The organism is Nocardioides sp. JCM 18999 (assembly GCF_055391175.1).
Genome location: NZ_AP043887.1, coordinates 3,083,249 through 3,138,431, shown reverse-complemented (window position 1 = coordinate 3,138,431; position 55,183 = coordinate 3,083,249). Strand labels below are relative to the sequence as shown.

Sequence of the window (55,183 nt, the reverse complement as noted above, 5' to 3'; positions counted from 1 at the left end):
CTCGACGACCTCGCCGACCCGGACGCGGCCCTTGCGGCCATCACCGCGGCCCCGTTCGTGGTCAGCCTGGAGCAGCGCCGCAGCGAGATCGCCGAGCTCGCCGACGTCGTCTTCCCGGTCGCTGCGGTCGCGGAGAAGGCCGGCACGTTCCTCACCTGGGAGGGGCGGGCACGCTCCTTCCCCGTCGCGCTGAGCTCCACGGCGATGTCCGATGCCCGGGTCCTGGAAGCGCTCGCGGAGGAGATGAACGCATGAGCACACCCGACGTGCGGTTCCACCTGGCCACCTGGAAGCTCCACCTCGACCGGGGTGTGATGCAGCGCGGCGACGTCGACCTCGCCGCGACCGCTCCGCGGGCGGTCGCGAAGCTGTCGGCGGGCAACGCCGACCGGTTCGGTCCGCGGGTTGTGATCACCGGCGACCGCGGCTCCGTGACGCTGCCCGTCGAGGTCGCCGACCTGGCCGACAACGTCGTCTGGGTGCCCGCGAACTCGTTCGGTCGCGGCGTGCTGGCCGAGCTGGCCTCGCCCGGATCGCTCGTGGAGGTGGCATCCGTATGACGCCGTCCGTGATCCCCTTGACGCTGAGTCCGTTCGGGAACGACCCGTGGTGGATGGTCACCGGCAAGGTCGTGGCGATCTTCCTGGTCCTGGTGCTGCTCACGCTGTTCAACATCTGGGCCGAGCGGCGCGTGGTGGCGCGGATGCAGCACCGGATCGGACCCAACGTGCACGGCCCGTTCGGGCTGCTGCAGTCGCTGGCCGACGGGGTGAAGCTCGCGCTCAAGGAGGACATCATCCCGGCCGCTGCGGACAAGGCGGTCTACCTGATCGCCCCGGTCCTGGTGGTCGTGCCGGCGTTCGTCACCTTCTCGGTGATCCCGTTCGGCCCGGTCGAGACGATCTTCGGGGTCGAGACCCCGCTGCAGCTGACCGACCTGCCGATGGCCGTGCTGTTCGTGATGGCGATCGCCGGGATCGGGATCTACGGCATCGTGCTCGGCGGCTGGGCCTCCGGGTCGACGTACTCCCTGCTCGGCGGGCTCCGCTCGAGCGCCCAGATGATCTCCTACGAGGTCGCGATGGGCCTGGCGCTGATCGCGGTGTTCCTCTACGCGGGCTCGCTGTCGACCAGCGAGATCGTCGAGGCGCAGTCCAACGCCTGGTTCGGGATCGTGCTGCTGCCCAGCTTCCTGATCTACTGCACCGCCATGGTCGGCGAGACCAACCGCGCTCCGTTCGACCTGCCCGAGGCGGAGGGGGAGCTGGTCGGTGGGTTCCACACCGAGTACAGCTCGCTGAAGTTCGCGCTCTTCTTCCTGGCCGAGTACATCAACATGGCGACCGTCTCCGCGCTGGCGACGACCCTCTTCCTCGGAGGCTGGCGGGCCCCGTTCGGGCTCGATCAGCTCTGGTCCGGTTTCAACGAGGGTGTCTTCCCGCCGATCTGGTTCTTCGCGAAGCTGTTCTGCTTCATCTTCGTCTTCATCTGGCTGCGCGGCTCCCTGCCGCGGTTGCGCTACGACCAGTTCATGGCGCTGGGCTGGAAGATCCTCATCCCGGTCAGCCTGGTCTGGGTGATGGTGGTCGCCGCGGTGCGGGTGGGCAGCGACTCGGCGGACCTGAACCCGTCCTGGGTCGCGGGCATCGTCGGGGCGCTCCTCGTGGTCGCCTTCTTCGCGGTCGTGCGCGCGAAGACCGGTCCGCTGCTGCCGCAGGTCGCCGGGTTCGGGGTCACGTTCCGGACGATGTTCAAGGAGCCGGTCACCGAGCAGTACCCCTTCGAGAAGGCGCCGACGGCGCCGCGGTACCACGGTCGGCACCAGCTCAACCGGCACGCGGACGGGCTGGAGAAGTGCGTCGGGTGCGAGCTGTGCGCCTGGGCCTGCCCGGCCGACGCCATCTTCGTCGAGGGTGCGGAGAACTCCGACGCACCCGACGGGGAGCGGTTCAGTCCCGGCGAGCGCTACGGCCGCGTCTACCAGATCAACTACCTGCGCTGCATCTTCTGCGGGTTGTGCATCGAGGCCTGCCCGACCCGCGCCCTGACGATGACCAACGACTACGAGCTGGCCGACGACAACCGGCGTGACCTGATCTTCACCAAGGACGACCTGCTCGCTCCGCTGCTGCCCGGGATGGAGGCACCGCCACACGCGATGCGACCGGGCACGACGGCGTACGACTACTACGCGCCCGAGGAGATCATCAAGTGAGCTCCACCGAACTCGCGTTCTGGACGCTCGCCCCGATCATGGTGATCGCGGCCCTCGGCATCCTCGTCGTCCGCAAGGCGGTGCACGCCGCGCTGCTGCTCGCGGTGGTGATGATCTGCCTCGCCGTGCAGTACGCGGCGCTGGACGCACCGTTCCTGTTCGCGGTCCAGATCGTCGTCTACACCGGCGCGATCCTGATGCTCTTCCTGTTCGTGCTGATGCTGGTCGGCGTCACCGACGACGCGGTCGAGGCGAGCAAGGACGTGATCAAGGGGCAGCGTCCGATCGCGATCGTGGCCGGCGTCGCGTTGGGTGCCTGCCTGATCACGGGCGTCGCCCAGGGCATGCTGAGCATCGACGCCGGACTGACCGAGGCCAACGCCGCGGGCAACCTGAACGCGATCGCAGACCTGCTCTTCTCCCGCTACGTGATCGGCTTCGAGGTCACCAGTGCCCTGCTGATCACAGCGGCCCTCGGAGCGATGATGCTGGCCCACAGCGAGCGGCTGGCTCCGCGCCGCACCCAGGCCGAGCTGGCCGCGCGCCGCGTCGCCGACTGGAGCGAGTCCGGCAAGCCGCTCGGCCCGGCGCCCGCCCCCGGCACCCTGGCGACCAGCAACAGCGTCGAGACCCCGATCCTGCTCGCCGACGGCTCGCACTACGAGATCGAGGACACGAAGGACGTGACCCCATGACGACTCACTACGTCGTGCTGTCGGCCATCCTGTTCAGCATCGGTGCCCTCGGCGTGCTGATCCGACGCGACGCCATCATCGTCTTCATGTGCGTGGAGCTGATGCTCAACGCCTGCAACCTGTCCCTGGTCGCCTTCAGCCACCAGCACGGCAACCTCGACGGGCAGGTGATGGCGTTCTTCGTGATGGTCGTCGCCGCCGCCGAGGTCGTGATCGGACTGGCGATCATCATGACCATCTTCCGCAGCCGTCGATCGATCTCGGTCGACGGCCCGAGCCTGCTGCGCAACTGAGGGGGCGGGGATGGAGAACATGCTCTGGCTGGTGATCGCGCTGCCCGCACTCGGTGCCGCGGTGCTGCTCATCGGCGGACACCTCACCGACCGCTGGGGGCCGATCTTCGCCACGCTGATGCCGGTCGCCTCCTTCGGGATCGGGGTGGGCCTGTTCGCCACCCTCGCCGGTCGCGACGCCGAGGACCGTCGGCTCAGCCAGCACCTGTGGACCTGGATCGACACCACCTCCGCCGGCGGCGGCACGAAGATCGGCTTCGACCTGGCCTTCGACCAGCTCACCGCACTGTTCGTGCTGCTGATCACCGGCGTCGGTGCCCTGATCCACGTCTACTCGCTGGGCTACATGGCCCACGACGAACGACGCCGTCGCTTCTTCGGCTACCTCAACCTCTTCATCGCCGCGATGCTCACCCTGGTGATGGCGGCCAACTACCTGGTCCTCTTCCTCGGCTGGGAGGGCGTCGGTCTGGCCTCCTACCTGCTGATCGGCTTCTGGCAGCTCAAGCCGACCGCGGCCGCGGCGGCCAAGAAGGCGTTCATCGTCAACCGGATCGGCGACCTCGGTCTCGCCGCGGCGATCGCGCTCTTCCTGTCCCGGCAGGGCACGCTCGACTTCTCGGCGCTGTCGGAGGCGACGTACTCCGAGCACGACGCCACGGTGCTGGGGCTGCTGCTGCTGTGGGGCGCGTGCGGCAAGTCCGCGCAGGTGCCGCTGCACACCTGGCTGCTCGACGCGATGGAGGGCCCGACGCCCGTCAGTGCGCTGATCCACGCCGCGACCATGGTGACCGCCGGCGTGTACCTGCTGGTCCGGTCGAACTTCATCCTCGACGCGGCCCCCGACGCCCAGACCGCGGTCTGCGTCGTCGCCATCGTCTCCGTGCTGTGGGGCGCGATCATCGGGTGCGCCAAGGACGACATCAAGAAGGCGCTCGCCGGTTCCACGATGAGTCAGATCGGCTACATGATGCTCGGCGCCGGTCTCGGCCCGGCGGGCTACGCGTTCGCGATCTTCCACCTGCTGATGCACGGCTTCTTCAAGGCCACCATGTTCCTCGGGGCCGGCTCGGTGATGCACGCGATGGACGACGACGTGAACATGCGGCACTACGGCGCGCTGCGCAAGGCGATGCCGGTCACCTTCGGCACCTTCGGGTTGGCCTACCTCGCGATCATCGGCTTCCCCGGGTTCTCCGGCTTCTGGTCCAAGGACAAGCTGATCGAGGCGGCCTTCGCCGAGCGGCCGTTCTTCGGGGTGCTGGCGCTGCTGGGTGCTGGGATCACCGGTTTCTACATGACCCGGATCATGCTGATGACCTTCCTCGGCCAGAAGCGCTGGCCCAAGAAGGCGCACCCGCACGAGTCGCCCGTGGCGATGACCATCCCGCTGCAGGTGCTGGCCGCACTGAGCGTCGTCGGCGGCGTGCTGCTGGCCGGCGGCTGGATCACCGACTGGCTCGCGCCGGTCGTCGGTGAGGCTCCGGAGCACCACGGCGGGATGCCGCCGTGGCTGGTCTCGGTGCTCACCGTCGCCGTGGTCGCCGTCGGGGTCTGGATCGCCTGGAAGTCCTTCGGCCTCAAGCCGATCCCGAAGCAGGCGCCGCAGGCCTCCTGGCCCGTGGTCGCGGCGCGACACGACCTGTACGGCGACGCGATCGGAGACGCGGTGATCACCCAGCCCGGACTGGCGCTGGCAAGGACCAGCGTCGCGCTCGACGAACACGTCATCGTCGCCGGGATCGATGCCGGCAGTGCCGGCGTGAGCGCCATCGCCGACGGGTTGCGGCAGGTGCAGAACGGGTTCGTGCGCTCCTACGCCGTCGGCATCGTCGGCGGAGCGGTCCTGCTGGCGGTGGCGATGATGGCGGTGACCTGGTGACCCTCAGCTTCCTGGTCCTCATCCCCCTGGTCGGCGCGCTGGCCGTCGCCCTCACCCCGTCGGCCGGGTCCGTGCCGCAGCGGGTGGCGGTCACGTTCGCGCTCGCCACGATGGTCTACTCGGTCGCCGTCGCGTTCCAGTTCGACGCCGCCGCCGGTCCGGACGGAGTCCGACAGTTCTCCGAGGACGTCGCCTGGATCGACCCGCTGGGTGCCCACTACGCGCTCAACCTCGACGGACTCGGCCTGCTGCTGGTCCTGCTCACCACGGTGCTGGTGCCGCTCACCATCATCGCGTCGTGGCGCAGCACGAGCTCGTCGGCGTACTTCGCCTGGGCCCTGGCCCTGGAGGGCGCCGCGCTGCTGGTCTTCCTGGCCGACGACCTGCTGCTCTTCTACATCGCCTTCGAGGCGACCCTCATCCCCGCGTTCTTCCTGATCGGCGGCTGGGGGCGCGCCGGACGTGCCCGCGCGGCGTTGCGGTTCCTGCTCTTCCAGCTCGCCGGCGGCCTGGTGCTGCTCGCCGGGGTGATCGGGCTCTGGGTGGTCTCCGCCGACCAGCGCGGTGCCGCGGGCCCGTCGCTGCTCCTGGGCGACCTGGGGGCGTTGGACATCCCGACCGAGGCCGGGCGCTGGATCTTCATCGCCTTCTTCGCCGCCTTCGCGGTCAAGGCGCCGCTCTTCCCGGTGCACACCTGGCTGGCCGACACCACCGAGAACGCCACCCCGGCCACCAGCGTGCTGCTGGTCTGCATCCTCGACAAGATCGGCACCTTCGGGATGCTCCGCTTCTGCCTGGGGCTCTTCCCCGAGGCCAGCGCGTGGGCCACCCCCGTCGTGGTCGCGCTGGCGCTGATCTCGATCCTGTACGGCGCCTTCCTGGCGATCGGGCAGGACGACCTGCTCCGTCTGATCGGTCTGACGTCGTTGTCGCACTTCGGCTTCATCACGCTGGGGATCTTCGTGATCTCGCCCGACGGTGGCTCGGCGGCGATCCTCTACATGGTCAACCACGGCCTCGCCACCGGCGCGCTGTTCCTCGCGGCCGGAGTGCTGCTGCACCGGCACGGCACGGTCTCCATCCGCGAGCTGCGCGGTCTTGAGAAGGGCACTCCGGTGTTGGCGGGCTTCTTCCTGCTCGCCGGCCTGGCCACCCTCGGCCTGCCCGGGTTGGCCCAGTTCGTCTCCGAGGTGATGGTGATCATCGCCGCCTTCGCCTTCCACTGGTGGGTCGGCGCGATCGCGCTGCCCGGCATGGTGCTGGCCGCGGTCTACGTGCTGTGGGCCTACCAGCGGATCTTCACCGGCCCGCCGCGCGAGCCCGAGAAGGGCGCCACGCCGGCCCGCGACCTGACCCGGCGCGAGGTGGCGGTGCTGGCTCCGCTGGCCACCGTCCTCGTGCTGCTCGGCTTCGTCCCCGGACCGCTCTTCGCCATCGCCAACCCGACCGTGGCCACCGTGGTGCAGGGTGACACCGGTTCGACGGAGCACTCGATCGCAGGGGAGGGCCGCTGATGTTCGTCTCACCCACGATCGAGTACGGCGAGATCTGGCCGCTCCTGCTGATCTTCGGTGCCGCCTGCATCGGGGTCCTGATCGAAGCCTTCGTGGCTCGGGAGCGACGTTTCGCCCTCCAGGTCGCCGTCGCCGCCTCCGCGGTCGTCGTCGCGCTGGTCGGAACCGTCGGCGTCGCCGCCGGTCTGCCCGACCTCGGTCCGGCCCGCGGGCTGATCGCCACCGGCGGTTCGCTGGCGCTGGACGGCCCCGCGCTCTACCTGCAGGGCCTCGTCCTGGTCTGCGCCCTGGCCGGCGTGCTGCTCTTCGCCGAGCGTCGGGTGACGGGCGGGGTGACCGCGTTCGCCGGTCAGGCCGCCGCCGTACCGGGCTCGGGTGCCGAACGACGGGCCGCCGACCTGGAGCACACCGAGGTCTTCCCGCTGCTGCTCTTCGCCGTCGGCGGGATGATGCTCTTCCCGGCCGCCAACGACCTGCTGATCGCCTTCGTCGCCCTCGAGGTGCTCAGCCTGCCGCTCTACCTGCTCACCGGCCTGGCCCGCCGCCGTCGCCTGCTCTCCCAGGAGGCGGCGATGAAGTACTTCCTGCTCGGCGCCTTCTCCTCGGCCTTCTTCCTGTACGGCGCCGCACTGGTCTACGGCGCGACCGGGTCGATGGAGTTCGCCCAGATCTGGGCGAGTGCGTCGCAGAGCGACAACGACGTCCTGCTCGGGGTTGGGATCGCGATGATCGCCGTCGGACTGCTGTTCAAGGTCAGCGCCGTGCCGTTCCAGACCTGGACCCCCGACGTCTACCAGGGGGCGCCGACCCCGGTGGTGGCGTTCATGGCTGCGGGCACCAAGATCGCCGCCTTCGGGGCGCTGGTCCGGCTCTTCTACGTCGCCTTCGGGGACAACCTCGGCGAGTGGCGTCCGATGATCTCCGCGGTCGCGATCGCCACCATGCTGGTCGGCGCCACCGCCGCGCTGGTGCAGTCCGACATCCGCCGGATGATCGGGTACTCGGCGATCGCGCACTCGGGCTTCCTGTTGGCGGGCGTCGTCGGGCTCAGCGCCACCACCTCGGAGGCGATGCTGTCGAGCACCCAGGCGGTGCTCTTCTACCTGGCCGCCTACGCGGTCGCGGTGCTCGGCGTCGTCGCCCTGGCCGGGACGGTGCGTGACGCGGGTGGGGAGGCCACGGACCTGGCGACATGGTCGGGACTCGGCCGGCGCAGCCCCTGGGTCGGTGCGGGCATGGCGATCTTCCTGCTCTCCCTGGCCGGGATCCCCCCGACCGCCGGATTCATCGCGAAGTGGTCGGTGCTGGCCTCCGCCGCTGACGCCGGTCTCTGGTCGGTGGTGATCGTCGGTGTCGTGGCCAGCCTGATCGCGATCGTGGCCTACGTCCGGGTCATCCTGGTGCTGTTCTTCAAGGAGCCGACCCTGGCCACCGCCTCCGTGGCGCGCCCCTCGTTGGCCACGATCGTGGTCATCGCCGTCTGCGCGACCGCCACGCTGGTCCTCGGCCTGGTGCCCGGTCCGCTCCTCGACCTGCTGGTCGAGACCGGCGCCTGGATCGGGTGATCTGGCCCACGGGGGTGCTGTGGAAGGATGCAGCCGTGAGCGCGTCCCTTGCCCTGCCCGTCACCGACCCCGAGCTGGAGGCACGCCTGCGTGCGCGGCTCGCGCTCGTCGAGAAGGCGCTCGCCGGACACGTGCAGAGCCGGGCCGGGTTCATCACCGAGGCCGCCTCGCACCTGCTCGAGGCCGGCGGCAAGCGGTTCCGCCCCCTGCTGGTCCTGCTCGCCGCCGAGTGCGGCGACAAGGCCGACTCCGAGGACGTCCTCACCGCTGCCTGCGTGGTCGAGCTGACCCACCTCGCCAGCCTGTACCACGACGACGTGATGGACGAGGCGCTCGTGCGCCGCGGCACCCCGAGCGCCAACGCCCGCTGGGACAACCACGTCGCGATCCTCACCGGTGACTTCCTCTTCGCCCGCTCCTCGGAGCTGACCGCCGAGCTCGGCCCCGAGGCCGTGCACATCCAGGCGCAGGCCTTCGCCCGCCTGGTCGAGGGTCAGATCATGGAGACCCGGGCACCCGGTCCGGGTGAGGACCCGGTCGCGCACCACCTCGACGTGATCGCCGGCAAGACCGGCATCCTGATCGCCACCTCGGCCCGGTACGGCGCCCTCTTCGGCGGAGCCTCGAAGGAGATCGAGACCGCCCTGACGGCGTACGGCGACATCGTCGGTGCCGCCTTCCAGATCTCCGACGACATCCTCGACATCGCCTCCGAGTCCGAGGAGTCCGGCAAGACGCCCGGCACCGACCTCAAGGAGGGCGTGCCCACGCTGCCCGTCCTGCTGGTCCGTCGGGCCGACCGCCCCGAGGACGCCCGACTGATCGAGCTGCTCGACACCGACCTGGCCGCCTCCGAGGCCGACCTGGCCGAGTGCCTCGCGCTGCTGCGCGCCAACCCCGCGATGGGCGAGGCCCGGGAGTACGTCCTGGCCGAGGCCGCCAAGGCCAAGGCGCACCTGGACGCGCTGCCCGACGGCCCGGTCCGTGAGGCGCTCGAGGCCTTCGCCGACATCGTCGCCACCCGCACCGCCTGACGATCCGGTGAGCGGCGCGAGGGACCAGCACCGCGTCGGGATCCTCGCGGGGGCAGCCGCCTACCTAATGTGGGGCTTCTTCCCGCTCTACTGGCCCCTGCTCGAACCGGCCGGAGCGGTCGAGATCCTCTCCCACCGCCTGGTCTGGTCGGTGGTGGTGATGAGCATCCTGACCCTCGCGCTGGGCCGCCGTCGCTCGTTCGTCGCGCTGCTGCACCAACCCCGCAAGGTGGCGATGCTCGGCCTGGCGACCGTGCTGGTCAGCATCAACTGGGGCACCTACATCTGGGCGGTCAACGCCGGCCACGTCGTCGAGACCAGCCTCGGGTACTTCATCAACCCCCTGATCTCGGTGCTGCTCGGCGTGGTGGTGCTGCACGAGCGACTGCGCCCCGCCCAGTGGACCGCGATCGGCATCGGCACCCTCGCGGTCGTCGTCCTGACCGCGACCTACGGGCACCTGCCCTGGATCGCGCTGACGCTGGCGATGAGCTTCGGCACCTACGGCCTGATCAAGAAGATCGCGGCCGTGAGCGCGATCGAGGCGCTGACCCTGGAGACGCTGCTGGCAGCACCGATCGCCCTCACCTACCTGCTCGTCCTCGGCGCGCGAGGAGAGGGCCACTTCACCACCGAGGGCGCGGGCACCACCTTGCTCTTCATCGGCTGCGGCATCGTCACCGCCGCCCCGCTGCTCTGCTTCGGCGAGGCCGCCAACCGTGTGCCCCTGAGCGTGCTCGGGCTGCTGCAGTACCTCACGCCGACGATCCAGTTCCTGCTCGGCGTGCTCTGGTTCGACGAGGCGATGCCGACCGGACGATGGATCGGGTTCGGCCTGGTCTGGGTCGCACTGACGATCTTCACGGTCGACGGTCTCACCAGGCGGAAGGCGCGACCGAATAGTGGACGAATCCCGGAAACACTCTAAAGTGAAGTAATCTCATCAACTAACGCCGGGGGTGCCGGCATTGTGCAAGGGGTGCAGATCATGAAGGTCCTCAAGATTGGTGCCGTGGTCGCGGCTGGTGTGCTCGCTCTGACCGCGTGCGGCAGCAGCGATTCCGGATCGTCCACGACGGTCAACATCAACGGCTTCTCCATCCTCGAGCAGGCGAACAAGACCGTTTTCGCCGACTTCGAGAAGACCGACGCCGGCAAGGACGTCGAGTTCAAGACGTCGTACGGCGCCTCGGGCGACCAGTCGCGTGGCGTCGCTGCGGGCAACAAGGCCGACGACGTGCACTACTCCCTCGAGACCGACGTGACCCGCCTGGTCGACGCCGACCTGGTGGCCTCGGACTGGAACGCCGGCCCGACCAAGGGCATCCTGACCAGCTCGGTCGTGGCCTTCATGGTCCGCAAGGGCAACCCCAAGAACATCACCGGCTGGGACGACCTGGTCAAGCCGGGCGTCGAGGTCATCACCCCCAACCCGGGTTCGTCGGGTTCGGCGCGCTGGAACATCCTCGGTGCCTGGGCCCACGTCGTCGGCGCCGGTGGCACCGACGCGGAGGCCAACGCTTTCGTCACCAAGCTGCTCAACAACACGATCGCCCTGCCCGGTTCGGGCCGCGAGGCGACGACCGCGTTCACCGGGGGCTCGGGCGACGTCCTGATCTCCTACGAGAACGAGGCCATCCTGGCCCGCGCCGCAGGTGCCGACGTCGACTACGTCGTCCCGGACGACACCCTGAAGATCGAGAACCCGGGTGCCGTCACGGTCGACGCGCCGCAGGCTGCGAAGGACTTCCTCAACTTCCAGATCAGCGCCGAGGGCCAGGCCGCCTACGCGCAGTCCGGCTTCCGCCCGGTCATCGACGGTGTCGACGTCGGCGAGGTCAAGGGTGCGACCGACCCGAGCGACCCGTTCCCCACGCCGGCCAAGCTGTACACGATCAACGACGCCTTCTTCGGCGGGTGGAGCGTGGCCGCGGACAAGTTCTTCGGTGACGGCACCGAGGGCAAGCCGCTCGGCATCATCACCAAGATCCAGCAGGACACCGGCAAGGGCACCGAAGAGTGAGCTCGAGCCCGACCCGCCTCACCGGCGGAGCGGGCCTCGGTCTCGGCGTGGTGATGCTGTGGTTCAGCCTGCTGGTCCTGCTCCCGCTCGCGGCGATCGTCGCCGCTGCGGCCGCCGGTGGCTGGTCGAACTACTGGGACGTCATCACGGAGCCGCAGACCTGGGCGGCGGTCAGGCTGACCGTCGTCCAGGCGACGCTCGTGACCTTGGTCAACATCGTGATCGGCACGATCATCGCCTGGGAGCTGGTCCGTGACCGGTTCTGGGGCCGTGCCGCCCTCGGCGTCGTCATCGACGTCCCCTTCGCGCTGCCGACGATCGTGGCGGGCCTGGTCCTGCTGACGCTCTACGGCCCTGAGAGCCCGCTCGGCGTGCACGCCGCCTTCACCCCCTGGGCGGTGCTGCTCGCCTTCGCGTTCGTCACGCTGCCGTTCGTCGTCCGCACCGTGCAGCCCGTGCTCGAGGAGCTCGACGCCGACGTCGAGGAGGCGGCCGCCTCGCTCGGTGCCAACCGTTGGACGGTCCTCCGCCGGGTGCTGTTCCCGGCCCTCGTGCCCGCGATCGCCGCGGGCGCCGCACTCTCGTTCGCCCGTGCGATCTCCGAGTACGGTGCCCTCGTGCTGCTCTCGGGCAACAAGCCGTTCGAGACCGAGGTCGTCTCGGTCCGGGTGCTGACGTTCATCGAGAACGGCTCGACCGCCTCGGCGGCCGCGGTCGCCTCGGTGATGCTGGCGATCGCCCTGGTCGTGATCGTGGGTCTCGACCTGCTCCAGCGACGGGTGGCGCGCCGTGGTTAAGCTCCCTCGCCTCGTCACCTGGCTGCTGCGCTTCATCGCGGTCGGGTACGTCTTCATGCTGGTCGTCCTGCCCCTGGGTGCGCTGGTGCACGAGACGTTCGCCGACGGCTTCGACGCGTTGAAGTCCGTCTTCGAGGATCCCGACGTGGTCTCCGCGCTCAAGCTGACGGCTCTCGTGTCCGTCATCGCGGTCGCGATCAACCTGGTCTTCGGCGTGACGGTCTCGATCCTGCTGGTCCGCTACGACTTCCCGGGCAAGCGGGTGCTCTCCGCACTCGTCGACCTGCCGCTGGCGGTCTCCCCGGTGGTCGTCGGCCTGTCGCTGCTGCTGGTCTACAACGCCCGGGACGGCTGGCTCGGCGTGCCGCTCGACGAGGCCGGGATCAAGGTCATGTTCTCCACCCCGGCCCTGGTGATGGCGACCTGCTTCGTCGCCCTGCCGCTGATGATCCGCGAGGTCGTGCCGGTCCTCACCGAGATCGGCAACGACCAGGAGCAGGCCTCGAGGTCGCTCGGTGCGAGCAGCCCGCAGACCTTCTGGCGGATCACGCTGCCCAGCATCCGCTGGGCGGTCATCTACGGTGTCGTCCTGACCCTGGCCCGATCCGTCGGTGAGTTCGGTGCGGTCAAGGTCGTCTCCGGCAACATCACGGGGGAGACCCAGACCGCCACGCTCGCCGTGGAGGCCAAGTACCAGGGTTTCGCCCAGCCGACGGCGTACGCCATCGCCTTCCTCCTCGTCCTCGTCTCCATCGCCTGCCTGATCGTCGTGAGCGTGCTGCGCCACCGCGACGAACGGAAGGAAGCCTGAAATGTCCATCGACGTCCGCAACGTGACCAAGAAGTACGGCGACTTCGTCGCTCTCGACGACGTCTCGGTGTCCATCCCGACCGGCCAGCTGACCGCGCTGCTCGGCCCCTCCGGCGGCGGCAAGTCCACGCTGCTGCGGGTCATCGCCGGTCTGGAGACCTCGGACTCCGGCACCGTCGCGATCGAGGGGGTCGACGCGACCACGCTGCCCCCGCAGAAGCGCAACGTCGGCTTCGTGTTCCAGCACTACGCCGTCTTCAAGCACCTCACGGTGGCCAAGAACGTGGCGTTCGGTCTCGAGATCCGCAAGCGGCCGAAGGCGGAGATCAAGGACCGGGTGGCCGAGCTGCTCGACCTGGTCCACCTCTCCCAGTTCGGCAACCGGCTTCCCTCCCAGCTCTCCGGCGGCCAGCGCCAGCGGATGGCGCTGGCGCGGGCACTCGCGGTGGAGCCGACGGTGCTGCTGCTCGACGAGCCGTTCGGTGCTCTCGACGCCAAGGTCCGCAAGGAGCTGCGCGACTGGCTGCGCCGACTGCACGACGAGGTCCACGTGACCACCGTCTTCGTCACCCACGACCAGGAGGAGGCCCTCGAGGTCGCCGACGAGATCGTGGTGATCAACGAGGGTCGCGTCGAGCAGGTCGGCTCGCCCGACGACCTCTACGACCGGCCGGCCAACGACTTCGTGATGGGCTTCCTCGGCGACGTCACCTGGCTCGGCGGCCGGATGGTGCGTCCGCACGACCTCGTCATCGGCACCAGCCCGGCCGAGGGCGCCGAGGGCACCGTGACCCGGATCCACCGGATCGGGTTCGACGTGCGCGTCACGGTCCTCACCGTGGGTGGCGACGAGGTCCAGGTGGAGCTCACCCGGACCCAGGCCCGCTCGCTCGGCCTGGCCGAGGGGATGACCGTGTGGGTCTCGATCGTCTCCGGCGCGACCACCGTCTGACACCACCCCTTCACGCAGTACGGCGGCCCGGAATCGCTCCGGGCCGCCGTACTGCTGTGTTCGGGGTGTCAGTGCGACTGCCAGGCCCCTTCGTTGGCGGTGCGCTTGGTGACCGTCGCCGGCAGCTTCTTGGCGGCGAGCTGCTCGATGGTGACGAACTCGAGGACCTCGCGGATCGCGTCGCGCGCGGCGACCCAGACCTCCTGCAGGCCCTGGGCGCTGTCGTTGTAGGTGACCGCCTCGGGGCGCAGGCCGTAGACCGACACGAGCGGACCGTCGACGGCGCGGATCACGTCGGCCACGGTGACCGCGGAGGACGGCCGAGCCATCCGCCAACCGCCCGAGGGACCCCGCTGGGAGAGCAGGATGTCGGCCTTGCGCAGGTCGGCGAGGATCGCCTGCAGGAACCCGTGCGGGATGTCCTGCCGCTTGCCCAGCTCTTCGGCACTGACGGCCTTGCCCTCTTCACCGGAGGTGATCTCGATGAGGGCCCGCAGGGCGTAGTCGGACTTGGCAGAGACGCGCATGGACCCATTCTCACAAAGTCAGGTCGACAACGTCGACATCGGCGTGGGTTGGCGCGTCCGGAGACCCCTCCCGACGTCGCCGGCTGTCAGTCACGACACCGGGGCTGGCGGGGGTCGGTCGGGGTGCGGGACGAGACGAACTCGTAGTACCGGGTGTAGATCAGGTAGGGGTGGTTCGTGGGCATGCGCTCGATCGCGTAGATCAGCCCGCCGGCTCCGGTGTTCTCGTCGCCGCCGGCGAAGATGCTGAGGAAATCACCCCAGCCCTTCGGCGTCACCTTGATCTCGACGGCCCGCTTCGTGCCATCGGCGAGGCTACGACGGACGTTGAGCCCGTCTGTGCTCTCAGTGGCCCACATCGTCTCGTTGAGGGCGACGATCAGCCGGTCCCAACGCTCAAGCTCGAACGCGGTGTAGTCGTACCTGTCCACGCCGGTACGTTCCCACCACGCACTGGGTCTCCGCCAGGAGTTCCGAGCGGTGACCCGTCACCGGAGCAACGCGAGGTCAGGCGATGCCAGCGAGCGCGGTGACTGACGCCAGGTCGTAGGACCCCGCGTCCGTTCCGCGCCCCTGGGCGACCTGTGCCGCGGTGGCACAACCGAGCCGGGCGGCCGCCACGACATCGGCACCCTCGCCGCGGGCGCGGATGAAGCCGGCGCTGAACGCGTCGCCGCAGCCGGTGGTGTCGACGACCTCGATCGTGTGCGCGGGGACCCACTCGGCGACGTCGGCGGACACTACGTAGGCGCCCCGGGAGCCGGCGGTGACCGCGACGCAGCCGACCCCGCGCGCCAAGAGCTCGCGGGCGCCGTCCTCCAACGAGGCCGCGCCGGTGAAGCCGAGCACCTGCTCGTCGTTGGGCAGCAGGTAGTCGGTGACCGGCAGCACCGCCTCGATCCAGGCCAGCATGTCCGGGTCGCCGGGGGCGAGCACGTCGACCGAGGTGGTGATGCCGCGCTCGCGGGCACGCCCGAGCAGCTCGGCAGCGGCCTCGCCGCCGAGGAACTCCGGGCCGCCGAGGTGGAGGTGGTCGATCTCCTCGAGCGCGGCAGCGGGCAGGTCCTCGAGCGTGAAGGAGCCGTTGGCACCGATGCAGTGCCAGGCCGGGCGGTCACCGTTCTCGCGGACCGGGATCACCGAGGTGGAGGTCTGCTGGTCGGGCTTGCGGACGAGACCGCTCCGCACGCTCTCCTTGCTGAGCAGGCCGATCAGCATGTCGCCGGCCGGGTCGGTGCCGAGGGCGCCGTACGTCGTCACCTCGGCGCCGAGGCGGGACAGGATCAGGGCGGTCCCGCCGGCGGTGCCGGCGGCCGAGATGGACGAGGACTCGATCAGCTGACCCTCAGACCCCTCGGGGATCGAGGTGACGCCGAGGATGTGGATGTCGAGCACGTGCACGCCGACGGTGGCGATCTTCATGGGGTCTCTCCGGACTCTGGGGTGGCGGGGGCGGGGTCGATCTCGTGCGTGGTTCCGTAGCCGCGGGACAGGGCGGCGAGGATGACTGCCTCCTGCTCGGCGGCGGTGAGGACGTGCGGGGTGCCGAGCTGGCTGGCGCGCAGGTAGAGCGTCGAGAGCCACTCCAGCAGCAGGACGTTGTCCACGGCCGACTGGAGCGATCGGCCGATCGCGACCGAGCCGTGGCTGCGCATCAGCGCCGCCTGCCGGCCCGCCATCGCCGACGCCACCGCGTCGGCGAGCTCCTGGGTCCCGAACGTCGCGTACGACGCCACGCGGACGTCGCCGCCCAGCGCGAGCTGCTGGTAGTGGATCACCGGGAGCTCGTCGATCACGCAGGCCAACGCGGTGCTCGACGGCGCGTGGGTGTGCGCGACCGCGGCGGTGCCGGGATCGGCGCGGTAGAGGTCGAGGTGGAGAGACAGCTCCGAGCTCGGCAGCAGCCGGCCGTGCGCGACCCGGCCCTCGAGCGTGACGACGCTGACGTCCTCGGGCCGGCACCGATCGAGGTGGACCCCGGTGCCGGTGATCGCGACCAGGTCGCCCACCCGGGTCGACAGGTTGCCGGCCGTGCCGATGAACGCGCCCGCAGCCGCGAGCTCCCGGGAGGCGTCGGCGACGGCGCTTTGGGCCTCGTGCAGGTCGGTGGTGCTCATCGGGTCACGCTCTGGCGGGGCTTCACCTGCGCGAGCGTAGTCAGGCTGTGGCGCCGGTCACGTCCCGGGTGCTCCCGAGGGCGACGCCGGCCGGTGCTTGAAACGTTTCATTCACCTGTGGTCGAATGCAGGGTCACCGTGTGACCTGGGCCACTCCGAGGTGCCGCGGTGGCGGGAAGGTGAGCCTGATGGACGAGTTCGACCGGATCGACTGGAACCTGGTGCCGGCCCTCGACGCGCTGCTGCGCGAGCGCAACGTCAGCCGGGCGGCACGCCGACTGGCGATCAGCCAGTCCGCAGCCAGTGGCGCCCTCGCCCGGCTGAGGCGGCATTTCGACGACGCGCTGCTGGTCCGCGACGGCACCGGATATGCGCTGACCCCGCTGGCGATCCGGTTGATGGAGCCCGCCCGCGAGGCGGTCGACAGCACCCGAGGCCTGCTCGGCTCGACCCGGTCCTTCGACCCCTCGGAGACCGAGCGGCACTTCGTCGTGGCGGCGAGCGAGTACGGGCAGGCGCTCTTCGGTTCGGCACTGAGTCGCCGCCTGAGTGAGCAGGCGCCCGGTGCGAGCGTCGAGTTCCGTGGCCTTCGCGGGAAACCGGACGACGTGATCGCGACGGTCGACGGATGGATCGGACCCCGCGACGCACTCCCGGGGCGGCCGGCGTCAGGACTCTTCTCGGACCGCTGGGTCTGCGTGGTGGACCGCGAGCTCGGTGCCGTCGAGATCCCGTTGGCCGCCGCGCAGGAGAGCAGCTGGGTCGTCCCGACGGTGCCCGGTGATGCCGGTGACCCGTGGCGCCAGCGCCTTCTCGGCTACGGGCTCGAGCTGAACATCGCCATGACCACCGAGAGCTTCGGCTCGGTCCCGTTCCTGGTCGAGGGGACGACGCGGATCGGCATCGTCCAGGAGGCGTTCCTCGAACGGCTCGGCGACTCGGTCGGGGTGCGTCAGCTCCCGCTCCCGTGGCCGATGCGGCCGCTCTCGATCACGATGTGGTGGCACGAGAACCGGGAGAACGATGTGGCCCACGAGTGGTTCCGGGCCGAGGTCGCCGCCTGCTTCGACGAGGTCGCGGCGCCCGGAGCCTCCTGAATGCCGAACGGGCCGGGTGGGGAGATTCCCACCCGGCCCGTCCTGCTTGATGCAGCGACTACTTCTTCGCCTTCACCACGGTCAGGCTCGCCGTGCGTGAAGAGGCGAGGACCTGCGCGTCACCGGCGTAGGTAGCGGTGATCTTGTAGGTGCCCTTCTTCAGCTTCGGCAACGTGATCGTGGCCCTGCCGCCGCGGAGGGTGGCGGTGCCGAGGGTCTTGCCCTTGCTGGTCAGCGTGACCCGCCCCGTCGGGGTCAGTCCGCTGGCCGCCACCCGGATGGTGACGGTGGCCCGCTTGGTCGTCGTCACCTTCGTCGGCGTCACCGCGAGCGCTGACGTCGAGGCGAGTCGAGCGACGACCCGACCGGCCGTGGTCGCCAGGCCGGGCTGGTAGCCGTCCGCCGTGGCGGTGACCCGCACCGAGAGCGTGCGGCCGGCGTCGGCGGCCGCGACCCGGTACGTCGCCTTCGTGGCGCCGACGATCGCGGCACCGTTGCGCAGCCACTGGTAGGCGTACGTCGCCCCGCTGACGTCCCAGGTGCCGGCGGAGGCGGTGAGCGTCTGGCCGACCTTCGGGGTACCCGAGATCGACGGACGGGTCACCGCTGCGGGTGCCGCGTCGGAGACCTGGGTGGACTCCAGTGCGATCGGTCCGACCAGGCCGGCGTCGACCGGGGTGGCGGTCGAGAGCTGGCCGTTCTTGTTGGTCGCCGCCGGGTAGTAGCGGTTCGCCTTGCGCGGGGTCACCGCGATCTCGATGGTGTTGGAGCCGCTCTTCAGCTGGTCGGTGACGTCGATCTCGTACGGTGCGAAGAGTGCCTTGCCGGCGACGGTCCCGTTCACCGTGACCGTCGCCGCGGTGTAGGTGGCGCCGAGGTCGAGGACGTAGCGGCGACCCTTCTGCTTGGTCACCTCGACGGTGGCGGCGTAGATGCCGTCCGCGACGACGTCCTGGAGCTGGCCGGACTGGAAGGTGGCGTCCTTCCAGTTGCCGAGCACGTGGTCGGTGAAGGTCTCGGTGGTGACCGCCCCGCCCAGCACGCCGTCGAGGTTGTCGGCCGTGACCGTCAACGACGTCGGGGTGACCGGGGTCGAGGTGTCGGGCGCGGTGCGATTGACCCCGTCGGGCAGGCCGGGCGTGATCGCCGAGTCCGGCAGCGTGATGCCGGCCGGTTCGGCGAGCAGCGCGATGCCGTGGCTCAGGGTGGCGTTCGAGCCCCCGAAGCCGCTCAACGCATCCTTGCCGGGGTCGAGCGTGAAGGTGGTGGCACCGTCCGTGAGGTCGGCCTCGTAGATCCGGCCGGTCTGCTGGTCGAGCCAGTAGTAGTTCGCGTACTTGCTGTCGGCACGCAGCGTGATCGTGTTGGTCGTGGCGGTGGTGTTGCGGACGAAGGCGAGTGCGCCTCCGTCGGCGAGGTCACGGCGGATGAACCGGACGCCGTCGTTGGCGTCGTACGTGATCTCCGGGTCCACGACCCGCTTGAGCGCGGAGGCGAGCGCCGTGGTCGAGGTCGGGTGCGCGGTGGCGTCTCCGTCGAGCAGGGTCTCAGCGGCCAGCGCGGCGACCTGGGCGTCGGCCGCGGCGAACTTGCCGTCGACGTAGCCCGACTGGCCGTTGGGGAGTGCGCCGTAGAAGACGATCGGCGCACCCTGCTCGGCCAGGTCCTGGAGTCGCCGCATGGTGGCGATCGGGACGGTCTGGGTCTGCACGACCAGGGCGTCGTAGCTGATCGCCCCGCCGTTGACGCTGATCCTGCCGTCCTTGTAGGTCGTCGAGGCGTCGGTGATGCTGGCGTCGTTGATCGCGTCCCAGGCGTAGCCGTTGCTGTTGAGGACGGGCACGGCTCCGGTGGTCGGCGCCTTCCCGCCGAACGGCGTGTAGACCGCGACGTCCATGCTCGGCGTGCCCTGCTGGCCCAGGTAGTTGAGCCGGGAGGCGTAGGCGTTGAGCTCGGGGAAGTACTTCGACAGCGTGTTGTTGGCCGACGGGTCCACGCCGATGGTCGGGAACGCCGACCAGCCCTGCTCGCCGTACGTCGTCGTTCCCTGGCCGTAGGGGTAGGCGAGCCCGTGGTAGAAGAAGTTGTTCACGCCCGAGGTCGCCATCAGGTCGAAGCCGACCTTGAGGGTGTCCAGCGTGTTCGTCAGCGGGGTCTGGCCGAGCGTGAACTGCTCGGCGGTGACCAGGTTGCGGTCGTAGAGGTGGCCCCCGGAGGCGGCCGTGCGCAGGTTGGCCTCGTTGGCCTGCTCCTCCTCGGGGATGTCGACGTACTTCGCCGAACCGATCTCGTCCATCGGCGGGTTGTAGGCCTGCTGGCGGTACTTCAGCCCGTTGGCGTGGGCACCCTTCTGGAAGCCCTTGAGTCCCTGGGCGAAACGCTGACCGACGAGGATGCGGAAGTCGGCCAGGATGCGGGCCTGCGTCGAGGCGTCGGTCGTGCTGGTGACGTACGGCGTCGTCGAGCCGGAGAGCTGGTTCGGGAAGTACGCCGGCGCGCCGAGGTTCTGCCGGTAGACCGTCGGCAGGTACTTGCTGAAGTCGTAGCCGAGACCGTTGTGCTCGGCGTCCTTGGCCAGGGCGTAGAGGCCGTCGTCGTAGTAGACGTCGGGGTCGAGCTCGAGGCTGTCGTTGAAGACCGCGCGGATGTTGTCGTACTTCGTGATGATCTTGTTCAGGTTCTCCTCGCCCAGCCAGTCATTGAGGTAGTCGAGGGTCCTGCTGGCGTCCATGTGGTTGACCACGAACCAGTCCGGCCGGGCGGAGTCGACGCCCGAGGTGCCCGAGGGGAGCGAGTAGAGCGCGATCACCTCGTAGGAGTCGGAGTCGGTGATCTTCGAGGCGACGTCGGGGGGAAGGGTGAACGAGGTGCCCGACGAGCCGAGCTGAGCGGCGTCGATCATGTAGCTCTGCGCCGGGTCGACGACGAGCTGTTGGTCCCACGTGGTGGTGCCGTCGTTGAAGGAGGCGGCATCGCCGGTGATGGCGGCTCCGGTGCCGGACCGCTTCGCGACGAGCACTCCTTCGAGCTTGACGTCGGCGGCGCTGAAGGTGGCGGTGTCGTACAGCTTGCTCTTCGCCACGGCGGGGATCGTGACCGGTCCGGCCTTGAGGGCCGCGCCCGTCGCCGTGGATCGGCCGAGGCCCATGTTCTGCTGGCCTTCTGCTGCGGTGACGAACTGGCTGTTCGCGTTCCAGCCCGAGCCCATGTTGAGGTCGACGGTGATCCCGAGCGTCTTCGCCTTGGCGACCGCGTGCTCGAGGTGGGCGTAGAACGTCGGGGTGTAGATGTCCTTGACCTTGGCCTCGTCGCCGGCCAGCGGGGTGGCGCCGAAGGGGTTGATCTCGACGGTGCCGAAGCCGTGCGAGGCGAGGTAGTCGAGCTGCTGGTCGAGCACGCTGTCCTCGACGGCGCCACCGGACCACCACCAGCGCACACCCGGGCGGTACGTCGTGCTCGGGTTGGTCCACTCCGCGACCGAGAAGCTCGAGGAAGCACTCGATGCCTGGGCAGCGGGGGCGTGGCTGCTGACCACGACCGCCGCGGGGACGGCGCCGAGGACGGCGGCGGTCGCGAGGGCGACGGTTCGTCCGAAGCGGCGGTGCGGCACGTGCTGCCGGCTGGTGGAACTACTCATCGTTTCTCCTGTGGTTGTGGTGCGGAGGAGACCTGTTTCGGGCAGGACTCATCCGCCTCACGGCGCTGGGCGCCGCGAGTGAGGCGATGGAGGGGGCGGTCCTCGCGGACGGGGCCGGAGCAACCTTGAATCGTTTCAACTACTGGGCAGCACTCTGCGTCGCGCAGTGTGACCTGCGCAACACTGACGGCCCCGTCCGGCGACCCGACTTCTGTATGCGGGCCTATCGGCGAGGTGATAACCCCAGGTCAGAGGCGGTCTTGATCGCTCCAAGGCAGAAGGCCCCGATCTCGGCGAGATCGGGGCCTTCGAGCGCAGTCGGGGTGTCAGCGCGGCTGGCGCAGCTCCACCGGGGGCGCCAGGAAGCGCTCGAACGTCGCGCGCACGTCGTCGCTCATCGTCCACGGCTTCTGGGTCTGGTGGTCGAGCAGGACCATCGTCGTCTGCGCGATCAGCGCCGGCGGGTGGTCGGCGACGACCCGCAGCTCGGTGGAGAAGTCGATCGAGGAGCTGCCGACCCGGCTCACCCAGACCGTCACCTGGAACGGGCTGAACGGCACGAACCGCATCTCGGCGTGGTAGTCGATCCGCTGCCCGGCGACCAGCTCGGAGACGTGGTCGGGGGTGCCGCCGAGCAGGCCGGAGCGCGGTCCCGCCGGCGGGGTGAGGACGGCGAAGCGGAGCAGCTGGATCCGGGCCTCGTCGATGATCCGGATCGCCTCGACGCTGTCGACGTGGTTGCCCAGGTTGATGTCGCGGTAGCGGGCCTGGATCTCGGTGACGAAGCGCTCGGTGCTCATGGCGCTCAGCATCCCATCCGGTGCTGCTCAGCACGCGGGAGGGGCGATCGCCGACTTGAGGGTTCCAGCAGCCGACTTGAGCGTTGCTGTGCGCGAGTTGAGGTTTCCCGTCCCGCGGAGGGGCCCTCTGCTGCAGGAAGCCTCAAGTCGCGGATGGGGTCAGCACTCGGGGAGGCTGACGGCGAGACCGCCGAGCGAGGTCTCCTTGTACTTGTGATGCATGTCGCGGCCGGTCTCGCGCATGGTGGCGATCGCGCGGTCGAGGCTGATCAGGTGGGTTCCGGTGCCGTTGCGGGCCAGTCGGGCGGAGTTGATCGCCTTCACCGCGGCGATCGCGTTCCGCTCGATGCAGGGGATCTGGACGAGGCCGCCGATCGGGTCGCAGGTCAGGCCGAGGTTGTGCTCGATCCCGACCTCGGCGGCGTTCTCCACCTGGGCGGGGGTGCCGCCCAGGACCGCGCACAACGCGCCCGCCGCCATCGCGCAGGCCGAGCCGACCTCGCCCTGGCAGCCGACCTCGGCCCCGGAGATCGAGGCGTTGGTCTTGAACAGGATCCCGATCGCGGCGGCGGTCAGCAGGAACCGGACGACGCCGTCCTCGACCTCGGCCGGCGTGGCACCGGAGGCGGGGGCGACGAAGTCGACGTAGTAGCGCAGCACCGCCGGGATGATCCCGGCCGCGCCGTTGGTCGGGGCCGTGACGACGCGTCCGCCCGAGGCGTTCTCCTCATTGACCGCGAGCGCGAACAGGTTGACCCAGTCCAGCACGTGCAGCGGATCGGGATCTCCGCCGCCCGCCCGATCCTGGGAGAGCCGGTTGAACAGCGCCGGTGCGCGGCGGGGGACCTGGAGCCCACCCGGAAGCACGCCGGCGTTGGCCGGGTCGCGCTGGCAGCCCGCGTCGATGCAGCCCGACATCACGCGCCAGATCTCCAGCAGACCGGCCCGCACCTCGGGCTCGGAGCGCCAGGTGAGCTCGTTGGCCAGCATCAGCTCGGCGATCGAGAGCTCCTGGTCCTGGCAGGTCCGGAGCAGCTCGGCGGCGGTGCTGAACGACCACGGCACCGGCGTCGACGTCGACGGCGTGACCGACCCGTCCGCGAGCTCGGCCTCGCTGAGCACGAACCCGCCACCGACGGAGTAGTAGATCTCGCTGTGCGTCCGCACGCCCTGGGCGTCGTACGCCGTGAAGCGCATGCCGTTGGGGTGCCCGGGCAGCGAGGTGTGGCCGTCCAGGACCAGGTCCGTCTCCGGGTCGAACACGATCGGCCGTTCCCCCGCGAGCGCGAGCCGTCGCTCGGTGCGGACCGCGTCCAGCCGGCCGGCGGACACGGTCGGATCGACGGTGGCCGGGTCGGCCCCCTCCATCCCCAGCAGTACGGCGCCTTCGGACCCGTGTCCGCGCCCGGTGGCTCCGAGGGAACCGAAGAGCTCGACCTTGACGCGGGCGATCGAGCCGAGATCGTCGGTGAGGGTGGTGGCGAACCGCTTCGCCGCCCGCATCGGCCCGACGGTGTGGGACGAGGACGGGCCGATGCCGATCGAGTAGAGGTCGAAGGCGCTGAGGGCGGCGGAGCGGGTCATGGGCGCACGGCTCTCAGGCCTGCGTCAGTTCGGCGTAGGCCGTGGCATCGAGCATCTCCGCCTCGGCGGTCACCTGGACCATGAACAGCCAGCCTTCGCCGTAAGGGTCGGTGTTGACAAGCCCTGAATCGGTGACGACCGCTTCGTTGACCGCGATCACCTCGCCGTCGAGCGGGGCGTAGAGGTCGCTGACCGACTTCGTGGACTCGAGCTCGCCGCACGCCTGACCGGCGGTGACCTGCGTGCCGACCTCGGGCAGGTCGACGAAGACGACGTCGCCGAGAGCGTCAGCGGCGAACGCGGTGATGCCGACCCGGGCGGTGTCGCCGTCGCGCGAGATCCACTCGTGCTCGGCGGTGTAGGACAGGTGGGTGGGGATCGTCATGGGTCTCTCCTGGCTGGTTTCGTGCTGCTCGGTGGGTGGGTGGTGCTCAGCGGGCGCGGACGTAGAACGGCAGCGCGACGACCTCGGCCGCGACGGCGGTGCCCCGCACGTCGATCGACAGCCGGGTGCCGGGTGCGGCCAGCTCGGGGCGGACGTGGGCCATCGCGATCGGGTGGCCGAGCGTGGGCGACGGCGACCCGCTCGTGACGGCGCCGACCACGTCACCGGTCGCGGTGTCGAGGACCGGGTAGCCGGCGCGCGGGGAGCGGCGCCCCTCCGGGACGAGGCCGACCAGCAAGGTGCGCGGGCCCTCCTCGCGCCGGGCGGCCAGGGCTGCGTCGCCGACGAAGCCGTCGGGCTTGTCGGCCACGACGACCCGACCGAGGCCGGCCTCGAACGGGGTGGTCGAGAGGTCGAGCTCGTGGCCGTAGAGCGGCATCCCGGCCTCGAGTCGGAGGGTGTCGCGGCACGACAGCCCGGCCGGGACCAGCCCGTGCTCGGCACCGGCCGCGGTGAGCGCGTTCCAGATCGCGACCGCGTCGGCGGGGGAGCAGTAGATCTCGAAGCCGTCCTCGCCGGTGTAGCCGGTGCGGGCGAGGAGGACGTCGACGCCGGCCAGGGTGCCGCGGTCGATGGCGTAGTACTTCAGTGCCTCGACCTCGAGGTCGGTCAGCGCGGCGACGATGGCCGCCGAGGCCGGACCCTGCACTGCCAGGAGGGCCCAGTCGGTCGAGCGGTTCGCGACGTCGGCGTCGTACTGCGTGGCCCGTTCGGCCAGGGCGGGGAAGACGGCGTCGACGTTCGACGCGTTCGCGACGACGAGGTAGTGCTCCTCGGCGAGGCGGTAGACGACCAGGTCGTCGATGATCCCGCCGTCGGGGGCGCAGATCATCGAGTACCGGGCGCCGCCGACCCGGATCGCCGAGGGCCGACCGACCAGTGCGTGGTCCAGGGCCCGGCCGGCGTCGGGGCCGGTGACCTCGATCTCGCCCATGTGGCACAGGTCGAAGAGGCCGGCGGTGGTCCGGACGGCGTGGTGCTCGGCGGTCTCGGAGCCGTACCGGATCGGCATTGCCCAGCCGGCGAAGTCGGCGAGGTGGGCGCCGAGCTCGACGTGGAGGTCGTGCAGCGGGGTGGGGCGGGACGTCATGGGTGGAGGCTCTCTGGCGTGCGCCGGCGGAACCGGCGGGCGGATGGATGCCTCCCCGCTCTGTCATGGGACCTGAGAGCTTCACCGCCCGATCCCGTGAGGGGGGGCGGCTTTCACCGTCGGTGCGTTCCCGCAGTGGGTGGGAACGACTTTCCAGAGTTCGCCTCGATGCAGCGGTCAGGGGGCCTGAGAGTTTCTCGGGGAGAGTTGCTCCTTCGGCGCCCCGCGCAGGGCGGGGACTCTCCCGCTGCACGTTGATCGGCGATGTGTCTTCAGTTGTGCGGCAGACCTTAGACGGTGGGTTCCTCGGCTTGCTCGTCAGGGCGGTTCGCGGGGACCCGGGTGGCGCCGGCGGGGCGCTGCCGCTGCAGCTCGAGGACGGCGGCGCGGGCCTCGGGGTCGAGGGCGAGGTCGACGATCGCGGAGGCCATCGCGGTCGCGCCGACGATGATCGCCTCGTCGGCTCCGGCCGAGGCGGTCTCGGCGGCGAAGTCGGCGGTGTGCGGCATCCCGGACGCGCCACGGACGGCGAGCATCGGGTGGATCGAGGGCACCACCTGGCTGACGTTGCCCATGTCGGTGGAGCCGCCGGTGAGGGTGCCGAGCTCGGTGTTGATCACCCGGCCCTGACGCTCGATCGCGGCGTCGAAGCGGTCGGCGAGGAAGCCGTGCTGGACCAGGGGTTCGTAGATCGGGTCGACCGGGACCACCTCGTACGTGCAGCCGGTGGCGATCGCGGCGCCCTGGACGCAGGCCAGGAACTTCTCCTTGAGCACCCGCTGCACCTCGCCGTCGGTGGAGCGGACCTCACCCTCGACGACGGCGGTAGCGGGGATGATGTTCGAGACGTCGCCGCCGGAGAGCGTGACGGCCGAGAGGCGTACGCCGTCGGGCAGCTGCTGGCGCAGCAGGCCGAGCGCGACGTGCAGGACGGTCGCGGCGTCACCGGCGTTGATCCCCCCGTCGGGGGCCGCCGCGGCGTGCGAGGCGCGGCCGGAGAAGGTGACCCGGAAGCGGTCACGGCCCTGCGAGCCGCAGTCCCGGGTGGGGACGGTGAGGTCCGGTCCGGGGTGGATCATCAACGAGACGGTGGCGTCCTCCCACGCACCCGCCTCGAGCATCAGGGCCTTGCCGCCGCCGACCTCCTCGGCGGGCGTGCCGAGCAGCTTCACGGTCAGGTCGAGCTCGTCGGCGAGCTCGGCCAACGCGATCGCCGCGCCGACCCCGGCGGTGGCGATGACGTTGTGCCCGCAGGCGTGACCGACTCCCGGGAGGGCGTCGTACTCGGCGCAGACCGCGACCGTGAGGGACCCGGTGCCGCGGACCGCTTCGATCGCGGTGTCCAGACCGTAGACGCCGACCTCGGTGGCGAATCCGGCGCTGCGGAGCAGGTCGGCGACCACCTCGGCGGAGCGGTGCTCGGCGAAGGCGAGCTCGGGGTGGGCGTGCAGGCTGTGGCTGGCCGCGACGAGGCGCTCCTGCCATGCGGCGAGCACTCCCTCCACCGTCGCGTGGGCCTGGAGGCTGGTCATGGTGGCCAAGTATGGGCCCGCGGGCAACGACCGTGACGGTGCCCCCTCAGCTGGGCGGGTTCTCCGTCACGGTCAGCAGGAAGACACCGCGGGTCGGGTCGGAGATCACCGTCCGGGCCCGTGCCAGCCGGGCTTCGAGCTCGGCTCGCTCGAGGTCGTCTCGCAGGTCCTGCAGGGGATCGGCGGACGCGGGCTTCAGCTTCGCCCGGTTCTCCTTCTCGGTCACCCGGGCGCCGGACGTGAACGGCTGGGACAGCGCGGCTCCGGCCTCGTAGGCGTCCTTGGCCGCTGCGGGCAGGGTGGCCAGAGCCTGGTTCTGCTTCACCTTCGGATCGGTCCGGTCGGAGGTGACCGAGGCCACCAGCCCGTCGTCGTCGAAGGTGATCGCGAGACTTCCCTCGTCCTTGTTCGCCAGCAGCGGGAGGAACTCGTCCTCGCGGTCGGAGCGGACCACGATCTTGCGTTCGACGCTGGTCGGCGCCAGCGCGTAGGGGCCGCCGGCCGTGTCCCGGGTGACCGTCCAGGTGGTGAGGGTGACCAGCTCCTGTCGGCGGAACGCCACCCGGGGACGAGTCGGGTCGGACGGTTCGGTCGTCGCCGGGGTCGGTGGGTCCGTCGGGGCCTCGGCGGCGAGGAAGTCGCAGGTGACCGCGATGCGGAGGTCCTCGAAGAGGGGCGACCAACGTCGGCTGCTCGGGTGGTCGGGGATCCCGTTGAACGGGAACTTGGCGGCCGCCGCGACGTGGAGCTGCTTCGTGGTGGGGAGGTCCTCGATCACGAAGGTCTCGTTGAAGTGGTCGGTGTGGGTCACGACCGCCTGGTCGACGACCCAGGCGGCGTAGGCCTTCTCGACCTCGGCCAGCGTCTCGCGGACCTGGAGCAGGGCCTTGGTGTTGGCCTTCAGGTCGGCAGCCAGGACGGCGGGTGCCTGGACCGAGGTCGGGCTGGTCAGCTGCGCGGCGTGCGCGACCAGCAGCATCTGCGACCAGCGCAGGCTGGCCAGCACCTCGGCGTCCGCAGGGTGCTCGGCGACGTACCGGCTGTGGATGCCGAGCTCCGTGGCGGGCGGGCGGGACGTCGCCGCCGGACCGGGGAACGACGCGTCGATCCGCAGGGCCTTGACCCCGTACGTGATGGCGCCGGCGGCGAGAGCCCCCAGTGTCGCGGCGGCGATCCCGGGCGGTCCGGTGGCGAGCAGGGGGCTGAGCATCCCGGCGGTCTGGAACCCCACCGCGACGGCGGCCTTGAGCCGTTCGTCGGAGTGGTCCTCGGTGACGCTGTTGATCGAGGTGAGCCGACCGTCGGACGCGAGACCGACGGTGAGGGTGCGCTTGTTGTGCTGGGGATCCGGTGCGACCAGGGTGCGCACCGCCCGGGCGTCGGCGACGATCTCGGTGACCACGTGGGACGACCGGGTGGTCGCCACGCGTGGGTCGAGCACGGGGTTGTCGACGGTCGTGCGGGTGCCGCCGATCGTCACCGTGGTGACGGGGAGCCGGTAGTCGAGGGTGAGGTCGGGCACGACGCCATCCTCGCGAGACCGTTCCGCGTCCGCATCACCACTTTGGGGAGGGGCGGGGCCGGGTCAGCCGTCGGTCTCGTCGGCGTAGATCAGCGATCCGGGGGTGTCGAGCAGGTCGCCGGTCTCGAGCAGGGTCTTGAGCCCGGAGAGGATCATCGGCCAGCCGCCGTACAGCTCGGCGTTGGCGTGCGCGGGCAGCTGGTCGTGGATGACCGTCAGCCGGCACGAGGTGCCGATCTGCTCGATCTCCCAGGTCACCCGGGTCTGGCCGACGGCTCGGACCTCGTCGCTCCACTGCGCGGTGAAGGTCTGCACCAGCAGGTGTGGCGGGTCGACCTCGACGTTGGTGCCCGAGGCGATCTCGAAGCCGCCGGCCTGGGAGCTGTACGTCGACCCGGTCGCCCAGTCCGAGACGGTGGCGGCCCCGAAGCTGTACTTGGCGCGCTGCTCCGGGTCGGTGATCGCTGCCCAGAGCTTCTCGGGCGTGGTCTTGATGAAGATCTCGAAGACGGCGGTTCCTTCTGCGACCGGGGCGGTGCCCTCGGTCCAGGAGACTCGCCTGTCGGTGGTGGGTTCGGTGGTCATGCCTCGTCCTCCAGTTCCTGCTTGAGCTGGGTCAGCCCTGCGGACCAGGGCTGGGAAAACTTGCTGACCCAGCGGTCGTAGACCTGCTGGATCGGGACCGGGTTGAGGAAGTGCAGCTTCTCCCGGCCGTGGCGGCGCGTGCTGATCAGCCCGGCCTCTTCGAGGACCCCGAGGTGCTTCATCACCCCGAAGCGAGTCATGTCGTGGGCGCTGGACTCGAGGGCGCTGAGGGTCTGGCCGTCCTGCTCGAACAGTGCGTCGAGGAGGCTGCGTCGGGTCGGATCGGCGAGCGCCTTGAAGACCGCGTCCATGGATCGACAATAGGTGACCAAATAGTCACATGTCTAGGTGGTCGGTCCGATCCGGGTGGCGAGGACCACCAGGTTGTCCTGTTCCGGGAGCGGATCGTCGGGCTGCAGGAGGCAGGCCAGGATCACCAGGTCGTTGCCCCGCTTGGCTGCGTCGCCCCAGATGCGGAGGTCGGCGGCGGCGTCGGACTTCGACTCGACCATGGTGCGGGTGACCCGGTACTCCACGGCACCGACCTCGACCGGGTCGCCCACCGTGACCGCCACGACGTCGGACTCGGGGTCGACCAGCGCGTTTCCCGGGCCGTTCCCGTGCTCCACCGCGTGGAAGGCGACGACCGACAGCCCTGAACCAGGATCGGCAGGGTCGCCGTAGTCGCGCATCAGGAACGCGGCGGTCAGGTCGGGCGGGTTGATCACGGAGCCGGTCACCGAGGCTTCCTTGAGGGCGACGTCGAGGCCCTGCTCGGGCATCCGGAAGCGTTGCCCCGTGGGCCGGGCGCGGGAGCCGCCGATGTCAGGCGCCGCACCCCACTCGACGCGATCACCGTCGAGGTCGCGGCTGACGTAGCCGCCGGTGTCGGCGCTGCGCACGTAGAACCGGATCATGATCCCGGCGGCGACGATCGCGGCGATGGCCACGATGGCGAAGGCCACCGTCCACCAGGGAGGGCGCCGTGCGGGCAGGTGCCAGTGCGTCACGAGACCCGGCTGATCCGTCGTGCCATGGAACCCTCTCGAACACCAGGCGGGGGACCCAGGATGCCCACGCCACCGCGGGCGAGACGGCGCTCTGGTGTCGACATACCCAGGCCTCGGTATGCGTGCTTCAGACGGCTGAAAGGCGGGTACGGAGGGAGCTATGAGCACACACGCTGCAGCGCGCCCCGGCCCATCGAGCTGGCTCGCGTTCCTCGGCTTCGCCGCCTCGGTGATCGCGGTGGCTGCCGTCGGGGGTGTGGCCGCGAGCGGGTCGCGGAGCACCTACGCCGACCTCGACCTGCCGGGGTTCGCCCCTCCCGGCTGGCTCTTCGGACCGGTCTGGACCGTGCTCTACGTCCTGATCGCCGTCTCGGGGTGGCTGGTCTGGCGGCGCGTGGGCTGGCACCGGTCCCTGATCCCGTACGCCGTCCAGCTGGTGCTCAACGCCTGCTGGACGCCGCTCTTCTTCGCTGCCGGGTGGTACGGGCTCGCCCTCGCCGAGATCCTGGTGCTGCTCGGCGCCATCGTCTGGACGATCGCCGGGTTCGCGCCGATCTCGACCCTCGCCGGCTGGCTGCTCGCGCCCTATGCGCTCTGGGTCGTCTTCGCCTCCTGCCTGAATGCGAGCATCTGGTGGCTCAACCGCTGACCCTCGCCTGTGGCGAAACCGCACGCCCTGTGCGGTTTCGCAGGATGGGCGCCGAGGTTCGGGCGCGAAACGACACACGGTGTGCGGTTTCGTTCTGAGGCGGTGTTGAGCGGCATCGGCTCCGCGTTCGGTCCCGGGTGATCCGCGCCGCTGCTCGCTGACCGCTCCTCGCTCCAACGCGACGTGCCCCCGCAGGACCTGCGGGGGCACGTCGCGTCTCCGTGTCAGGATCGGTGGATGGACGTCTCGGACCAGGACCTGTCGGGCACGCGGTTCGTGCGGTGCGACCTGTCGGGGGCGGTGATCCGCGGATCCGACGTCACGGGGCTGGAGGTCGACGACCCACACCTGTTCCGTGGCTTCCTGTGGGTCAACGGGGTCGACGTCGTCCCGTTCGTGGACGCCGAGCTCAACCGTCGCTTTCCGGGACGCGAGCTCCGGAACGCGACGACACCCGCGGGTCTCGTCGCTGCGTGGGCAGCGGTCGAGGAGGCATGGTCCGCGGTCGTGCCCACGGCCACCGGTCTCGAGGACGTGGCGATCGACGGGGAGTGGAGCTTCGCGCAGACCCTGCGCCACCTCGTGATGGCCACCAACGCGTGGCTCGACGGCGCTGTCCTCGGGCTGGACGAGCCCTTCCACCCGATCGGCCAGCCGTTCGCGGAGTACGAGCTCGACGGCGGTGACCTGTCGATCTTCCGCGAGCCCGACTCCTATGCCGAGGTGCTCGAGGTCCGGGCGGCTCAGCAGGCGAGGGTGCGGGACTTCATCGCCGGAGTGACCACCGAGACGCTCGCCACGACCGGTCCGCATCCGTGGGCGCCCGACCGCCAGGTCCCGGTCCTGTCCTGCCTCCAGGTGATCCTCAACGAGGAGTGGGAGCACCTGCGCTACGCCGTCCGTGACCTCGCGATCGCGGACGGCGCACGCTGAGGCCGCCCAACTGTGGAGCGCCACGGTCACATGGTGACCGTGGCGCTCCACAACTTCAGTCGGCGGCGTGCGCCGGGTCGGGTGAGAGGTGCTCGTGCACGCAGCTCCACGAGCCGCCCTCGCGGTGCAGCACGATCGTCTCGCGCTCGAAGACCTCGCTGCGTTCACCGTCGATCAGGCGGACGGTGCGCACCTGGTGGGTGAAGATCGCGAGGTCGCCGTACTGGTCGACGCGTGCGTCGGTGGACTCGCACTCGAGCACCTGGAAGCCGGCCTCGGCCACCCACTCGGCCCACATCGCCTCGTAGGCGGCGCGGTTGGCCACCAGCGCCGGGGTGTCGTGGAACAGGAAGGTCGCGTCCGGGTGGAAGTGCGCGAAGTACCGCTCGGCGTCGCTGGCGGCGAACGCCTCGACCAGCGACTCGGCGAAGGCGAGGGGGGTCATGCGTCACTCCTGGGAGCCATGGCGCTGATCAGCTCGTACGCCGTGTGCGATGCCGCGATCCCCGTGATCTCGGCGTGGTCGTAGGCAGGGGAGACCTCGACGATGTCGGCCCCCACGATGTTGAGGTGGGAGAGCTGGCGCAGGATCGCGAGCAGCTCCCGGCTGGTCATGCCGCCGGCCTCGGGGGTGCCGGTGCCCGGCGCGAACGCCGGGTCCAGCACGTCGATGTCGATCGAGATGTAGACCGGGCGCTCGCCGACGCGAGCCGCGATCCGCTCCGCGACACCGGTGCTGCCGAGCGCGTCCAGCGCCGTGGCCGGGACCATGGCGAAGCCGAGCTCGCGGTCGTCGACCAGGTCCTTGGCGCCGTACAGCGGACCGCGGGTGCCGACGTGGACACAGCCGGAGGTGTCGATCAGACCCTCCTCGGACGCCCGGCGGAACGGGGTGCCGTGGGTGTACGCCGCCCCGAAGTAGGTGTCCCAGGTGTCGAGGTGGGCGTCGAAGTGGACGACCGCGATCGGGTCGTCCTTCTTCAGCGCCCGCAGCAGCGGGAGGGCGACGGTGTGGTCGCCGCCCAGGACGAGCAAGCGGTCGGCCTGCTCGCGCAGCTCACGCGCACCCCGCTCGATCCCGGTGATCGCCTCCTCGATGGAGAAGGGGTTGGCGACCAGGTCGCCCGCGTCGGCGACCTGCATGGACGCGAACGGGGAGAGGTCGACGGCGGGGTTGTAGGGCCGCAGCAGCTTGGAGGCACCGCGGATGTGGGCCGGGCCGAATCGTGCGCCGGGACGGTAGGAGACGCCGGCGTCGAACGGGATGCCGACCACGGCGAGGTCAGCGGAGCCGACCTCGTCGAGGCGGGGCAGCTGGGCGAAGGTCGACGGCCCGGCGAAGCGCGGTACCTGGGCGTTGTCGACCTGGCCGACGAACCCGTTCTCACTCACACGGGGGAACTCAGGCATGGGTCTCATCCCGCTTCGTCAGCTCGTCCAGCTCGGCGCGCTCCTCGCTGCGGTTGCGCAGGATCTGGCGGTGCGTCGAGGCCTTCGGGTCGTCGACCACGGCCGGGATCTCGGCGTCGCTCGACGGCACCAGGCGAGCGCCCTCGGGGCCGAAGACGTAGCGCGGCTCCGGGAAGACGAAGAGCATCACCAGGTAGAGCACCGCGGCCATGCCGATCGCCACCGGGAGGCTGATGTCGATGCCGCCGGCGGCGTCGCGGAACGGGCCCTGGATGAGCGGCGGGTAGTTGGCGAACAGCAGACCGCCGATGGCGGACGGGATCCAGGCCGCCATGCCGCGCCAGTTGACGCCGTTGCTGAACCAGTAGGCGCCACCGAGCTTGCCGAGGTTGAACACCTGCAGGTCGGCCGCGCTGTAGTGCCCACGGCGGACGATGTAGCCGATGGTCATGATGATCATCCACGGCGTGGTGCAGATGACGATGGCGCCGATGAAGGCGTTCACGCTGTCGACCATGTCGAAGGCGAGGCGCCCGACCAGGATGAAGATGAAGGCGAACGCGCCGATGAACAGCGAGGCCTTGACCCGGCTGAAGCTCGGGAACACCGAGGAGAAGTCCAGGCCGGTGCCGTAGAGCGAGGTGATGCCGGTGGACAGGCCACCGAGGAAGGCGATCAGCATCAGCGGGACGGCGTACCACAGCGGGGAGATCGCGATCAGGCCGACGATGTAGTCGTCACCCGTCACCAGGGTCGCGGTGAGCACACCGAACATGAACGGCACGAGCGTCGCGGCCTGCGCGCCGAAGGTGGCGAGCAGCAGGTGGCGCGGCTTGGTGTTGGCCGGGATGTAGCGGGTCCAGTCGCCGAGGAAGGCGCCGAAGGAGATCGGGTTGCCCATCACGATCACGGCGGACAGCAGGAACGTCGGCCAGAACGAGCCGAGGGCGTAGGCGTCCGAGCCCGGGTTGTAGCCGAAGTCGATCTGGCCGGAGTAGGCGAACGCGCCGAGCAGGATCAGGGCGGTGTTGCCGAAGACCACGACCTTGTTGATCAGCAGCATGAACGCGTAGCCGAAGACGACGACGACGATCACCATCGCGCCGAGGACCGCGTAGATCACGGCGCGCAGCAGGTCGGAGTCGTTGACACCCCACAGGCGGATCATCGCGCCGACCAGGGCGTCACCGCTGACCCAGACCGAGATCGAGTAGAACGCGATCGCGGTGAGCAGGGAGAGCAGGGAGCCCACGACCCGGCCGCGGACACCGAAGTGCGCGCCGGAGGAGACCGCGTTGTTGGTGCCGGTCAGCGGGCCGAAGAGGCCCATCGGCATCAGGAAGAGCGTGCCGACCAGGAGGCCGAGGACGGTGGCGGCGACGGCCTGCCACAACGAGAGCCCGAGCAGGATCGGGAACGTGCCGAGCAGGACGGTGGCGAACGTGTTGGCCCCACCGAACTGGATCCGGAAGAGGTCACGCGGACGGGAGTGACGGTCAGCGGCGGGGATGGTGTCGATGCCGTGCTGCTCGACCTCCGTCACCTTCGGTCGACGGATCGACTCCGAGGTGGTGGGACTGCTCATCTGGTGCTCCTTGTGCAAGCAGGGTGATCTGGATCTCAGAGGACCCTAGATCACAGGTTTACTGTCATGCAATAGTTGTTCTCCATGAGAGTCATTCGTGTGATCGACCTGTCCGTGCCGGTCGATGCCGAGACGGTCGTCTACCCCGGCGACCCGGTGCCTCGGTTCGAGGTGCACAGCACGATCGAACGTGATGGTTTCAATCTCCTCTCCGTCCGCATGGGTTCGCAATCAGGGACGCATCTCGATGCGCCCTTCCATTTCGAGCCCGACGGGAAGCGGATCGACGAGCTGCCGATGGAGCGCTTCGTCGGTCCGGGTGTGGTGGTCGACGCGACCGACCTCGGCCCGCGCGGGGAGATCACCTGGGACCACGTCGCCCCCGTGGCCGACCGGATCGCGCCCGGCGTCATCGTCCTGCTCCGCACCGGGTGGAGCCGGTACTACGGCGAGGACCGCTACTTCGAGCATCCGTTCCTCGGGGCCGACGCCTGTCGTCGGATGCTCGAGCTCGGGGCGCGCACCTTCTGCATCGACGCGATCAACATCGACGAGACCCCCGACGACGACCACCCGGGTGTCGGGTTCCCGAGCCACCACCTGATCTCCCGGCTCGACGGCGTGATCGGGGAGAACTTCCGGCTCGAGGGCCTGCCCGAGGGTGACTTCCTGGTGTCCTGCACGCCGATGCGGCTCACGGGGGCCGACGGCGGTCCGGTCAGGGCCGTTGCGATAGAACTGCAGCCATGAGTGGACGACGGTCGGCACTGACCGTGCCGGATCAGGACCGCCCCGGCGTCCTGATCGGCGCGAAGCTGCGCGCGACCCGCAAGCTGCGCGGGCTCACCCTCGACCAGGTCGCCTCGGCCGCGGGACTGACCAAGGGGTTCGTCAGCCGGCTCGAGCGCGACGACGTCTCACCCTCGGTGGCCTCGCTGGTCGCGGTCTGCGACGTGCTCGGACTCCGCGTCGGGGAGCTCTTCGACCCGCCGTCGACCGCGGTGATCCGCGCCGGCGAGGGTCGGCTGATCAACTTCGGTGGCGCGGGTGCCGTCGAGCGCGTGGTCACGCCGGGCACCCAGGGCGTCCTCGAAGTGATCCACTCCGTGATCGAGCCCGGCGGCAACGGCGGCGAGGAGCTCTACGCGCTCGCCTGCACCGCCGAGTGCGCCTACGTCATCTCCGGCACCGTCGAGGTCGTCCTCGACTCCGGCTCGGAGACCCTCGGGCCCGGAGACGCGATGACGTTCCCCGGCACCACCCCGCACACCTGGCGCAACTCCAGCGGCACTCCGTGCGAGGTGCTCTGGATCCTCAGCCCGGCGCCGTAGCACCATCACCCCTGAGACGGCAGAACGCCGGTCCCGCGGAGAGGGACCGGCGTTCTGTTAGCGGAACTGGCGACCAGATCAGCCCTTGATCTTCACTGCCTTGCTGAACGCGGTGGCCTGCTTGTAGCCCGACTTGGTCACCACGACGCGCAGCGAGACCCGCTTGCCCTTGAGCGACTTCGTCACCTTGAGCTGGCTGCCCGTGGCGCCGGCGATCGCCTTGCCGTTGGCGAGCCACTGGTAGGCGAGCGTGGCACCTGCGGGACGGGTCTCGTGGCCGGTCAGCTTGCCGCCGACCTTCGCCCGACCGGTGACCTTCGGGGTCGCGATCGACAGGGTGCCCAGCGGCTTGGTGGTGGAGGCGGCCGGGATCGGGGCGCCGACGAGCAGCTTGCTCTTCAGGGCGCTGATCTGGGCTTCGGTGAATCCGAGGGCGGTCTTGAAGTAGCCCTGCATCGAGCCGTACTCGGACTTCACCTCGTCCAGACCGGCCTGCAGGTACTCGGCGCGGACCTGCATGAACGGCGTGTACGTCGCCACGGCCGCTGCGGCGGCCGCGGTGGCCTGCTCCTCGGAAGCGCCCTTCGCGATGGCGCCGTCGTGCGTGGCCTTCTTGATGTAGTCGAGCTGTGCCTGGCCTGCGCCGGCGAGGTAGTACTTGTTGCTCAGCAGGTAGTCCTGCATCACGTCGCTGGCGGGCACACCGAGCAGCGTGAGCAGCGCGGCAGAGGCCCAGCCGGTGCGGTCCTTGCCGGCCGTGCAGTGGTAGAGGCTGACGCCGTCGTCGGCGAGGATCCCGCTGAAGAGGGACTTGTACGCCGCCTTGGCAACGGGGTTCTCGACCATGCCGACCTCGCCCTGGGTCATGTAGGCGGCGGCCTGCTCGCCGGTGATGCCCGACGGGATCTGCGAAGCGCTGGCGCAGGTGGTCGAGTTGAACTCGGTGAGCTCGCCGTCACCCATCACGTTGAGGTGGACGCGCTCGACACCGGTGGGGACGTAGTCCGGGGTGGTGAACGCCTCGCAGCTGGTGCGCAGGTCGTAGTCGGTGACCACGCCGAGAGCGTCGAACGCCGGCTTGTCGGCGTCGGAGATGGAGAGCGCCTGGCTCCGCAGGACGGAACCGAACTTCACCCACTGCCCGGTCGAGGTGCGGTACCCGCCCGCGTCGCGCAGGTTCGCGTCGCTGGCCATCGCCAGGCTGCGGCTCGAGATCACCAGCGGGGCGCCGTACGAGCCGACGAGCTTCACCCAGGGCCGGGTGGCGCTGGAGATGGTGACGGCGCCGGTGGGGTGGCCGTTCGTCGTCGTGGCGGTGGCGGGGAACGTCGTCGGGCTCGTGCCGACGAAGACCTGCACCGAGGTGACGTCGGCCGGGGCGGTCCACGACACCGTCCAGTCGCTGCCGCCGATGTTCGTGACGTCGGCGTCGGTGAACGGGATGACCCCGACGGCGGACTTGGTGCTGGCCGGCGAGGTCGACTCGGCGTGGGCCGAGGCGTTCATCATCGCCGGCGAGGCGATCACGGCGGAGAGGGCGAGGGAGGCGACGAGAGTGCGCGCGGGGCGCTTGCTGAAGGACACGATCCGTCACCCTGTGCCGGAAAACCGGCGGGAGGGTGAACGCGACCTGAATCCCCGGCGCCCGCCGGGCTATTTCTTCGGCAGGCCTGCACGCCTCACTTCTTCGGCAGGGTCGAGGACCGCCCGTGCAGCATCATCATCGTCGAGGCCAGCTGGGCGTCCTGCTTCTCGGTCCGGTTGAACGAGGTCAGCGCCATCAGCGGCTTGAACCGCTGCCGCGCGATCGCCTTGGCGTAGGTGAACTCCTTGAGCCCGTCGGGGCCGTGGATCCGACCGAAGCCCGAGTCCCCGACCCCGCCGAACGGCAGCGACGGGATCGCGGCGAAGGCGATCACGGAGTTGATCGAGGTCATCCCCGAGCGGATCCGCTCGGCGATGCTGATCCCGTTCTTGGCGGAGTACACGGTGTTGCCGAGGCCGTAGCGGGTGGCGTTGGTCAGGGCGACCGCCTCGTCCATGTCTCGCACCTTCCGCACGGTGACGGTCGGCCCGAAGGTCTCCTCCTGCACGGCCGCCGAGTCCTCGGGTACGTCGACCAGGATCGTCGGCTGGACGAAGCGCTCTCCCACGGCGTCGGCGCCGCCGACCAGCGCGCGACCGCCCCGGTCGAGGGCGTCGGTGATGTGGCGACGGATCACGTCGAGCTGGGACGGCATCGTGATCGGGCCGATCTGGGAGTCGGCGCTGTCCTCGACCTTGATCGCCTTCGCCGCGTCGACGAGCCGGGTCAGGAACGGGTCGTAGACCCGCTCGTGCACGTAGATCCGCTCCACCCCGGTGCAGGTCTGGCCGGCGTTGGCGCACGCGCCCCAGATCGCTGCCTCGGCGGCTGCGTCCAGGTCGGCGTCCTCGTCCACGATCAGGGAGTCCTTGCCGCCGGCCTCGATCACGACCGGGACGAGGTTCTCCGCACACGCGGCCATCACCTTCTTGCCGGTGGCGGTCGAACCGGTGAAGGCGACCTTGTCGACGCCCGAGCGGCACAGGGCCGCACCGGTCTCGCCGAGGCCGGTCACGACCTGGAGCACGGGGCGCCCGACGGTGCCGAGGAACGTCGCGGCCAGCCACTCGCCGATCCCCGGGGTGTACTCGCTCGGCTTGAAGACGACCGCGTTGCCGGCGGCCAGCGCGTAGCCGATCGATCCCATCGGGGTGAAGACCGGGTAGTTCCACGGCCCGATCACGCCGACCACGCCGAGCGGGCGGTACTCGACGGTGGCCGCCTGGTTCGCCATCAGCAGGCCGGAGGGGACCTTGTGCCGCTTGAGCACCTTCTCCGCGTGCCCGCCGGCCCAGGCCAGGTGGTCGATCGCCAGCGCGATCTCGAGCATCGCGTCGCCGTGCGGCTTGCCGGTCTCCTGGTGCATCAGCTCGGCGAGCTGCGCCATCTTGCGGGTCATCGCGCCCCGCCACTGCTTGAGGTACTCGGCGCGCTCGTCGAAGGAGAGCGCGGACCACCAGGCAGCCTCCTCCTTCGCCCGGGCGACGGTGGCCCCGACCTCGGCGGCGGAGTGGATCGGGTGGGAGGCGACGACGTCGCCGGTGCGGGGGTTGAGTGAGTCGAACGTGTGCGTCTCGGTGGTGGTCATCGGGTGCTCCTGATCAGGTCGGCTGCCTTCTCGGCGATCATGATGGTGGGGGCGTTGGTGTTGCCGCGGGGAACGGCCGGCATCACCGAGGCGTCGATGACGCGCAGGCCCTCGACGCCGCGCACGCGGAGGTCCGCGTCGACCACCGCGTCCTCGCCCGACCCCATCGCACACGTCGAGGTCGGGTGGAAGGTGGTCTGGGTGTAGGCCCGGATGTGGTCGAGCAGCTGCTCGTCGCTCGGCGTCGCCGGGAGGTCCCCGAACGGGCGGTCGAGCAGGGTCGACATCTGGCCCTGCTGGCAGATCTCCATGATCCGCCGCGCCCCAGCCAGCATCGTGTCGAGGTCGGCCTGGTCGTCGAAGTACGCGGCGTCGATCGCGGGGTGCCAGGCCGGGTCCGCCGAGCGCAGCCGGATCGAGCCCCGGCTCTTCGTGTCGACCAGCGTCGCCAGCACGGTGACCCGACGGCTGTGCGGCTCGTCGTAACCCTCCCCGATCAGTCCGGTCGGCAGCACGTGCACCTGGACGTCGGGCGCGGGCAGGCCCGGGCGGGTGTGGAAGAACCCGCCGGCCTCGGCCAGGTTGGAGGTCAGGGGCCCGCGGCCGCGGGTCTTCCAGTTGAGCACGTTGCGCAGCGTGGCCAGCTCGGCCAGGTCCGTCGTGTTCCGGGTGTGCCACACCAGCGGCGTGTACGGGTGGTCCTGCATCCCGGAGCCGACGCCGGCGAGGTCGACCTTGGCGGTGATGCCGTGCTCGGCCAGGTGGGCGCTCGGCCCGATCCCGGAGAGCATCAGCAGCTGCGGCGAGTTGATCGCGCCGCCGCTGAGCAGCACCTCCTGGCGTGCGTGCACCGTGTGGGTCGTGCCGCCCTGGCGGAACGTGACCCCGGTGGCCCGGTTCTCGCCGCGCCCTCCGCCGATCTCGATCCCGGTCACCAGTGCCCCGGTCGTGGTGGTGAGGTTCGGTCGGCCCATCGCCGGGAGCAGGTAGGCGTGGTACGTCGACCAGCGCCGCCCCTTGTTGCAGGTCACCTGGTAGGGACCGGCGCCCTCCTGCACGGCACCGTTGAAGTCGTCGGTCCGCTTCATCCCGGCGCTGACAGCGCTCTCCACGAACGCCGTGCCCAGCGGGTGGTTGAAGCGTCGGTCCTCGACCACCAACGGACCGCTCTGGCCGTGGAACGGTCCGCCGATCCGGGTGTTGCCCTCCGACTTGATGAAGTAGGGCAGCACGTCGTCGTAGCCCCAGCCGGTGGCGCCGTACTGGTCGCGCCAGGCGTCGTAGTCGACCCGGTTGCCGCGGATGTAGATCATCGCGTTGATTGCCGAGCAGCCGCCGAGCGACTTCATCCGCGGCCACGGGGCCTTGCGGCCGTTGAGCTGCTTCTGCTCGGTGGTCCAGTAGTTCCAGTCCCACTTGGTCAGCGCCAGGCCGGCGAACCCGGCGGGCATGTTGACCTCGTCGATGTCGGGGGCCGGACCGGCCTCGAGCAGCAGCACCGAGATGGCGGGGTCCTCGGTCAGGCGGGCGGCCAGCACGGCGCCCGCACTTCCGGCGCCGACGACCACGTAGTCAAAAGTGTCCTGGGTCACATTCGGAACCTAGTCGACCCAGGTAGGCAGAGTCTTCTGTCAGATTGAAATTTCTTGAACCCGTCGATCGGCGGCCGGTGGCGGCCAGACTGGGCATGTGCGCGATTCCCTGGCGGCCGAGGTCGAGAAGTCCCGTTTCACACCCGTCCGGTTCCGCGAGGGGTACGACATGAGCGACGTCGACCTGTTCCTCGACGTCCTCTGTGAGCTCCTTCGCTCGGGGGAGCCGGTGGGGGACTTCATCGCCTCGGCCCGGTTCTCCCGCGTCAAGTGGCGCGAGGGCTACGCGATCGATGAGGTCGACGCGCTGCTCCAGCGGGTGGCTGCGACGGCCTGAAGGCTCCGCCTTCGGGCGGTGACGCGCCCCTCAGTGGCGGCGGGCGACGAGGGCCACCCCGACCGCGACCAGCAGCAGTCCGCCCAGGCCCGCCTGCCACAGGCCACCCGGTGCACCGGTGCCGCCGAGGTCGGAGCTGCCGCTCCCGCTCCCGGCGTTCCCACCGCCGTCGTCCTCATCGGTCAGGGAGCTGGGCGTCACCGTGACCGTCGCTGACGACTCGGCGCTCACCTGAGCACCGGCCGGCGGTTGGCTCGAGGCGACGGCGACGTTGGTCAGCGAGGAGCTCAGTCGCAGGCGGCAGTGGGTCGTCACGCTCTCCCCGGGCGCGAGGCTCACGTCGTCCCCGGAGCAACGGGGCACTCCCACGTCGCGCACGGACACCTGGGGCAGCGTCACGTCTCCGGTGTTGGTCGCGGTGATCGTGAACGTGACCAGTCCGCCGGCTCGGACCTTCACCTGGTCGACCGTCTTGCTCAGCCGCAGGCCCGGATGGACGACGTCGACGGCCGCGCTGGCCGACCGCTCCAGCGGTGGCCCGAGGGGGGCCGCCGCGGTGACGTCGACGGTGTTGGTCACGTCGTCGGCGCCCGCGGTGCTGGCGCAGGTCCAGGTCTGGGACTCGGCAGCGGTGAGCGTGCCGATGGTGCGCTCGCAGTCGGCCACGCTGCCGTCGACCGCCGCGACGTCGCTCAAGGGGACGTCGCCCGTGTTCGTCGCGGTGATCGTCCAGGTGATCGGGGTGCCTTCCACGGCGACGGCGGGCTCGGCCGACTTCGTCACCGTCAGGTCCGGATGGACGACGTCGACGGTGTCGCTGGCGGTGGCCGTGACCGGGGGGCCTGCGAGGGGGGTGCCGATGGCCTCCGCGGTGTTGGTCACGTCGTCCTGGCCCGCATCGCACTCGCAGGTCCAGGTCACGTCGGCCCCGGCCACCAGGTCGGGGACGGTGCGGTCGCAGGTCGGCGCCCCGGTGTCGCTCACCTCGACGGGCCCCAGCGCGGTGTCGCCCGGATTCGTCAGGGTCAGGGTCCAGGTGATCGTCTGGCCGGCGATCGCGGTGGAGACGTCGGCGGTCTTGGTCAGCCCGAGCGCTGGGTGGATGACGTCGACGGTCGCGGTCGCGGAGGCGCTGGTCGTCGGACCGGTCGGGGGCGTCCCCGTGGCCGTGATGGTGTTGACCAGGTCGGCCTGCCCGGTGGTCGCGGTGCAGGTCCAGGTCCGGGTGGTGCCGGCGTCCACGTTCGCTGCGGAGCGGCTGCACGCCGGATTGCTGGGATCGACAACGCTCACGTCGGTCAGCTCGACGTCCCCGGTGTTCTCGGCCGTGACGGTCCAGGTCACGGGGCTGCCGGGGACCGCGACCTCGGGGTCGACGGTCTTGGTGACCGCGATCCCCGGATGGATCACGTCGACCGTGGCCGTCGCGTCGTCGCTCACCGCCGGCCCGACCGGCGCGTTCCCCCGGGCTGTCGCGGTGTTGCTGACGTCGTCCGTGCCGGCGACGCTCGTGCACGACCAGGTCTGCTCCTCACCCGGATCCAGCGTGGCGAACGTGCGGTCACACCCGGGCACCGTGATGTCGGTGACGGTCGCAGTCGTCAGGGGGACGTCGCCCGGGTTGGTCAGGCTCAGGGTCCAGGTCAGGGTGGCGCCGTCGACGGCCGTCGTGCTGTCGACGACCTTGGTCAGCTCGATGGCCGGGTGGATGACGTCGGCGGCGGCGCTGGCATCGCTCTCGACCGGTGCGCCGGTCGGCGGCGTGCCTCGAGCCACGACGTGGTTGATCAGGTCCGAGCTGCCGGCGGTGCTGGTACAGGTCCAGGTCTGGCTCTGCTCCACGGCGAGGGAGGCGAAGGACCGGGTGCAGCCGGGGACCTCCGGGTCGGACACCGTGACGTTGTTGAGCACGGTGTCGCCGGTGTTGGTGACCTGCACGGTCCAGGTGACCGTGTCTCCGGCCCGCACCACGTCGGGCGAGGCCACCTTGGTCACGTTGATCTCCGGTGCATCGAGGCCGACGGTGGCGGTCGCCTCATCCGTCACCGCGCGACCGAGCTCATCGGTGCCGGTGGCGGTCGCCGTGTTCGTCGCGGAGGTGGCTCCGGCCACGCTCGTGCACGTGTACGTCGCGGCGTCACCGACCCCCAGCGGGCCGAGACCGTTCCGAGCGCAGGCCGGGGTCGTGGGATCCGCGACCGAGACCGGGTCGAGCGGAGCGTCGCCCGCGTTGCTCACCGTGATCGTCCAGGTGACGGTGTCGCCGGCCCGCACCGCGTCGGGGGAACCGGACTTGCGGATCTGGATCGCCGGGTTGAGCACGTCCACGGCGGCGGTCGCCGCCGCGGTGACGTCGGCGCCTGCCTCGGGGCTGCCGCGGGCGCTGACCGTGTTGGTCAGGTCGGTCGTTCCGGCGGTGCTGGTGCAGGTCCAGGTCTGGTCCTCGCCGGCAGCCAGGGAGGTGATCGTCCGGCTGCAGCCGGCAACCTGGTCGTCGGTCACGGTGACCGGCGCGAGGTCGGAGTCTCCGGTGTTGGTCACCGTGACGCTCCAGGTGATCGAGTCGCCGGTGTGGACCACGCCCGGGTCGGCCTGCTTGGTCACCTCGAGGGCGGGCCTGACGACCCGGAAGGAGGCGGTGTCGTCGTCGGTGACCACGCGACCGAGGGTGTCGGTGCCGCTGGCGGTCACCGCGTTCACGAACGCACCGGTGACCGACGGGCTGGTGCAGGTGTAGGTGATCGTGCCGCCGGGTGCGAGCGGCCCCAGTCCGGTCCGGTCGCACGCGTCGACCGGTTCGTCGTCGACAGCGACCGGGTCGAGGGGTGCGTCGCCGGTGTTCTCGACGGTCACGGTCCAGGTGATCGGATCACCAGGACGCACGATCGGCGTGCCCGCCGTCTTGGTCACCGCGATCGAGGGGTCGAGGACGTCGACGCTCGCCGAGGCGGTGGCGCCGAGGCTGGTGCCGTCCACGGCAGTGCCGGTGGCCGTGGCCAGGTTGGTCAGGTCGGCGTCGGCGATCGAGGTGCACGTGTAGGTGGTCGATCCGCCGGCCGCCAGCGTTGCAAGGTTCCGAGCGCACGCAGGGACGCCCGGATCCTCGACGGCGACGTCCAGCACATCGGCGTCCGACGGGTTGCGGACGTTGATCGTCCAGGTGAGCAGATCGCCGGGATGCGCGACCGTCGGGCTGACCGTCTTGGTCATGCACAGGGCAGGGACCGGGATCGAGGCGGTCAAGGACTGCACGACGTAGGCGTCGCCGCTGGTCGCGGTGGTCAGGGTGGCCGAGGTGGCGCCGATCGGGACGGTGCCCGGAGGGAGGTCGAACCGCTTCGCATCGACGGAGAAGTTGTTCGGGTAGGCGGGGTTCAGCTGGTTCTGCGCGGTCGAGGCGAAGAAGTTGTTGGTCGCTCCGGTGACCGGTTCAGCGATATTGATGCCGTTGACCCGGAACTGGTCGCCGGTCTGTCCGTTGTCGCCCTCGTAGGCCGTGATCCCGACCCGCCCCGGCGCCCCGTTGACCTTGAACCCGGAGACCACGACCGACGTCGGCGGGTCGCTGCTCTGCTGCCGGACGTGGCCGTCGTAGACGAAGATCTCGCGCCGCTCGGCGCCGCACGGCACCGAGTCCGTGGTGTGCACCAGGATCAGCGACCAGCCGCCGTGGCAGCCCAGGCCTGTCGGCGCGTAGACGTTCCCGACGGTGATCGTCACCGGCGACCCCGACGCCATCCCGGCGAAGTCGGCGGTCACGTCGGCGTCTGCGGTGTAGTAGGCGACCGACCCGGCATCGCCGTTCCAGCTCTGCGGCGCGACGTCGATGGGAGCGTCCGTCCCGATCCGGAGCCTGACCGCTTGGGTCTGCGAGCTGCCCGACGGGTACGTCGCCGGGGAGCCGATGTTGCACTGGTTGCCGTCGCGGTTGCCGCCCCACTGCAGCCGGGCGTAGGCGATCCGGGCCCCGGCAGGGATCGTCACCTGCCCCGAGGAGGAGTCGTACGTCGCCGGGTCATCGTCCACGTCGACGTACTCCATGGCGAAGCGGTTGTTGTTGAACGTGTTCTGCCGCTGGCTCGCGGCCAGGCACTCGGTCCGCGGTGTGCCAGCAGCGGCAGGGCAACCCAGAACGCCGTTGCCGACCATCTGGAGAGCCCCGTTGACCTGCCCGTTGAAGACCAGGTGGAGCGGGTCGACCACGGCCGCCTCGGCCGGACTGTTGGGCAGAGCGATCGGAGCCACCGCCAGCGCCATCGCTGCCAGGACCCGACCCCACGCCCCCATGCAAGCCCCCTGTCTCAGGCGGGAGATTTTTTACTATCGCCGCATCTCGGGGCCGATGACAAGGGCTCTCGCCGAAGCGGTGGGGGAGGTCAGGGCCTCAGCAGCACCTTGCCGCGTCGCCCCGGCGCGCCGTTGGCAGCGGCCGCGACGGCGATCTCCTCGAACGGGTGCACGGCTTCCACAGCCAGCGTGAGGGAACCGTCGGCGGCGCGCTGAATCAGCTCGCCGAACAGTGCGGCGCGCTCGTCGGACGGCATCGAACCGGCGACCTTGGAACCCCAGAACCCCTTCACCGTGGCCTGCTTGAACAGCACGTCGCTGGTCGACAGGTCGAGCCGTCCCCCGCCCATCGCGCCGAAGATCACCAACGTACCGCCCGGTCCGACGAGGGAGAGCAGGTCGCCGGCTGCGGTGCCGCCGACGGAGTCCACGGCGGCCTTGATCGGCGCACCGCCGGTCAGCGCCACGACCTGGTCGCGCCAGTCGTCGGTGTCGGTGGCGACGATGCGGTCTATCCCGGCCTCGGCCAGCTCCTGCACGGCAGCACTGCGCCGGACCAGGCCGACGACGTTGATCCCGCGGGCCTTGGCGAGCTGGGCCACGATCCGGCCGACCGCTCCGTTGGCCGTGTTCTGCACCAGCCAGTCGCCCTCGGTCAGGTCGAGGGAGGCGATCAGGCAGATCGCGCTGAACGGCATCGAGACCAGCTGGGCGGCGGTCTCGTCGTCGAGCCCGGCCGGCACCGGGACCAGCGCGCCAGCCTCGGCGAGCACGTACTCCGCCCAGGCGCCGAACGTGGATCCGGTCGCGACCCGCTGGCCGACCTCGGGGCCCCGGACGCCCTCGCCGAGAGCATCGACGACGCCGACCAGCTCAGTACCGGCAGCCGCCGGGAGCTCGGGCTTGAAACCGTAGACCCCAGCGACGGTCAGCAGGTCGTGGTTGTGGATCGGACTCAGCAACGTCCGCACCCGCACCTGCCCCGGACCCGGCTCGGGGAGAGGGAGGTCGACCACGGAGAGGACCTTCGTCGGGTCGCCGAACTCGGAGTGCATGAGAGCGCGCATGGATCGATTGTCCACCGGGCCACCAAGACCCCGCCGTCACGAGCGAGCCGGACGCACCATCGCGGTCGCGTCGGGTTCGGTGAAGCCGAACTGTTGGTAGAGCCCGTGCGCGTCGCCGGTGAAGAGGGTCCAGCGGAACCGGCTGCCGGGGCCGTCGTCGATCATCAGCTGCATGAGCCGCTTGCTGAGCCCGTGGCCGCGGTGCTCGCTCCTGATGAAGACGTCGGCGAGGTAGGCGAAGTTCACGCCGTCGGACACGGCCCGGGCGAACCCGACCTGCTCGCCGGTGTCGGTGCGGTAGACGCCGACGACCCGCCAGGCTCCTGCGATCTGCTGCTCCACCTCGGCACGGCTGCGGTCCCGTCCCCAGTAGGCCTCGGTCGAGAGCCACGCCCAGATGACGTCGGCCTGGATGCGGGTCGGCTCGGTGTCGAGCTCGTACAGGTCGGCCTGGTCCACCGGGTCATCCTCCCAGTGGCGGAAACGAAACAGCCCCCGACCTGCGTCTCCGCAAGCCAGGGGCCGTTGTTCCCGTGTGGCGGGTGAAGGATTCGAACCTTCGAAGCTTTCGCGACGGATTTACAGTCCGCTCCCATTGGCCGCTCGGGCAACCCGCCTGGGATCGCTGCTCGGCCGAAGCCTCACAACAGCACGGAACGATAACCCAGATGGGTTCAGTGGGGGGAATCGAGGGGCACAGCGTCGTACGCCGACCGCAGCCGCTCCACCGAACCCGAACTCGCCCAGCCGTCGATGCTCGCGATCTCGTGCACACCGCGACCCGATCCGACGGCAGCGGCGCGGTCGAAACCGGCGAGATCGGCGGGGCCGACCGGGGCGACTGCGATCGGCACCGAGGGCCCGATGGTCCCGACCGTCACGCTGCGCAGCACCGGCGCATCGGGGAAGACCCAGCTCCCGTCGGGGCGGCCCAGGACGAGGGACCAGGTCGTGCCCTCGCTGAACAGGCCGTCGGCGGTGAGGAAGACCGCGTCGTCGTACCCGGCCGCCACCGCTGCCTCCTTCGCGGCGAACTCGGGGGCGGTCAGGGTGTGCTTCATCTCCGGGTGCATCCGGTCGTGCCGCACGCTGCGCACCCGGAGCGGGACGTCGGAGGGCGTGACCCCGCGGGTCGAGGTCGTGATCGTGAGGTCGTCGGTCTCGACGGCCAGGCGGACCAGGATCGGCAGCTCGACACCCTCGGTGGCGGCCCGGACGGCGTCGACCACGGCGGCCCGCTCGACCCGGCGACCGAACAGGGCGATTGTGTCCCGGCGCAGCCTCTCGACGTGGAGGTCCCAGCCGCGGACACCGATCCCTGCGCCGGTGGCATCCACGCGCATCGTCGTGAAGCAGCCGTATTCCATGGCCGCATGGTAGGACGAGGCCATGCAAGGCGGATCGGTGCGCGTGGTGCTCGTGGACAACCACGACTCCTACACGTTCAACCTCGCGGCCTCGCTGACGGTCGCCGGTGCCGACGTGACCGTGCTGGCCAACGACGACGACCGGGTCCGGACGCTGGCGGCCGAGGACCTCGACGCCCTCGTCATCTCACCCGGCCCAGGGCACCCGGGGCAGGCCGAGGACGTGCGGCACGTGCCTGAGCTGCTGACGCGGATGCTGGAGGTTCCCGTGCTCGGGGTGTGCCTGGGGCACCAGCTGCTCGCCGTCCACGCCGGTGCCGAGATCATCGCGATCGAGCCGCACCACGGCCACCTGTCGGCCATCAGCCACGACGGGACCGGGCCGTTCACCGGCCTGCCGACCCCGCTGACGGCCACGCGCTACCACTCCCTCGCCGTCGTACCGGGCCCGGAGATCCGGGTGAGCGCGACCGCCGAGGACGACGTCGTGATGGGCCTCGAGGTCCCCGGCCGCCCGTGGTGGGGCGTGCAGTTCCACCCCGAGTCCGTCGCCACCGAGCACGGTGACCGGATGGTCGCCACCTTCCTCGACGCCGTCCGGGCGGTGGCACGGTGAGCGAGTTCTGGGTCGAGCGTCCCGACAGGACCGCTCTGGTCGGCACCTCGGACACCGTGGCGACCTACAGCGTCGGGGACGGCGTCCGGATCGACGGCGCTCTCGTCGCCGACGACCTCTGGACCTGGATGGACGGCCTCGAGGGGACCTGGGTCGGCTACCTCGGGTACGGCGTCAAGGCGATCACCCGCGGCGGCCGACCGCGTTCGCGGTCCGGCCGGAGCGCCCCGGACGCGCTCTGGATGCGGGCGGACCGAGCGAACGTGATCGAGGTGCCGGCGGCCCGTGCGCTGGGTGCCGGCCAGGGGTCCATCGGCTTCTCCAGCTACATCGGGCCGGAGGAGTACGGCGCGGCCATCGCCACCATCAAGGAGCATCTCGCGCGGGGCGAGTCCTACGAGGTCTGCCTGACCCGGACCATCACGACGGAGGCGCCAGCGGATCCGTTCGAGCTCTTCGAGGCGATGCGCGCCGGCTCGCCGACGGGGCGCGCGGTGTACCTGCGGCACGGGGACCTGGCGATCTGCTCGGCCACCCCGGAGGAGTTCCTCACCGTCTCCGCCGCCGGAGTGGTGAGCTCGAGCCCGATCAAGGGCACGGCCGCCCGACACGACGACCCGGTCCTCGACCAGGCGGCGGCGGACGGGCTCGGCACCGAGCCGAAGACCCGCGCCGAGAACCTGATGATCGTCGACCTGGTGCGCAACGACCTCAACCAGGTCTGCGTGCCGGGCAGCGTGCAGGTGCCGCGGTTCCTTGCCGTCGAGTCCTATGCGACCGTGCACCAGCTGGTCTCCACCGTCCGAGGCACGCTCGCCGCCGGCCGGACCCGGGTCGATGCCATCCGTGCGGCGTTCCCGCCCGGCTCCATGACCGGGGCGCCGAAGGAGCGGACGATGCAGATCATCGACGCCCTCGAGCCGTCCCCGCGCGGGGTCTACTCCGGGGTGATCGGGGTGCTGGGCGACGACGGCAGTGCCGATCTGCGGGTCGTGATCCGGACCGCGGTGGTGAACGGGGACGAGACCACGATCGGGACCGGCGGAGCGATCGTGTGGGGCAGCGACCCGGAGTCCGAGTGGGCCGAGACCGAGCTCAAGGCCGGGTCGGTCCTGGCAGCCCTCGCGCGGGTGGGGAAGAATGAGCGCCATGGCTGACTCCTCCTTCGACATCGTGAGCAAGCTCGACCGCCAGGAGGTCGACAACGCGCTGAGCCAGACGGCTCGCGAGATCTCCACCCGCTTCGACTTCAAGGGCACCGGCGCCACGATCGAGTGGAAGGGCGAGGCGATCGAGATCACCGCGTCGGCCGACGACCGCGCCAGCGCCGTGCTCAGCGTCTTCCAGGACAAGCTGATCAAGCGTCAGCAGAGCCTGAAGATCCTCGACGCCTCCGAGCCGCGCCAGTCGGGCCAGCAGTCGAAGATCGACGTCGTCCTCAAGGAGGGCATCACCTCCGAGGACGCCAAGAAGATCGGCAAGCTGATCCGCGACGAGGGCCCCAAGGGCGCCAAGGTCCAGATCCAGGGCGACGAGCTCCGGGTCTCCTCCAAGAGCCGCGACGACCTGCAGGCCGTGCAGGCGCTGGTCAAGGGTCAGGACCTCGACTTCGCGGTCCAGTTCACCAACTACCGCTGACCCGGAGGATGGCCACACGAAGGTGAGGCGTTGGCTGGCCGGAGGACTCGTCCTTCTTGGTCTGGTGATCGTCGCATTCGGCGTTCTGCGCTCGCCCATGCGCGACAGCGATGCTGCGCGATGGGTGTTTGGTGATCTCTCCAGGGCGCAGGCAGTCGATGCCTGTGCGGCACGGGTACGAATGGAGCTCGGGAGCTCTGAGCAGGCGGTCGTCAGCGACGTGGCCACGAAGTTCACCACGGACCCAGGGCGGTGGGTGGTCGAAGGCGACGTGGCCGGTGAAGGTGCGACGGGGCGCTTCAGCTGCACCATCGAGTGGTACACCTACGGGCCGGCAGCGATCTACTACACGGACGTGCAGACTCCCTGAGCCATGGCGCCGGGCTCGATTCGGAGCCCGCCGTCGACCGCCCTACGAGCACAGCCCGTTGCGGTCCGGGTCGTCGTACTGCGTCGCCGGGAGGGCCGGCTTGCCCGACGGATCGGGCGAGGTGCTCGGCGACGGGCTCCCGCTCGGGCCGCTGCCGCCGGTCGCGGGGTCGTCGGCCGTGATCACGCCGGTGAGCAACCGGTCGGGGATGGCCCGGTCGTGCCGGATCGCGTGCCAGATCTCGTTCGCCGCGGGTTGGGTCCAGGCCACGTGTGCCAGATCGCCGGGTGGCTGGTGGTTCGGGATGGTCAGGAACTGGATGTGGCCCAGACCGATGCCCTTGAACTGCAGGCCCAGGCCGACCAGCTTCGCGACGTTGCCCAGGCCCTCGTCGACCGTGACCGAGTCGATCACCGCCTTGAGGAACTTCCGGAGCGTGAACGGGTTGGCCAGCGTGCCGGCGCTGACCGCCTCGCGGGCGATCGATCCGACCAGGGCCTGCTGACGGCGCGTGCGGCTGATGTCCGAGCCGTCACCGATCCGCTTCCCGTCGGGCGTGAAGATGTGCCGCATCCGCGCGTAGGTGCGCGCCTCGGTCCCGTCGAGGAGACGGTTCTTACCGGCCTTGATCGTGGTGTGGGTGTAGGTCCCGTCGACCATGTCCTGGGGGATGCACATCCGCACCCCACCGATCGCGTCGACCATCTGCTTGAACCCGTCGAAGTCCACGACCACGTGGTGGTCGAGGTGGATCCGGGTGAGCTGCTCGAACTGCTGCATCGTGCAGGTCGCACCGCCGACCTCGAACGCGGCGTTCCACATCGCTCCGACCTCGGCGGGTGATGCGGCGTAGCCCTCGGAGGCAGGGCACTCGGGCCGGTCCACGATCGAGTCGCGGGGGATCGAGATCCCGTAGGCGCGGGTCCGGTCGGCGGAGAGGTGGAACAGGATCGTGGTGTCCGACCGTGCCCCGGTCGACCGGTCGCCGTCGATGTCGTTGGCGCCCTCGCGTGAGTCGGTGCCCATCACCAGGATGTTGATCGGCTCGTGCGGACCCTCCACCTCGACCGCGGGCGGCCGATGGGTGAGGTCGCCTTGACCGGGGGAGACGTGGATGCCGCTGTTCAGATCCCGGTACAGGTACGCCGCGCCGAGGAGCAGCACGAAGACGAGCGACAGTGCGACGGCCCCGAGCGCGCGCAGGACCGTCCGGACCGTGCCCCGCCGACGCCGTTGTCCACCCGTCGACTCATCGGCCGGAAGCGGTGGGGTCGACATGGAGGTCCACCTTAGGGGGACGCCCGGAGGGCGGGTCCGTAGTCTCAGGGCCATGTCGGTCCTGATCGCCGGATGTGGCGACCTCGGCACCGAGGCCGGCCTGCGGTTCGCCGCCGCCGGCCACGGTGTCACCGGGTGGCGGCGTACGCCGAGCGTGCTGCCCGATCAGATCGTCGGCGTCGCAGCCGACCTGTCGGCCCCCGACCTCCCGCGCGTTCCGGGCGACACCGAGATCGTCGTGATCGCCGTCGCCGCCGACGGGTCGACCGAGGAGGCCTACCGGCGTGCGTACGTCGACGGGGTCGACCACGTCCTCGACGCCCTGGAACGTGATGGGGTCGCCCCCGGCAGGGCGCTGTTCGTGAGCTCGACCGCCGTCTACGGAGCCCTGACCGGCGAGGTCGACGAGAGCTCACCGACCGAGCCGACGGCCTTCAACGGCCGCATCATGCGTGAGGCCGAGGAGCGGTTCCTGAGCCGAATGCCGGGAGGAACGGTCCTGCGCCTGGGCGGGATCTACGGCCCGGGTCGGCAGGGGCTCATCGACCGGGTCCGCTCAGGCACGGCCGCACCCACCGACCGGCGGACCGCGAGGATCCACCGTGACGACGCGGCCGCGGCGATCGTGCACCTGATGACCATGTCGGCGCAGCCCGAGGCGGTCTACGTCGGTGTCGACGACGATCCCGCCGTGCACGCCGACGTCGTCCGATTCCTCGCCGACGAGCTCGGCGTCGCCGACCCGCCGCCGGCCGAGGCAGGATCCCGGACCCGGGGCGCCGACCGGGCACTCAGCAACGCCCGACTGCGGGCCACGGGCTGGGTGCCGGCGTACCTGACGTACGTCGAGGGGTATCGCTCGATCCTCGCGGGGGTCGGGGTCCGGCACCCGTAGGAGTCGATGCGTTCGCCCGCGGGCGGGCGTCGTCCTCGCCTACTCTGGCGCCACGCACGGGGGTGGGATCCGAGTCGAGAGGCACGAGCATGACCACACAACAGAGGCAGTCGGTTCCTGCGCTGCACCTGCGGCGGCGCGACCAGATCTCGATGATGTTCTGGGGCGGCCTCGTCGTCGCCGTGCTCGCGGGCCTCGTGACCTTCGTGGCGTGGGGGATTCCGTTCGTCGCCGTGTGCAGCCTGCTGGTCTTCGTGTCGGCCGCGTTCGTCCTGCTCCTCGGCGGAGTCGCCTGGGCGACGCGGATCGGGTTCGAGAGCCTCGAACCGGGGAGACGGACCTCGCGTGACTGATCCGCGGGCCTCGGTCTCGATCGACGCCCCGATCGAGACCGTCTGGCAGATCATGCTCGACACGCCGTCGTACGGCGCCTGGAACCCGTTCGTGGTCCGGGCCGACACCGCTCAACCGGCCGCGGTGGGCAACCCGATCCTGCTGCACGTGCGCTGGGCGAACGGGAAGGGCACCACGTCGCCCGAGCGGATCACCGCGATCGAGCCGCCGACGGTCGCCGCCGACGGCACCGCGACCGCGCTGCTGTCGTACCGCTACGAGGGACTGCCGTCCAGGCTCGGCCTGGTCCGGGGCGTGCGGCACCAGCGGCTGACCCAGCGGCCGGGCGGGTCGACCGTCTACGACACGGTCGAGGAGTTCAGCGGTCCGCTCGTCCGCCTGGCGGGACCGGGCCGGGTGGCCGACGGGTTCGCCCGGCACGCCGCCGGGCTCAAGGCCCGCGCGGAATCCTGAACCCGCTCAGGTCCGGCGTCAGTCGACGTCGGGGGTGACGAGCCAGAGCTTGGCCTCGTCGAGGTCGTCGTCGTCGAAGACCTTGATCTTGCCCTTCATCAACCAGCCGAACGCCTTGATCGCGTTCTCGACCCAGTCCACGTCGGTGACGACCGCGATCCGTGCCCACGCGTCGTGGTTGCCGGCCCACAGCCGGGTGTCGGACCACAGCGCGCCGGGGGAGTAGGACTCGAAGTCCTCGCCCAGGACGTAGAGCAGCCGCACCGGCCCCTCAGCGATCGCGGCGGTGACGGCGGGCGCGAGGACGGTCTCGTAGTCCTCCTTGGTGACCTTGCCGGTGGCTTCGAAACCGATCGCACCGATCGGCATCTGCTCGAGTCGCTTGATCATGCCTCGCACCCTAGCCGGATCGGTCCGGGTGCCCAGGCGGCTCTCTGACGGTGGTCGACCACGTTTGACCCGTCGTTCACACGCCGGCCGGCCGGGATTCGCTCGGCGAACGTAGCGTCCGCATGTGATCCTGCGCGGCTTCATCGGCAGCATCTGCGTGCTCGTCGGAGGATGGATCGTCGCGACGTTGCCGGACTCCACGCCGATGCTGCGGCACCACGCCCTCGTGCTGCTGCGCGAGCATGAGTGGGGCCGGATGCTCGGGCTCGCCGTGATCATGCTGGGGCTCGGGCTGCTGGCGCACTCCTGGCTCCGGCTGCGCAGCACGATCGCCGACACGTCCGCCGACGCCGGGGGCGACGAGGCACTCGCCCTGGTGCGGTTCGCGACCGTGCTCTGGACCCTCCCGCTCGTCGTCGCCCCGCCACTCTTCTCCCGCGACGGCTGGTCCTACGCGGCGCAGGGCGCTCTCGTCGCTGCCGGGATCTCGCCCTACGAGCACGGCCCGTGGATCCTCTCCGGCCCGGTGCAGGAAGCGGTCGACCCGCGCTGGTGGTTCACCCCGACGCCGTACGGTCCGCTGCCGGTCTGGTGGGGCGCCGAGATGGCGCAGCACACCGGCAACCCGCTGATGCTCGCCATCGGGCACCGCATGCTCGCGCTGATCGGGATCGCCCTGCTGGCCTGGGCCACCCCTCGGTTGGCTCGATGGACGGGCGCCGACCCGGCGATCGCCACCCTCGTCGTGATCGCCTCGCCGATGATGCTGGCCAACGGTGTCGGCGGCCTGCACAACGACCTGCTGATGATCGGACTGATGGCGGCAGCACTCGTGGTCGGCGTCGAGCGGCACTGGGCGCTCGGCGCGGTCCTCGGGGGACTCGCTGCTGCGGTGAAGCTCCCCGGCGGACTGGTCTGCCTCGGCATCGTGCTGGCCACCGTCCCGGTCGGCGCGAGCCTGCTCCAGCGCGGTCGCCGAGCGGTCCAGGTCGGAGCCGTTGCGGTCGGTGTGCTCTTCGGGCTCGGCGTGGTCAGCGGTCTCGGGCACGGCTGGGTCGATGCGCTCAGCGTCCCCGGCACCGTCAACACGCTGCTGACCCCGGCCGTCGTCATCGGAGGGATCGGGGACTGGGTCTCCGGCCTGCTGGGTCTCGGGACCGAGCCGGCGTACTTCATCGCGATCATGCGGAAGGTCGGCTCGCTCGGCACGGTGGTGGTGCTCGCAGCCCTCGCGCTCAAGGCACCCACAGGACGTCGCACCGCGGCTGTCGCGGCCGTGGCGGTCGCGGTCAGCGCGCTCGTGCTCGGCAGCCCGGTGGTGCAGCTCTGGTACTTCCTCTGGCCGCTCCCGTTCCTCGCGGTGCTCCCGCTGAACCGGCGGGGGCGGGTCGCGTTGGTCGCGGGCTCGATCGTGCTCGGCCTGGTCGCACCGTTGGACCCGTCGTTGCACGGTGCCTACGTGGCGATCGTGCTGACCGTCGCCATGGGGCTGCTCGTCCTCGGGGTGCTGTGGCTCCTCGAGCGGGCCTCACGCCGAGGCCGGCTCCGCACGCTCGAACCGGCTCACGCGGCCGTGCACCTCGAGTAGCTGCTGGACGGTCGCCGACCACGGGAACTGCTCCGCCCGTGCGCGTGCCTCCCGACGTCGTACGGCGACGGGCCGCTCCGCCACCCGCAGGACCGCGTTCGCGAGCGCCGTCGGGTGCGGTGCGGCCCAGGCGCCCGAGGAGT

Annotated in this window: 54 protein-coding genes, 1 tRNA gene, 2 pseudogenes and 2 riboswitches (2 of these 59 cut by a window edge); of the genes and pseudogenes, 29 read left to right on the top strand and 28 right to left on the bottom strand. The window is 70.4% G+C overall.

Going from position 1 to position 55,183, the window contains the following annotated elements; genetic code table 11:
- The 15 genes and pseudogenes from ACZ5J1_RS15565 to ACZ5J1_RS15495 form a co-directional block, all read left to right on the top strand.
- Positions 1-168: pseudogene (locus ACZ5J1_RS15565) on the top strand (NADH-quinone oxidoreductase subunit G) (its annotated part extends 1,596 nt beyond the left edge of the window); the annotation flags it as partial.
- 83 nt (positions 169-251) lie between these two features.
- Positions 252-560 (top strand): hypothetical protein, encoded by a 309-nt coding sequence (locus ACZ5J1_RS15560; protein ID WP_464560396.1) that lies wholly within the window; start codon positions 252-254, stop codon positions 558-560.
- Positions 557-1,633, top strand: a pseudogene (gene nuoH / locus ACZ5J1_RS15555) (NADH-quinone oxidoreductase subunit NuoH); the annotation flags it as partial. The gene ACZ5J1_RS15560 and the pseudogene nuoH, both read left to right, overlap by 4 nt.
- Before the next feature lie 114 nt (positions 1,634-1,747).
- Entirely contained in the window at positions 1,748-2,215 is a 468-nt protein-coding gene (gene nuoI, locus ACZ5J1_RS15550; protein ID WP_464564807.1) for an NADH-quinone oxidoreductase subunit NuoI, read from the top strand.
- On the top strand, positions 2,212-2,910 hold the full coding sequence (locus ACZ5J1_RS15545) for an NADH-quinone oxidoreductase subunit J (RefSeq protein WP_464560394.1): 699 nt from the start codon (positions 2,212-2,214) through the stop codon (positions 2,908-2,910). The genes nuoI and ACZ5J1_RS15545 overlap by 4 nt, the downstream gene beginning before the upstream one ends.
- Positions 2,907-3,203 carry an NADH-quinone oxidoreductase subunit NuoK gene (gene nuoK / locus ACZ5J1_RS15540; RefSeq protein ID WP_464560392.1) on the top strand — a complete coding sequence of 99 codons (297 nt, stop codon included), beginning with the start codon at positions 2,907-2,909 and terminating at the stop codon, positions 3,201-3,203. The genes ACZ5J1_RS15545 and nuoK overlap by 4 nt, the downstream gene beginning before the upstream one ends.
- A 10-nt stretch (positions 3,204-3,213) precedes the next feature.
- On the top strand, positions 3,214-5,085 hold the full coding sequence (gene nuoL, locus ACZ5J1_RS15535) for an NADH-quinone oxidoreductase subunit L (RefSeq protein ID WP_464560390.1): 1,872 nt from the start codon (positions 3,214-3,216) through the stop codon (positions 5,083-5,085).
- On the top strand, positions 5,082-6,599 hold the full coding sequence (locus tag ACZ5J1_RS15530) for an NADH-quinone oxidoreductase subunit M (protein ID WP_464560388.1): 1,518 nt from the start codon (positions 5,082-5,084) through the stop codon (positions 6,597-6,599). Before nuoL ends, ACZ5J1_RS15530 begins: the two co-directional genes overlap by 4 nt.
- Positions 6,599-8,164 (top strand): NADH-quinone oxidoreductase subunit NuoN, encoded by a 1,566-nt coding sequence (gene nuoN, locus ACZ5J1_RS15525; RefSeq protein WP_464560386.1) that lies wholly within the window; start codon positions 6,599-6,601, stop codon positions 8,162-8,164. The genes ACZ5J1_RS15530 and nuoN overlap by 1 nt, the downstream gene beginning before the upstream one ends.
- A 35-nt stretch (positions 8,165-8,199) precedes the next feature.
- Positions 8,200-9,198: a polyprenyl synthetase family protein gene (locus ACZ5J1_RS15520; protein WP_464560384.1), complete on the top strand. Its 999-nt coding sequence runs from the start codon at positions 8,200-8,202 to the stop codon at positions 9,196-9,198.
- Between the two features lie 67 nt (positions 9,199-9,265).
- Positions 9,266-10,126 carry an EamA family transporter RarD gene (gene rarD / locus ACZ5J1_RS15515; RefSeq protein ID WP_464560382.1) on the top strand — a complete coding sequence of 287 codons (861 nt, stop codon included), beginning with the start codon at positions 9,266-9,268 and terminating at the stop codon, positions 10,124-10,126.
- A 60-nt stretch (positions 10,127-10,186) separates the two neighbouring features.
- Positions 10,187-11,221 (top strand): sulfate ABC transporter substrate-binding protein, encoded by a 1,035-nt coding sequence (locus ACZ5J1_RS15510; RefSeq protein ID WP_464560380.1) that lies wholly within the window; start codon positions 10,187-10,189, stop codon positions 11,219-11,221.
- A complete protein-coding gene (gene cysT, locus ACZ5J1_RS15505; protein WP_464560378.1) occupies positions 11,218-12,018 on the top strand; it encodes a sulfate ABC transporter permease subunit CysT in 801 nt (266 codons plus the stop codon). Before ACZ5J1_RS15510 ends, cysT begins: the two co-directional genes overlap by 4 nt.
- Entirely contained in the window at positions 12,011-12,829 is an 819-nt protein-coding gene (locus ACZ5J1_RS15500; protein ID WP_464560376.1) for a sulfate ABC transporter permease, read from the top strand. The genes cysT and ACZ5J1_RS15500 overlap by 8 nt, the downstream gene beginning before the upstream one ends.
- A gap of 1 nt (position 12,830) precedes the next feature.
- On the top strand, positions 12,831-13,781 hold the full coding sequence (locus tag ACZ5J1_RS15495) for a sulfate/molybdate ABC transporter ATP-binding protein (protein WP_464560374.1): 951 nt from the start codon (positions 12,831-12,833) through the stop codon (positions 13,779-13,781).
- Between the two features lie 68 nt (positions 13,782-13,849).
- Here the strand turns inward: ACZ5J1_RS15495 and ACZ5J1_RS15490 are convergent, their stop codons facing one another.
- The 4 genes from ACZ5J1_RS15490 to ACZ5J1_RS15475 form a co-directional block, all read right to left on the bottom strand.
- Positions 13,850-14,308: an RrF2 family transcriptional regulator gene (locus tag ACZ5J1_RS15490; RefSeq protein WP_464560372.1), complete on the bottom strand. Its 459-nt coding sequence runs from the start codon at positions 14,306-14,308 to the stop codon at positions 13,850-13,852.
- Between the two features lie 86 nt (positions 14,309-14,394).
- Positions 14,395-14,739 (bottom strand): hypothetical protein, encoded by a 345-nt coding sequence (locus ACZ5J1_RS15485; protein ID WP_464560370.1) that lies wholly within the window; start codon positions 14,737-14,739, stop codon positions 14,395-14,397.
- 76 nt (positions 14,740-14,815) lie between these two features.
- On the bottom strand, positions 14,816-15,730 hold the full coding sequence (locus tag ACZ5J1_RS15480) for a carbohydrate kinase family protein (protein WP_464560368.1): 915 nt from the start codon (positions 15,728-15,730) through the stop codon (positions 14,816-14,818).
- Positions 15,727-16,425, bottom strand: a complete 699-nt coding sequence (locus ACZ5J1_RS15475; RefSeq protein ID WP_464560366.1) for a class II aldolase/adducin family protein — start codon at positions 16,423-16,425, stop codon at positions 15,727-15,729. The genes ACZ5J1_RS15480 and ACZ5J1_RS15475 overlap by 4 nt, the downstream gene beginning before the upstream one ends.
- 188 nt (positions 16,426-16,613) lie before the next feature.
- Between ACZ5J1_RS15475 and ACZ5J1_RS15470 the strand changes: the two genes are divergently transcribed.
- Entirely contained in the window at positions 16,614-17,522 is a 909-nt protein-coding gene (locus ACZ5J1_RS15470; protein ID WP_464560364.1) for a LysR family transcriptional regulator, read from the top strand.
- A gap of 58 nt (positions 17,523-17,580) precedes the next feature.
- Here ACZ5J1_RS15470 and ACZ5J1_RS15465 read toward each other — a convergent pair whose 3' ends face one another.
- From ACZ5J1_RS15465 to ACZ5J1_RS15420, 10 genes are all read right to left on the bottom strand, one after another.
- The gene (locus tag ACZ5J1_RS15465; RefSeq protein WP_464560362.1) at positions 17,581-21,159 is read right to left on the bottom strand and encodes a glycosyl hydrolase; all 3,579 of its coding nucleotides are present in this window, start codon (positions 21,157-21,159) and stop codon (positions 17,581-17,583) included.
- 326 nt (positions 21,160-21,485) lie between these two features.
- A complete protein-coding gene (locus tag ACZ5J1_RS15460) occupies positions 21,486-21,959 on the bottom strand; it encodes an acyl-CoA thioesterase (RefSeq protein WP_464560360.1) in 474 nt (157 codons plus the stop codon).
- Positions 21,960-22,118: 159 nt separating this feature from the next.
- On the bottom strand, positions 22,119-23,543 hold the full coding sequence (locus tag ACZ5J1_RS15455) for an L-serine ammonia-lyase (protein WP_464560358.1): 1,425 nt from the start codon (positions 23,541-23,543) through the stop codon (positions 22,119-22,121).
- 13 nt (positions 23,544-23,556) lie between these two features.
- Positions 23,557-23,928 (bottom strand): glycine cleavage system protein GcvH, encoded by a 372-nt coding sequence (gcvH, locus tag ACZ5J1_RS15450; RefSeq protein ID WP_464560356.1) that lies wholly within the window; start codon positions 23,926-23,928, stop codon positions 23,557-23,559.
- A gap of 46 nt (positions 23,929-23,974) precedes the next feature.
- Positions 23,975-25,078: a glycine cleavage system aminomethyltransferase GcvT gene (gcvT, locus tag ACZ5J1_RS15445; RefSeq protein ID WP_464560354.1), complete on the bottom strand. Its 1,104-nt coding sequence runs from the start codon at positions 25,076-25,078 to the stop codon at positions 23,975-23,977.
- A 50-nt stretch (positions 25,079-25,128) separates the two neighbouring features.
- Positions 25,129-25,242, bottom strand: a riboswitch (glycine riboswitch).
- A riboswitch (glycine riboswitch) is annotated at positions 25,243-25,335 on the bottom strand.
- A gap of 33 nt (positions 25,336-25,368) precedes the next feature.
- Positions 25,369-26,610, bottom strand: coding sequence for a M20 family metallopeptidase (locus tag ACZ5J1_RS15440; RefSeq protein WP_464560352.1), 1,242 nt, complete (start codon positions 26,608-26,610; stop codon positions 25,369-25,371).
- A 46-nt stretch (positions 26,611-26,656) separates the two neighbouring features.
- Entirely contained in the window at positions 26,657-28,132 is a 1,476-nt protein-coding gene (locus ACZ5J1_RS15435; protein ID WP_464560350.1) for a hypothetical protein, read from the bottom strand.
- Positions 28,133-28,195: 63 nt separating this feature from the next.
- Positions 28,196-28,717 carry an SRPBCC family protein gene (locus tag ACZ5J1_RS15430; protein ID WP_464560348.1) on the bottom strand — a complete coding sequence of 174 codons (522 nt, stop codon included), beginning with the start codon at positions 28,715-28,717 and terminating at the stop codon, positions 28,196-28,198.
- Positions 28,714-29,028: an ArsR/SmtB family transcription factor gene (locus tag ACZ5J1_RS15425; RefSeq protein WP_464560346.1), complete on the bottom strand. Its 315-nt coding sequence runs from the start codon at positions 29,026-29,028 to the stop codon at positions 28,714-28,716. Before ACZ5J1_RS15425 ends, ACZ5J1_RS15430 begins: the two co-directional genes overlap by 4 nt.
- A gap of 33 nt (positions 29,029-29,061) precedes the next feature.
- A complete protein-coding gene (locus ACZ5J1_RS15420; RefSeq protein ID WP_464560344.1) occupies positions 29,062-29,727 on the bottom strand; it encodes a sortase family protein in 666 nt (221 codons plus the stop codon).
- 160 nt (positions 29,728-29,887) lie between these two features.
- Between ACZ5J1_RS15420 and ACZ5J1_RS15415 the strand changes: the two genes are divergently transcribed.
- On the top strand, positions 29,888-30,376 hold the full coding sequence (locus ACZ5J1_RS15415) for a TspO/MBR family protein (protein ID WP_464560342.1): 489 nt from the start codon (positions 29,888-29,890) through the stop codon (positions 30,374-30,376).
- Between the two features lie 237 nt (positions 30,377-30,613).
- A complete protein-coding gene (locus tag ACZ5J1_RS15410; protein ID WP_464560340.1) occupies positions 30,614-31,309 on the top strand; it encodes a DinB family protein in 696 nt (231 codons plus the stop codon).
- Between the two features lie 55 nt (positions 31,310-31,364).
- Here ACZ5J1_RS15410 and ACZ5J1_RS15405 read toward each other — a convergent pair whose 3' ends face one another.
- From ACZ5J1_RS15405 to ACZ5J1_RS15395, 3 genes are read right to left on the bottom strand one after another with little or no spacing between them, the layout of a single operon-like run.
- On the bottom strand, positions 31,365-31,754 hold the full coding sequence (locus ACZ5J1_RS15405) for a YybH family protein (protein WP_464560338.1): 390 nt from the start codon (positions 31,752-31,754) through the stop codon (positions 31,365-31,367).
- Entirely contained in the window at positions 31,751-32,719 is a 969-nt protein-coding gene (speB, locus tag ACZ5J1_RS15400) for an agmatinase (protein WP_464560336.1), read from the bottom strand. The genes ACZ5J1_RS15405 and speB overlap by 4 nt, the downstream gene beginning before the upstream one ends.
- The gene (locus ACZ5J1_RS15395; RefSeq protein WP_464560334.1) at positions 32,712-34,304 is read right to left on the bottom strand and encodes a purine-cytosine permease family protein; all 1,593 of its coding nucleotides are present in this window, start codon (positions 34,302-34,304) and stop codon (positions 32,712-32,714) included. Before ACZ5J1_RS15395 ends, speB begins: the two co-directional genes overlap by 8 nt.
- Positions 34,305-34,388: 84 nt before the next feature.
- Here ACZ5J1_RS15395 and ACZ5J1_RS15390 point away from each other — a divergent pair, with 84 nt between their 5' ends.
- Both ACZ5J1_RS15390 and ACZ5J1_RS15385 read left to right on the top strand, forming a co-directional pair.
- Entirely contained in the window at positions 34,389-35,054 is a 666-nt protein-coding gene (locus tag ACZ5J1_RS15390) for a cyclase family protein (protein WP_464560332.1), read from the top strand.
- The gene (locus ACZ5J1_RS15385) at positions 35,051-35,635 is read left to right on the top strand and encodes a helix-turn-helix domain-containing protein (RefSeq protein ID WP_464560330.1); all 585 of its coding nucleotides are present in this window, start codon (positions 35,051-35,053) and stop codon (positions 35,633-35,635) included. The genes ACZ5J1_RS15390 and ACZ5J1_RS15385 overlap by 4 nt, the downstream gene beginning before the upstream one ends.
- 78 nt (positions 35,636-35,713) lie before the next feature.
- Here ACZ5J1_RS15385 and ACZ5J1_RS15380 read toward each other — a convergent pair whose 3' ends face one another.
- From ACZ5J1_RS15380 to ACZ5J1_RS15370, 3 genes are all read right to left on the bottom strand, one after another.
- On the bottom strand, positions 35,714-37,219 hold the full coding sequence (locus ACZ5J1_RS15380; protein WP_464560328.1) for a tyrosine-protein phosphatase: 1,506 nt from the start codon (positions 37,217-37,219) through the stop codon (positions 35,714-35,716).
- Between the two features lie 95 nt (positions 37,220-37,314).
- Positions 37,315-38,808: an aldehyde dehydrogenase family protein gene (locus tag ACZ5J1_RS15375; RefSeq protein ID WP_464560326.1), complete on the bottom strand. Its 1,494-nt coding sequence runs from the start codon at positions 38,806-38,808 to the stop codon at positions 37,315-37,317.
- Positions 38,805-40,400: a GMC family oxidoreductase gene (locus ACZ5J1_RS15370; protein WP_464560324.1), complete on the bottom strand. Its 1,596-nt coding sequence runs from the start codon at positions 40,398-40,400 to the stop codon at positions 38,805-38,807. The genes ACZ5J1_RS15375 and ACZ5J1_RS15370 overlap by 4 nt, the downstream gene beginning before the upstream one ends.
- A 97-nt stretch (positions 40,401-40,497) precedes the next feature.
- Here ACZ5J1_RS15370 and ACZ5J1_RS15365 point away from each other — a divergent pair, with 97 nt between their 5' ends.
- Positions 40,498-40,737, top strand: a complete 240-nt coding sequence (locus ACZ5J1_RS15365) for a DivIVA domain-containing protein (RefSeq protein WP_464560322.1) — start codon at positions 40,498-40,500, stop codon at positions 40,735-40,737.
- A gap of 30 nt (positions 40,738-40,767) precedes the next feature.
- Here ACZ5J1_RS15365 and ACZ5J1_RS15360 read toward each other — a convergent pair whose 3' ends face one another.
- The 5 genes from ACZ5J1_RS15360 to ACZ5J1_RS15340 form a co-directional block, all read right to left on the bottom strand.
- Complete coding sequence (locus ACZ5J1_RS15360; RefSeq protein WP_464560320.1) at positions 40,768-45,024, bottom strand: DUF7507 domain-containing protein; 4,257 nt, start codon at positions 45,022-45,024, stop codon at positions 40,768-40,770.
- Between the two features lie 89 nt (positions 45,025-45,113).
- Complete coding sequence (locus tag ACZ5J1_RS15355; protein ID WP_464560318.1) at positions 45,114-46,091, bottom strand: zinc-binding dehydrogenase; 978 nt, start codon at positions 46,089-46,091, stop codon at positions 45,114-45,116.
- Positions 46,092-46,127: 36 nt separating this feature from the next.
- On the bottom strand, positions 46,128-46,550 hold the full coding sequence (locus ACZ5J1_RS15350) for a GNAT family N-acetyltransferase (protein WP_464560316.1): 423 nt from the start codon (positions 46,548-46,550) through the stop codon (positions 46,128-46,130).
- 77 nt (positions 46,551-46,627) lie between these two features.
- Positions 46,628-46,708, bottom strand: a tRNA-Tyr gene (locus ACZ5J1_RS15345).
- A 57-nt stretch (positions 46,709-46,765) separates the two neighbouring features.
- Positions 46,766-47,458: an aminotransferase class IV gene (locus ACZ5J1_RS15340; RefSeq protein WP_464560314.1), complete on the bottom strand. Its 693-nt coding sequence runs from the start codon at positions 47,456-47,458 to the stop codon at positions 46,766-46,768.
- A gap of 22 nt (positions 47,459-47,480) precedes the next feature.
- Between ACZ5J1_RS15340 and ACZ5J1_RS15335 the strand changes: the two genes are divergently transcribed.
- The 4 genes from ACZ5J1_RS15335 to ACZ5J1_RS15320 all read left to right on the top strand — a co-directional run bounded on the left by ACZ5J1_RS15335 (position 47,481) and on the right by ACZ5J1_RS15320 (position 50,082).
- The gene (locus ACZ5J1_RS15335; protein WP_464560312.1) at positions 47,481-48,074 is read left to right on the top strand and encodes an aminodeoxychorismate/anthranilate synthase component II; all 594 of its coding nucleotides are present in this window, start codon (positions 47,481-47,483) and stop codon (positions 48,072-48,074) included.
- Positions 48,071-49,231, top strand: coding sequence for an anthranilate synthase component I family protein (locus ACZ5J1_RS15330; protein WP_464560310.1), 1,161 nt, complete (start codon positions 48,071-48,073; stop codon positions 49,229-49,231). Before ACZ5J1_RS15335 ends, ACZ5J1_RS15330 begins: the two co-directional genes overlap by 4 nt.
- Entirely contained in the window at positions 49,224-49,712 is a 489-nt protein-coding gene (locus tag ACZ5J1_RS15325) for a YajQ family cyclic di-GMP-binding protein (protein WP_464560308.1), read from the top strand. The genes ACZ5J1_RS15330 and ACZ5J1_RS15325 overlap by 8 nt, the downstream gene beginning before the upstream one ends.
- Before the next feature lie 64 nt (positions 49,713-49,776).
- Positions 49,777-50,082 (top strand): hypothetical protein, encoded by a 306-nt coding sequence (locus ACZ5J1_RS15320; protein ID WP_464560306.1) that lies wholly within the window; start codon positions 49,777-49,779, stop codon positions 50,080-50,082.
- 42 nt (positions 50,083-50,124) lie between these two features.
- On the opposite strand, the gene ACZ5J1_RS15315 is transcribed toward ACZ5J1_RS15320, so the two are convergent.
- Positions 50,125-51,360 carry an LCP family protein gene (locus ACZ5J1_RS15315; protein ID WP_464560304.1) on the bottom strand — a complete coding sequence of 412 codons (1,236 nt, stop codon included), beginning with the start codon at positions 51,358-51,360 and terminating at the stop codon, positions 50,125-50,127.
- A 52-nt stretch (positions 51,361-51,412) separates the two neighbouring features.
- On the opposite strand from ACZ5J1_RS15315, the gene ACZ5J1_RS15310 reads away from it, so the two are divergent.
- The 3 genes from ACZ5J1_RS15310 to ACZ5J1_RS15300 all read left to right on the top strand — a co-directional run bounded on the left by ACZ5J1_RS15310 (position 51,413) and on the right by ACZ5J1_RS15300 (position 53,062).
- Positions 51,413-52,255, top strand: a complete 843-nt coding sequence (locus ACZ5J1_RS15310; protein ID WP_464560302.1) for an NAD-dependent epimerase/dehydratase family protein — start codon at positions 51,413-51,415, stop codon at positions 52,253-52,255.
- Positions 52,256-52,344: 89 nt separating this feature from the next.
- Positions 52,345-52,608, top strand: coding sequence for a hypothetical protein (locus ACZ5J1_RS15305; protein WP_464560300.1), 264 nt, complete (start codon positions 52,345-52,347; stop codon positions 52,606-52,608).
- On the top strand, positions 52,601-53,062 hold the full coding sequence (locus ACZ5J1_RS15300; RefSeq protein ID WP_464560298.1) for an SRPBCC domain-containing protein: 462 nt from the start codon (positions 52,601-52,603) through the stop codon (positions 53,060-53,062). Before ACZ5J1_RS15305 ends, ACZ5J1_RS15300 begins: the two co-directional genes overlap by 8 nt.
- Before the next feature lie 18 nt (positions 53,063-53,080).
- Here the strand turns inward: ACZ5J1_RS15300 and ACZ5J1_RS15295 are convergent, their stop codons facing one another.
- Entirely contained in the window at positions 53,081-53,452 is a 372-nt protein-coding gene (locus tag ACZ5J1_RS15295) for a SpoIIAA family protein (RefSeq protein WP_464560296.1), read from the bottom strand.
- A gap of 124 nt (positions 53,453-53,576) precedes the next feature.
- Between ACZ5J1_RS15295 and mptB the strand changes: the two genes are divergently transcribed.
- Complete coding sequence (gene mptB / locus ACZ5J1_RS15290; protein WP_464560294.1) at positions 53,577-55,040, top strand: polyprenol phosphomannose-dependent alpha 1,6 mannosyltransferase MptB; 1,464 nt, start codon at positions 53,577-53,579, stop codon at positions 55,038-55,040.
- Here mptB and ACZ5J1_RS15285 read toward each other — a convergent pair.
- Positions 54,981-55,183, bottom strand: the 3' end of a protein-coding gene (locus ACZ5J1_RS15285; RefSeq protein WP_464560292.1) for a glycosyltransferase. Its footprint extends 931 nt past the window's final position; 203 of the gene's 1,134 nt are visible here — the last part of the coding sequence; its start codon lies off the right edge, out of view; its stop codon occupies positions 54,981-54,983. The genes mptB and ACZ5J1_RS15285 overlap by 60 nt on opposite strands.

Excerpts from the sequence above, each read along its gene's own strand:
- ACZ5J1_RS15560 (WP_464560396.1), top strand. The coding sequence starts at position 252 with ATGAGCACACCCGACGTGCGGTTCCACCTGGCCACCTGGAAGCTCCAC.
- nuoI (WP_464564807.1), top strand. The coding sequence starts at position 1,748 with ATGTTCAAGGAGCCGGTCACCGAGCAGTACCCCTTCGAGAAGGCGCCG.
- nuoK (WP_464560392.1), top strand. The coding sequence starts at position 2,907 with ATGACGACTCACTACGTCGTGCTGTCGGCCATCCTGTTCAGCATCGGT.
- nuoL (WP_464560390.1), top strand. The coding sequence starts at position 3,214 with ATGGAGAACATGCTCTGGCTGGTGATCGCGCTGCCCGCACTCGGTGCC.
- nuoN (WP_464560386.1), top strand. The coding sequence starts at position 6,599 with ATGTTCGTCTCACCCACGATCGAGTACGGCGAGATCTGGCCGCTCCTG.
- rarD (WP_464560382.1), top strand. The coding sequence starts at position 9,266 with ATGTGGGGCTTCTTCCCGCTCTACTGGCCCCTGCTCGAACCGGCCGGA.
- ACZ5J1_RS15510 (WP_464560380.1), top strand. The coding sequence starts at position 10,187 with ATGAAGGTCCTCAAGATTGGTGCCGTGGTCGCGGCTGGTGTGCTCGCT.
- ACZ5J1_RS15495 (WP_464560374.1), top strand. The coding sequence starts at position 12,831 with ATGTCCATCGACGTCCGCAACGTGACCAAGAAGTACGGCGACTTCGTC.
- ACZ5J1_RS15490 (WP_464560372.1), bottom strand. The coding sequence starts at position 14,308 with ATGCGCGTCTCTGCCAAGTCCGACTACGCCCTGCGGGCCCTCATCGAG.
- ACZ5J1_RS15480 (WP_464560368.1), bottom strand. The coding sequence starts at position 15,730 with ATGAAGATCGCCACCGTCGGCGTGCACGTGCTCGACATCCACATCCTC.
- ACZ5J1_RS15475 (WP_464560366.1), bottom strand. The coding sequence starts at position 16,425 with ATGAGCACCACCGACCTGCACGAGGCCCAAAGCGCCGTCGCCGACGCC.
- ACZ5J1_RS15470 (WP_464560364.1), top strand. The coding sequence starts at position 16,614 with ATGGACGAGTTCGACCGGATCGACTGGAACCTGGTGCCGGCCCTCGAC.
- ACZ5J1_RS15465 (WP_464560362.1), bottom strand. The coding sequence starts at position 21,159 with ATGAGTAGTTCCACCAGCCGGCAGCACGTGCCGCACCGCCGCTTCGGA.
- ACZ5J1_RS15460 (WP_464560360.1), bottom strand. The coding sequence starts at position 21,959 with ATGAGCACCGAGCGCTTCGTCACCGAGATCCAGGCCCGCTACCGCGAC.
- ACZ5J1_RS15455 (WP_464560358.1), bottom strand. The coding sequence starts at position 23,543 with ATGACCCGCTCCGCCGCCCTCAGCGCCTTCGACCTCTACTCGATCGGC.
- gcvH (WP_464560356.1), bottom strand. The coding sequence starts at position 23,928 with ATGACGATCCCCACCCACCTGTCCTACACCGCCGAGCACGAGTGGATC.
- gcvT (WP_464560354.1), bottom strand. The coding sequence starts at position 25,078 with ATGACGTCCCGCCCCACCCCGCTGCACGACCTCCACGTCGAGCTCGGC.
- ACZ5J1_RS15440 (WP_464560352.1), bottom strand. The coding sequence starts at position 26,610 with ATGACCAGCCTCCAGGCCCACGCGACGGTGGAGGGAGTGCTCGCCGCA.
- ACZ5J1_RS15430 (WP_464560348.1), bottom strand. The coding sequence starts at position 28,717 with ATGACCACCGAACCCACCACCGACAGGCGAGTCTCCTGGACCGAGGGC.
- ACZ5J1_RS15425 (WP_464560346.1), bottom strand. The coding sequence starts at position 29,028 with ATGGACGCGGTCTTCAAGGCGCTCGCCGATCCGACCCGACGCAGCCTC.
- ACZ5J1_RS15415 (WP_464560342.1), top strand. The coding sequence starts at position 29,888 with ATGAGCACACACGCTGCAGCGCGCCCCGGCCCATCGAGCTGGCTCGCG.
- ACZ5J1_RS15410 (WP_464560340.1), top strand. The coding sequence starts at position 30,614 with ATGGACGTCTCGGACCAGGACCTGTCGGGCACGCGGTTCGTGCGGTGC.
- ACZ5J1_RS15405 (WP_464560338.1), bottom strand. The coding sequence starts at position 31,754 with ATGACCCCCCTCGCCTTCGCCGAGTCGCTGGTCGAGGCGTTCGCCGCC.
- speB (WP_464560336.1), bottom strand. The coding sequence starts at position 32,719 with ATGCCTGAGTTCCCCCGTGTGAGTGAGAACGGGTTCGTCGGCCAGGTC.
- ACZ5J1_RS15395 (WP_464560334.1), bottom strand. The coding sequence starts at position 34,304 with ATGAGCAGTCCCACCACCTCGGAGTCGATCCGTCGACCGAAGGTGACG.
- ACZ5J1_RS15390 (WP_464560332.1), top strand. The coding sequence starts at position 34,389 with ATGAGAGTCATTCGTGTGATCGACCTGTCCGTGCCGGTCGATGCCGAG.
- ACZ5J1_RS15385 (WP_464560330.1), top strand. The coding sequence starts at position 35,051 with ATGAGTGGACGACGGTCGGCACTGACCGTGCCGGATCAGGACCGCCCC.
- ACZ5J1_RS15375 (WP_464560326.1), bottom strand. The coding sequence starts at position 38,808 with ATGACCACCACCGAGACGCACACGTTCGACTCACTCAACCCCCGCACC.
- ACZ5J1_RS15360 (WP_464560320.1), bottom strand. The coding sequence starts at position 45,024 with ATGGGGGCGTGGGGTCGGGTCCTGGCAGCGATGGCGCTGGCGGTGGCT.
- ACZ5J1_RS15355 (WP_464560318.1), bottom strand. The coding sequence starts at position 46,091 with ATGCGCGCTCTCATGCACTCCGAGTTCGGCGACCCGACGAAGGTCCTC.
- ACZ5J1_RS15340 (WP_464560314.1), bottom strand. The coding sequence starts at position 47,458 with ATGGAATACGGCTGCTTCACGACGATGCGCGTGGATGCCACCGGCGCA.
- ACZ5J1_RS15335 (WP_464560312.1), top strand. The coding sequence starts at position 47,481 with ATGCAAGGCGGATCGGTGCGCGTGGTGCTCGTGGACAACCACGACTCC.
- ACZ5J1_RS15325 (WP_464560308.1), top strand. The coding sequence starts at position 49,224 with ATGGCTGACTCCTCCTTCGACATCGTGAGCAAGCTCGACCGCCAGGAG.
- ACZ5J1_RS15315 (WP_464560304.1), bottom strand. The coding sequence starts at position 51,360 with ATGTCGACCCCACCGCTTCCGGCCGATGAGTCGACGGGTGGACAACGG.
- ACZ5J1_RS15310 (WP_464560302.1), top strand. The coding sequence starts at position 51,413 with ATGTCGGTCCTGATCGCCGGATGTGGCGACCTCGGCACCGAGGCCGGC.
- ACZ5J1_RS15305 (WP_464560300.1), top strand. The coding sequence starts at position 52,345 with ATGACCACACAACAGAGGCAGTCGGTTCCTGCGCTGCACCTGCGGCGG.
- ACZ5J1_RS15295 (WP_464560296.1), bottom strand. The coding sequence starts at position 53,452 with ATGATCAAGCGACTCGAGCAGATGCCGATCGGTGCGATCGGTTTCGAA.